Below are 57,671 nucleotides of genomic sequence, written 5' to 3'. Positions count from 1 at the left end.
TGGTTTTGGCTAGCGGGGATCTATCTCGTCATCGCGCACGGCATTGTCCGTCTCTTCAAGCACCCGCTCAGGGTCCATCGCGGTGGAGTCGTCTTCATCCAGCGGGCGCACGCCTTCGTTGTTCGGCAATTCGTCGATGCCCGGCTCGTCTTCGGGATTGACCGTCGTGCGGCCGGGGCTTAGTGGTTCGGGATGAGTCGGGATCGGGTCGTACCCGCCCTGCTCTTCACTTGGAAATCTGGGCTCGTTCATAAGGCACCTCGCAAGGAGTCGAAAAGGTCGGACTCTGATCTTTCGAGGTGCCGGTTTTGGTCACCGTTCCAATTTTTCAGTCACCGGTTGTCGGTGGGTGGACAAGGCGTGTCAGGACGGCGATTGGAGCCGGTCAACGATCTTTTGCTTAACCTGCACGCGCGTCTCCTTGAGCTTCTTCAGTGCGTCATCGCTGGGCGCATCCGATTTTGCGGTTTCAGCCTTTACTACCTCGGCGTCCGCTTGCGAATACTTGTTGATCAGTGAATCCAGTAACGGATCCTTGGAGCGTTTTTGCTGGATATCTTCCTTTGAAAGTTTCAGGTCCTGATAAAGGTCGTGTGGCACCGGCATGGAACACCTCCGTTTGTTGATCGGCAGCAAACGCGATCGATTGCGTTCGCCAACTATCAGAATGGCCTCGGTTGGTCGGTTCTGTCGACCGCCTATCAGACCAGCGGTGTCCGTTCGTCGTCCTGGCGCAAACCCGATAAAACCTTTAGCGCAGCGCCTGCCTCCATTGAATAACGATCACCTCGATCGCTAACCCGAACCCTGTGTGGAGAATGACCAATGGACGGATTCACCCTGCGCCATCTCGCCCTGGCCGTCGCCTTGAGCACCAGCATGGGCACAGCTTTTGCTGCCACTTCCAATGACTTTGTCGACAACGCGGCCGCAGGTGGCATTGCGGAAATCGAGACCAGCCGACTGGCGCTGGAAAAAAGCTCATCGGCCGACATCAAGAAATTCGCCAACATGATGATCACCGATCATTCCAAGGCCAACGATGAACTGGCGGCCCTGGCGAAAAAGAATGACATCGAGGTCCCGGACGAGACGACGCTGGTCAAACAGGCCAAGGAAAAAATCCTCGACATGCGGGACGAGTCCTTCGACGCGGCCTACGCCAATAACCAAGTGAAGGCCCACGAAGACACGATCAAGCTGTTCGAAAAACAGGCCAACACAGTGACGGACGACAAGGTCAAAGGCGCCACCGATTTGAAAGGTTTCGCGCAAAAAATGCTGCCGGCACTGGAAAAACACCTGGAGATGGCGAAAGAGCTCCAGGCCGCCCACCCCAGCAAATAACCGGTAAAAAGAAGGCCGCATCGATGGATGCGGCGTTTCTGCATACTGCCGACACTAGCCGCCATCGGTATCGATGTCGGCATCCGTGTCATCGCCGGGTTTCGGCCGGTCGGGATTCGGTTTGAAGCCGGGGCTGAACTCGTTGTCATTGTCGGTATGGCGGTTCTTCTGATCCACCGCTGCGTCGGCGCTTTCTGAGTCGGAGGATTGGCTCTGACGCTGACCGCCTGGCGCACCCTCACCCGGCGTCTGCGGGTCAATCGCCGGGTCATTGCGGTCGACCGGCATCCCCGATTGATCCTGTTGTTGTGTCGATTCGTCTTTCATACACACCTCGCTCGTAACGGCTAGCCCACGATTCAAACAGCCGGGGGCTTAAAGGTTCGAAGCCACCCCGGGACAGGGGTTCAATCCAATGGACAGGCAACGTCAGGCTCAAGGTCAAAAAATCGCCGTCTGCGGCAGTGCCGACTAGAGTTACCGGGCAAATGCCGGCCAGGACGAAAAATTCTTGTCGGGACGAACAACTATTTCAGACGGCAAATGTCACTGATTCGGGTCGATCGTTTTTGGGGAATCGGCCCGCCATCTTTCAGGAGCACAAGGACATGGCAGCAATGCAGATCAACACACTCGACGCGATGAAAAACAACCACACGTATTTGCTTGGGGAATGGATCAAGAGCCTGGAAGCCGGTGGTGCCAATCGTAATGTCAAAGACCACGATCTCAAGCAGCAAACCTCGGATTTCCTGCAACTGGTGACCGCTGGCCTGGAAAACGGCAACGGTCCCAACATCGCCGCGCCGGGTTGGGATGAGGCTCGTCAGTTCCTCGAAAAACTCTCCCACAGCCGCGCCCTGCTCGGCCAGGATTCGCACCAGACCGCCAGTTTCATTTTTTCACTGAAAGGTCCGCTGTTTTCCCTGCTGCAGTCTCACTACAAAGAAAATCCGGGGGTACTGGCCGAACAGCTCTGGCAAGTGTCCGAGCTGCTCGACGCGCTGGGCATGCACACCATCCGTACCTTCCAGAAATCCCGCGAAGCAGTGATCAAGCGTCAGCAGGAAGAACTGCTGGAACTCTCCACCCCGGTGGTCAAGCTCTGGGATGGCGTCCTCGCCCTGCCGATGATCGGCACCCTGGACTCGCAACGCACCCAGGTGGTGATGGAATCGCTGCTGCAACGCATCGTCGATACCGGCTCGGAAATCGCCATCATCGACATCACCGGTGTGCCGACCGTTGACACCCTGGTGGCTCAGCACCTGCTCAAAACCGTGACCGCAATTCGCCTGATGGGCGCCGATTGCATCATCAGCGGCGTGCGTCCGCAGATCGCACAGACCATCGTTCACCTCGGGCTGGACCTGCAAGGCGTGGTCACCAAGGCCAACCTGGCCGATGCCCTGAAACTGGCCCTGACCCGTCTGGGAATCACCGTCAGCAAGACGGTTTAAGACGATGGAGCGCATTCCGATTTTGCAGATGGGCGACTTCCTGCTGGTGACCATTCAGGTCGACATGCATGACCAGCTTGCCCTCATGCTCCAGGACGATCTCTCCGAACGCATCAGCAAGACTTCCGCTCGCGGCGTGTTGATCGACATCTCGGCGCTGGACATGGTCGACTCGTTTATCGGTCGAATGATCGGCACCATCTCCGGCCTGTCGAAAATCATGGATGCCCAGACCGTGCTGGTCGGCATGCAGCCTGCGGTCGCGATCACGCTGGTAGAGCTCGGGCTGACCTTGCCCGGCGTCAGCACCGCGCTGAACGTCGAGCGCGGGATGAAACTGCTCCAGGAACGAGTACGCGAGCAATGACCCTGCGCAGCAGCGGCACTCAGCCCATTCAAATCGAGCAGGACGTGGTCCTGGCCCGGCAGACGGCGCGCAAGCTGGCCACCGAGTGCGGCATGCGCCTGATCGACCTGACCAAACTGGTGACCGCCGTCAGCGAGCTGGCGCGCAACACCATGGTCTATGGCGGCGGTGGCGACATGGACTGGCAGATCCTCGACGAAAACTCGCGGGTCGGCCTGCGCCTGACGTTTCGAGATGAAGGCCCGGGCATCCCGGACATCAAACTGGCAATGACCGACGGCTGGACTTCCGGCAGCGGCCTGGGCCTTGGCCTGACCGGCGCGAAACGGCTGGTGGATGAGTTCGAACTGGACACCGTACCCGGACAGGGCACTCGCATCACGATCACCCGATGGACATGAACATCGGGGGGTCGCTGACCCAAGTGCTGTTGATCGAGGACAGCAGCCAGATCGGCCATGCCCGGCGCACGGCGCAGAAGCTCGCCGAAGACAACGGTTTCGACGCGACGGATGCTGGACGCGTGGCGCTGGTGGCCACTGAATTAGCCAGCAACGTGCTCAAGCATGCGGCCAGGGGCGAATTGCACCTGCGCATCCTGCCGGGCAGCAGCGCCAACGGCATCGAGATACTCGCAGTGGACCGTGCCCAAGGCTTTGACCTGCAGGCGTGCATGACGGACGGGTTTTCCACGGGCGGTACGCAGGGCATTGGCCTGGGGGCAGTATCGCGCCAGGCGGAAGTCTTCGATGTTCATACCGACTCGCGCGGCACCGTGTTATTGGCCCGGTTATACCCACGCGCCAGCAAGGCCGCCGACTTGCGCATCGGCATCAGCCAACACTCGCTGCACAACGACCCGGCGTGCGGCGATGTCTGGCACCTGGCGTTCGACGGGGCGAACCTCAGCGCGTTGGTGATCGACGGCCTGGGTCATGGCGAAGAAGCCGAACGCGCCGCCCGCGCCGGTGAAAAAGCTTTCGCCCTGGCCCCTTTTGCCTCGCCGGTGTACCTGCTCGAAGACATTCACCAGGCCATGACAGGCACCCGCGGCGGTGCGCTGGCGATTGCGCAGTTCGACGGTCACCTCGGTACGCTGAGATTCACCGGTATCGGCAATATCGGCGGCAGCCTGATCAGTGCGGACAAGTCCCGTGGCCTGGCGTCCCATCCGGGAATCGTCGGCGGGCAATACCGCAAAGCCCAACCCTTTGACTACGCTCATGTGAACGGACATCTATTGATCATGTACAGCGACGGCCTGCAATCCCGTTGGAACCTCCACGATTACCCCGGACTGGTGTACCGCCATCCCGCCGTGATCGCCGCGGTCCTGCATCGCGACTTCTGTCGCGACCGGGACGATGTAACGGTACTGGTCGTTGCACTGGAGGCTGCCCATGGCTGAATCGCCCCTGCTGCCGATCGAAGAACAATCGGCATTGATCGAGCGCTTGCAAAGTGAAGCCACGGCGCTGCGCGAAGAGCTCGACGAAACCAATCAGGGCGTGCTCGCGCTCTACGCCGAACTCGACAACCAGGCCGAAGAACTGCGTCAGGCGTCGGACCTCAAGAGCCGCTTCCTGTCCTACATGAGTCACGAGTTTCGCACGCCCTTGGGCTCGATCCTGAGCATCGCCAGCCTGCTGACCGATGAACTCGACGGCCCGCTCAGCCCCGAGCAGCACAAGCAGGTCGCATTCGTCAGCACGGCCGCGCGGGAACTGAGCGACATGGTCGACGACTTGCTCGACCTGGCGAAAATCGAGGCCGGGCGCATCACCATCTCGCCCGCCTGGTTCGACATGTTCGACCTGTTCGCCGCCCTGCGCGGCATGTTTCGCCCGATCGTCAATGCATCCGCCGTGGACTTGATCTTTGAAGAACCGGTTGGCCTGCCGCGCCTGTACACCGATGACAAGAAGCTCGCGCAGATCCTGCGCAACTTTATTTCCAACTCGCTGAAATTCACCACACGCGGTGAAGTGCGGGTCTCGGCCTCGCTCGAAGGCTCCAGCCACGTGCGCTTTGCCGTCACGGATACAGGAATAGGTATCGCTGCCGAGCTACATGGCGCATTGTTCGAGGACTTTTCCCAAGTCGATTCGCCCTTGCAGAAACGCTTGCGCGGTACTGGTCTGGGCTTGTCTTTGTGCAAACGCTTCGCCGCGCTGCTGGGAGGCGACGTCGGGGTAGAAAGCACGCCCGGGGTCGGCTCGACCTTTTTCGTGATCATCCCGCTGGCCATCGCCATGGAGCCCGCCGATGAAACGTGACATCCGCCTGTTGATCGTCGATGACAACGTCGCCACCCGCTATGCCCTGCGTCGACGCCTGGAACGCCACGGTTACCTCGTGCTCGAAGCCGGGACCGGCGGCGACGGCCTGGCGCTGATCGACAGCGAATTGATCGACGCGCTGATCCTGGATGTCAACCTGCCGGACATGAGTGGCTTCGATATCGTGCGCAAGCTGCGTTCGGAGCCGGCCACGGCGCTGTTGCCAGTGATTCACGTGTCGGCGGCGTCGATCCAGACCGGCGACATCATCACTGGCCTGGACGCCGGGGCCGATGCCTACCTGATCCATCCCGTGGACCCGGACGTATTGCTGGCCACCCTGCGCACCCTGCTGCGGGTGCGTGAAACGGAAAACGCCCTGCGAGAAAGCGAGGCGCGTTTTCGGGAGATTTTCGTCAACGTCTCGGCCCCCATCGCGGTGCTCGACGCGCAATTCAAAGTCCACGAATGCAATCACGCCTTCGCCCGACTGATTCAGGACAATCGCGATCCACAGAGCTTGCGTGAATGCTTCGCCGAGCAACAGGAGTCGATCCTCGATGAATTGCGGGTGCGCCTGACGGCGGGTGAACGCTGGAAAGGCACGCTGAATATGCGCATCGACGGGGAGCTGCGGGAAACCGAGTGGCAGATTTCGCCGTATCGCACCCCTGAACTAAGCCTGGTATTCGTCGAAGATGTCACCGAGCATCGCCATCGCGAGCGCTCGCACCTGGCCCGTCTCGACGATGCCACCTCGCAACTGGAACACGAGATCGCCGCACGCGTGCGCACCGAGAGCCAGTTGCTGCAAGTGCAGAAAATGGACGCGCTGGGCAAGCTGACGGGCGGCATCGCCCATGACTTCAACAACCTGCTGACCGGCATCATCACCAGCCTGGAACTGATCCAGAAACGGGTGGCCGATTCGCGTACCGACAAGGTCCAGTTCTATGCCGAAGCGGCGCTGAACTCGGCCATGAGCGCCGCCTCGCTGACCCATCGCTTGTTGGCGTTCGCGCGCCAGCAACCGCTCAATACGCGTCCGGTGGACATCAACGAACACATCCGTTCCCTTGAGGAACTGCTGGTGCGCACCATCGGCGAACACATTGCGCTCAAACTCGAACTGACCTCCAAGGCCGCGATTGCCCTGGTCGACCCGATCCAGCTGGAAAGCGCCGTGCTCAACCTGGTGATCAACGCCCGCGACGCCCTTCCCCAAGGCGGAAATATCTGGGTCAGCACCTATGCGGCGTATTCCCACGGCGACCTGAAACTGGCGGACGGGGCATATGTCGCCCTGTCAGTGCGCGATGACGGGACGGGCATCGAACACAGTGTGATCGACAAGGTGTTCGACCCGTTTTTTACCACCAAGCCACTGGGCCAGGGCACCGGGTTGGGGTTGTCGAGCATTTACGGGTTCGCCCGGCAATCGGGGGGCGATGCGCACATCCGCAGCGTGGCCCGTCGCGGCACCGAAGTCACGATCATGTTGCCCGCCAGCGCCGACCCGACCACCACGGAAGCGGAACCGGCGACCGTCGATCAACAGGGCGCGGGCGAGCATGTACTGATTGTCGAAGACATGCCGTCAGTGCGCATGTTCGTTGCCGAGGTGTTGGTGGATGCCGGGTATCGCTGCACGCAGGTGGGCGATATCGAAGGCGCCCTTGAACGCCTGCAGAACGACCCCTCGATTGATCTGATGCTCACAGACGTGGGACTGCCGCGCATGAACGGCCGGGAGCTGGCCGATGTCGCCCGAGGCTGGCGCGAAGGCTTGCCGATCCTGTTCATGACCGGCTACGCGGAGAACGCGATCAATCGCCAGGTATTCCTCGGCGATGGCATGGAGATGCTGATCAAGCCGTTTCAGATCAATGAGCTGTTGGACAAAGTCCGACGCACGCTCGATTGCGCCTGACACCCATCCTGTAGGAGCGAGGCTCGCCCGCGAAGAACGATAACCGGATTTTGATCGTTCCCACGCGTGGGAACGATCATAGGACCCGGGCCAGGAACGGCGCAGTCCTGCTCTTCTTGCTCCTGGCGACTTTCTGCGGCGTGCCGGCAACGACAATCTTGCCGCCCTGATCCCCCGCCCCCGGCCCGATATCAATCACCCAGTCACTCTGCGCCACCACGCGCATTTCATGCTCCACCACAATCACCGTGTGCCCCGCCGCGACCAGCGTATTCAACTGTTCGAGCAGCCGGTCAACGTCCCTTGGATGCAAGCCGGTGGTGGGCTCGTCGAGCACATACAACGTCGCCCCGCGCTGGTTGCGTTGCAGCTCGGTGGCCAGTTTGATGCGCTGGGCTTCGCCACCCGAGAGTTCCGTGGCTGGCTGGCCGAGGCGCAGATAGCCCAGGCCGATGTCGCGCAGCACTTCCAGCGAACGGCGAATGCCCGGTTGCTCTGCGAACACCTCGACCGCTTCGTCCACGGTCAATTGCAAGACCTGGGCAATGTTCAGACCTTGCCAGACGATCGCGAGCGTCTCGGGGTTGTAGCGAGCGCCATGGCACGTCGGACACGGTGCATAGACGCTGGGCATGAACAGCAACTCAACGCTGACAAAGCCTTCGCCTTCGCACGTCGGGCAACGGCCTTTGGCGACGTTGAACGAGAACTGCCCGGCGTCGTAGCCCTCGGTCTGCGCCTGGGGGGTGGCGGCGTACAGTTTGCGCACGTTGTCGAACAGCCCGGTGTAGGTCGCCAGGTTCGAGCGCGGCGTGCGGCCGATGGGTTTCTGATCGACCTGCACCAGGCGCTTGATCGATTCCAGCCCCGCCGTGACCTGACCGCCGCTGACTTGTGGCGCATCGTCCTCAAGGCTCAACTCTTCAGGTTCGCTGGCGCTGGTCGCGCGCCCCAGATGCGCACCCACCAACTCGAGCAAGGCCTGACTGACCAGGCTTGATTTGCCGGAACCGGAAACGCCGGTCACCGAGGTAAAACACCCCAAGGGAAACTCGACGCCGAGGTCGTTCAGGTTATTGCGCGTGATACCTTCCAGGCGCAGCCAATCGGTCGGCTTGCGGCTGGTTCTGGCTTCGGTGACTTGCTCGGCGAACAGGTAGGCGCGGGTCTGGGAATCTTTGATTTCGGTCAGCCCCTGTGGCGGTCCGCTGTAGAGGATCCGACCGCCATGCTCACCCGCCGCCGGGCCGACATCGATCAGCCAGTCCGCACGGCGCATGGTTTCCAGGTCATGTTCAACCACAAACAACGTATTGCCAGCCGCCTTCAAGCGTTGCAGCGCTTCGAACAGCGCTTCCCCATCGGCCGGATGCAGACCGGCCGACGGTTCATCCAGCACGTAGATCACGCCGAACAACTGCGAACCCAATTGCGTGGCCAGGCGCAGCCGTTGCAATTCGCCGGACGACAGTGTCGGCGTGCTGCGCTCCAGCGCCAGATAACCAAGTCCCAGATCGGTCAACGTGCTGACCCGTTCCAGTAAATCCTGGGCGATGCGTTGCGCGGCCAGGCGTTTCTCCACCGACAAGTTAGGCGTATGCCGCACATCCGGCGCGTTGGCATGGCCGCTGGCGCCGTGGGCCACGCGCTGTTCACGGGCCTCACGAGTCTGACGGTGAGTCAACACCTCGCCCGCCTCATCGGCCTGTTCAAGGTAGCTGTGGGCCGCCACCGGTTTCAGCACCTCGGCCACTTGCAGCAACGGCATCTGCGACAACTCGCCGATGTCATAGCCGGCAAAGGTCACCGACAACGCCTCGCGCTTGAGCCGTTTACCGTCGCACAACGGGCAAGGACTGCCGAGCATGAATTGCGCGACGCGCTTCTTCATCAATGCACTTTGCGAGTGGCTGAACGTGTGCAGGATGTAGCGTCGGGCGCCGGTGAAGGTGCCCTGGTAGCTGGGCTCCATTTTGCGTTTGAGCGCCACTTTGGTTTCTTCCGGGGTGAGCCCGGCATACACCGGAACAGTCGGTGTTTCCTCGGTGAAGAGGATCCAGTCACGCTGCTTTTTCGGCAGATCGCTCCAGGGTTTGTCGACGTCGTAGCCCATCGTCACCAGGATGTCGCGCAGGTTCTGCCCTTGCCACGCCGTGGGCCAGGACGCCACCGCCCGTTGGCGGATGGTCAGGCTCGGGTCCGGGACCATCAAGGCTTCGGTGACTTCATACACCCGGCCCAGGCCATGACATTCGGCGCAGGCGCCTTGAGGCGTGTTGGGCGAGAAGTCCTCGGCATACAGCATCGGCTGCCCCGGCGGATAACTCCCGGCCCGGGAGTACAGCATGCGGATCAGGCTCGACAGCGTCGTCACGCTGCCCACCGAAGACCGCGTACTCGGCGTGCCGCGCTGCTGTTGCAGGGCCACGGCCGGGGGCAGGCCTTCGATGGAATCCACGTCCGGCACACCGACCTGATCGATAAGCCGCCGCGCGTAGGGCGCCACGGATTCGAAATAGCGGCGCTGCGCTTCAGCGTACAGCGTGGAAAACGCCAGCGACGACTTGCCCGACCCCGAGACGCCGGTGAACACCACCAGGGCATCCCGTGGAATGTCGACGTCAATGTTCTTGAGGTTGTGTTCCCGGGCACCGCGTACCCTGACCATGCCGGAAGGAGGATTGGAGGTACGCGTTGAAGTCATCGTGAGCCCTTATTGGATAGCAGAAAAAACACAAAATCCTGTGGGAGCGAGCGTGCTCCCGCCTGATCATTCCCGCGCAGAGCGAGGGAACGATCATTCAACCCCCCATAATGTGTGCGTGGTCAGCCACTGAGGACGGTGTGGATCATGTGTGTCAGGGCTTCGGGCCCATAAGGTTTGCTCAGCAGATGGGTATCCGGGCTGAGCTGGTGATTGCGCGAGATGATGTCCCGGGTGTGGCCGGAGGTAAACAGCACCGCCACCGGGGGATTCTGCACCTTGGCCCAGGCTGCCAGGTCCGAGCTTTTGATCAGGCCGGGCATGACAACATCGGTGAAAATCAGGTTCACCCGCACGCCCTCCAGCAACATCTGCATCGCCTGGTCGCCGTTGGCCGCGGTGAGGACCTGATAGCCCTCTTCGCTCAGCAATTCCACCGCCGAGCTGCGCACCGCTTCGTTGTCCTCCACCACCAGGATGGTTTCGTGCCCGCCCTGCCGGGGTGTATTACGTAATGTTGTTTCACTGGGCAACGCACGCAAGCTGCGCGGGAAGTAAAGCTGCACCCGAGTGCCCTGCCCGACGATGCTGGAGATCTCGATGTGCCCGCCGCTCTGTTTGACGAAACCGAACACCATGCTCAGTCCCAACCCCGTGCCCTGACCATCGGCCTTGGTGGTGAAAAACGGCTCGAACGCCTGCCCGAGTATTTCGGGCGACATACCGGCGCCGCTGTCGGCCACCGCGACACGCACATAATCGCCCGCCGCGATGCCCTTACCGGCACAGAATTTACGATCGAGCGCGACATTCCCGGCGCTCAGCTCAATGGTCCCTTCGCCCTGCATGGCGTCACGGGCATTGATCGCAAGGTTGAGAATGGCGTTTTCCAACTGGTTGCGGTCGACGTTGATGTACCAAGGTTCTTGCGGCACCTGCACATCAATCTGGATGGTTTCCCCCAGCGCTCGTTGCAACAGCTCACCCAGCCCTTCGAATATCAGTTGTGGGTCGCACACCGCCGGCGACAAAGGTTGCCGGCGGGCAAACGCGAGCAATTGCGAAGACAGTTTGGCGCCGCGCTCGACGGCCGCAATCGACGCACTGACCCGGCGCTGCACGTTGGCGTTGTCCGGCTCATGCCGCGCCAGCAGGTGCAGGTTGCCGGCGATCACCTGCAGCAGGTTATTGAAGTCGTGGGCCACGCCGCCGGTGAGGCCGCCGATGGCTTCGAGCTTCTGCGACTGGCGCAGTTGCTCTTCAGCCGCCAGCCGCGCATCGACTTCGTCGGCCACGCGCTGTTCCAGGTTGCGGGTGAATTTGAGCAGAGAATCTTCAGCAATCTTGCGTTCATGAATGTCAATCAACACGCCGGGGAAGCGGAACGGCTCGCCCTGCTCGTTGAACTCGCAGCAGCCGCTCGCCTGCACCCACAAATAGCTGCCGTCGGGGCGCAAGACCCGGTACTCGGCGTTGAAGGGCTCGCCGGTCGCCACTGACTGACTGACCCGTTCCTGGACCCAGCTGCGGTCGTCGGGATGAATCTTGGCTTCAGCAATGTCGGCGGGCAGGTCGGCCAGGTTCTGCTCGGTCGGGTAGGAGAACGTCCGGGCGAAGCGCTCATCACCGGACAGCACGTTGCCCTTGATGTCCCAGACGAACGAGCCGAGCAAAGCCCCGGCATTGAGCGCCAGGCGCACCCGTTCGTTGTCGGCGCGATAGGCGTCTTCGGCTTCCTGGCGCCGGCGTTCGGAGATCACATATTCAGTGGTTTCAACGACCATCGCCATGACCCCGGCGGGGCGCCCTTCATCATCGGCGACAGGGCTGTAATAGAGGTCCAGCCAGACGTCTTCGGGGACCCCGTCGCGTAGCAATTCCAGCAATTTATTACGATAGGACAAGGTGCCGCCGGCCAGGCATGTATCCACCACATGTCGATTGAACTCGGCCACTTCCGGCCAACCCAACTCGACCGGCGAGCCCAGCAGATACGGATGGCGGCCACCGGCAAACGTCGAGTAGGCATCGTTATAGATCATGTAGCCCTCGCGCCCCCAGAGCATCACCATCGGCAGTGGCGACGCGAGCATCAGCCGCACCGTGCTGCACAGACTGGCGGGCCAGGTGTCGATGTTTCCAAGCTCGGTCCGGCTCCAGTCGAACGCGCGGATGCGCCCGGCCATTTCACCGTTCCAGCCGGCACACCCGTGGCTATCAGATAGAAACTGCATCGACTGGCTCTTTGTCCCTGTGAGTGACTGAAATGCGGGATCGCAGTGCGAGGACGGCGCGTGCCCGTTTGTTTCGAGCATCGCCGACGCCAATGGTTTCATATGAGGTTAGCCGATTCAAACCGTGCGGGCTCTTGTGGCGAACGCTAGACCTCAATCAGGTGCTTGAGCGGGTGGTAGCCGGTTTTCAGTGTGGCGGCAACGTCGAGGATCGCCTTCTCGATACCATTCAAATGCATGCAGGTCAGCTCGATGGCCGCGCTTTGATTGCCGGCCTCGATGTACTCGATCAGCCGAAGGTGTTCGTCATCGCGGCACGCCTCATGGCTGTCGTCATCGAGGGCGGCGGCGTACAGCGAGGCGCGGGAAATCAGCTTCTGGAACCAGTCCAGCAGCACCGGGTTGTTCAGGCTTCGCGCGAGTTTGATGTGGAACTCGCCGAGCAGATGAATCAGCCGTTCGTGGTCGCCGCTGCGGTGCGCTTCATCTTCCAGCAACAAATGATCGCGCAAGTCCTGGGTCACCGCGGTGTCCCGACGACGGCAGAGTTCGCTGACGATTCCGATCTCGATCAACCGCCGGGTTTCGAACAGCGAACGGATCTCTTCGTCGCTGGGCAACGACACCGACGCCCCCTTATTGGGCTCGGTGGTGACCAGCCCATCCGCTTCCAATTGCTTGAGCGCGGCACGAACCGACGTGCGGCTGACATTAAAAAGTTCGGCCAGCGAAGCCTCTCCGAGCTTCATGCCGGGGCGCAACGAACGTTTGCTGATCGCCTCGTAAACCCCTTGGTAGACGCGGTCGACCGTGGTTTCGAGTTTCTTATCGGTCATTTCAACCCTCCTTTAGCGCTAAACAACCGGCCCCAGGCGATGAGCAGCCTTTGAAAAAGGGGGTTGCACGGGCAGATTAATCCGGTTATTTGTAGATTGCATCCAGATATTGCATACAATAATTAGAGGATTGCACCATTATGGGTCAACCAATAGCTATCGAAGTGCGTAACGTCTTTAAACGGTATTCCGACGATCCGGGACTGGCTCCAGCCCTCGACAACGTATCAGTCGACATTGCCGACAACGAATTCTTCACCCTGCTCGGCCCTTCCGGCTGCGGCAAAACCACCCTCCTGCGCACCATCGCTGGCTTCGAACATGTCAGCGACGGCGAGATCCGTCTGGCGGGCGAACCGGTCAACGATTTGCCGCCGTTCAAGCGTCGGGTCAACACCGTCTTTCAGAGCTACGCGCTGTTTCCGCACATGAGTGTCGCGCAGAATATCGCCTTCGGCCTCGAGATGCAGGGTCTTGATCACAAGCAAATTGCCCAGCGTGTCGATGAGATGCTGGCGCTGGTGCAAATGCAACACCTGGCCAGGCGCAAACCGGCCGAATTGTCTGGCGGTCAACAGCAACGCGTAGCCCTGGCCCGGGCCCTGGCGCCGAAACCCAAAGTACTGTTGCTGGATGAGCCGCTGTCGGCGCTGGACCTCAAGCTGCGCAAGGAAATGCAGGTCGAACTCAAGCGCGTACAGAAGGAAGCCGGCATCACCTTCATTTTCGTGACGCATGATCAGGAAGAAGCGCTGACGCTGTCTGATCGCATTGCCGTGATGTCCGCCGGCAAGATTCTGCAGATCGGCACGCCCAACGACATTTACGAACGCCCGCAACATCAATTCGTCGCCCAGTTCATCGGCGACATCAACTTCCTCCCCGGACACCTCAAGCGCGGCCAGCAGAACGAAAAACTCTTCGTGCCGAGCGGCATGCCGGTGGAAATTCCTTGCCCGGCTCAAGGCTTCGACGGCGCCAAGGTGCAATTGGCCTTTCGCCCGGAACGTTCGCAACTGGTCGATCCGGCGCAACCGCATCACCTGCGCGGCGTAATCGAAGCGGTGTTGTATGTCGGCACCGCGACGCTTTATCAGTGCCGCTTGAACAACGACATCAAGGTCATGCTGCGCGAAAACAACGAAGGCCTGAACCGTGGCCGGGTGGTCGGTGATCGCGTGGCGGTCAATCTGCCGCCCCACGCCTGCCTGTTGATGGAGGCCTGAGATGAGCGTCAGCAGCACTTCTCCCGCCCTCAACCGCGCCCTGTTACTGAGCCCGGTGATTCTGACCTTGCTGGCGCTGATCGCGATTCCGCTGGGGATCATGGGCTACATCAGCCTGTTGCCGCGCAATGTGTACGGCGGCGTCGACTGGCAGGCCGACTGGCAATTGCAAAGCTACGTGCAGCTGTTTTTCCAGGAAGGATTCGACGGTGAACTGGAACTGAACTGGGTCTACGCCCAGGCGTTGTTGCGCTCGGTGTTCCAGGCGGGTGGCACCACCATGCTGTGTTTCCTGTTCGGCTTTCCGGTGGCCTTGTGGATGTCGAGCCTCACGCCGCGTCGGCGCAACCTCATGGTCTTGCTGATTACCATCCCGTTCTGGACCAACCTGCTGATCCGCAACTACGCCTGGCTGATCATCCTGCGCGAGCACGGCTGGGTCGCGCAAAGCCTCAACGCGCTGTTCCCCCAGGCCGGCGGCATCACCCTGCTCTACAACGACTTCGCCGTCTGTGTCGGGCTGGTCTACAGCTTCTTGCCGTTCATGATTTTGCCGATCTATTCGACCCTGGAAAAACTCGACTGGCGCCTGGTGGAAGCCGCCTACGACCTCGGTGCAAATCGCTGGCATGCGCTGAAGCGGATCATCCTGCCGCTGTCGATGCCGGGGGTGATTGCCGGTGCCCTGCTGGTGTTTGTGCCGAGCCTGGGGGCCTTCATCACCCCGGCGATTCTCGGCGGTGGCAAGACGCTGATGATCGGCAACCTGATCCAGCAGCAGTTCGGCACCGCGCGCAACTGGCCGCTGGGCAGTTCGCTGTCGTTCCTGTTGCTGGGGATTCTGCTGCTGTCGCTGGTGGGTTACGCCCTCTATAGCCGCAGCGCTGCCAAAACACTACGTCGGGGAGCCACCGCATGATCGCCCTGCACCTGAAAAAACTGCCACTGACCCGCGAAGTCAGCCTGCTGATCCTGGCCTATCTGTACGTGCCGATCTTCGTTCTGATCGCCTACAGTTTCAACGCCAACCGCTCGGCGACGGTGTGGACCGAGTTTTCGTTCGCCTGGTACGGACGGATTCTGGCCAACCCGTCGATCCAGACGGCGGCATTGAATTCGATCATCGTCGCCAGCATCGCCACGGTCTGCGCCACGGCGATTGCGCTGCTCGCGGCATTGGCGACGTACCGGCCGTTCTATGGACAGAAGATGGTCGAGGGCGGGATCAACCTGCCGCTGATCCTGCCGGAAATCGTCACCGCCGTGGCCACGCTGCTGCTGTTCATGGCGCTGGGAATCAAGCTCGGTTTGCTGACGGTGATCGTCGCGCACATCGGCTTCTGCATTCCCTTCGCGTACCTGCCGATCCGCGCACGCCTGAATGATCTGGACAAGAGCCTGCTGGAGGCGGCGAACGACTTGTACGCCAACCCGTGGCAGGTTTTCCGCCGGGTGACGCTTCCGCTGTTGTGGCCGGCAGTGCTGTCCGGTTCGGTGCTGGCGTTCGTGGTCAGCCTCGACGATTTCATCATGACCTTCTTCGTCGCCGGCCCGGGTTCGACCACCTTGCCGGTGTACATCTTCTCGGCAATCAAGGCCGGCGTAACACCGGAGATCAATGCGATCTCGACCCTGATGCTGTTGATTTCCATCGTGCTGGTGGTGCTGGCCTTCTGGCTGGGACAGCGCGGTAAACAACAATGAGCCTGGAGCGTTCTCGAATGAAAACAAAAAGCATGCGTCCCGCTGTCGCCGGTCTGGCCCTAAGCTGCTTCACTGCACTCACTGCGTTCGGCGCGCACGCCGCCGAACCCAAGGAACTGTTTTTCTACAACTGGACCGATTATTACCCGGTCGACCTGCTGGCCAAGTTCGAAAAGGAGACCGGGATCAAGGTCACCATGGACGGCTACGACAGCAACGAAACCTTGCTGGCCAAGTTGCAGGCCGGTGGCGCGGCGTATGACGTGATCGTGCCGTCGCAGTCGATCATGCGCACCTTGATCAACCAGAACCTGCTGCTGGAAATCGACGCCTCCACCCTGCCCAACTTTCAATACGTGAAACCCGCATTCCGCGATCCGGTATTCGACCCCGGCCGCAAGTTCTCCGCACCGTATTTGTGGGGCACCACCGGGTTCTCCTATGACAGCGCGCGCGTGCCCGGCGGCAAGCTCGACGATTCGTGGAAAGAGTTCTTCGAACCGCGCAAGGAACTGCAAGGGCAACTCGCCGCCCTCGACACTTCCAGCAGCGTGATCAACGCCGCCAGCCATTACCTGAACGTCGACGAATGCAGCGAAAACCCGCAGGACGCCAAGCGCATCCTCGAACTGCTGCAAAAACAGAAACCGTTCCTGAAGATGTACAGCTCGGACAACACCGTCGACCGCATGGCCTCCGGTGAAGTGATCATGATGCAGAACTGGAACGGCTCGACCGCACGCGCCACCTTGCAGAAGAGCACCATCAAATACGTGTATCCGCGCGAAGGCCTGGCGATGTTCCAGGACAACTTCGCCGTGCCGAAAAGCGCACCGCACCCCGGTAACGCGAAGATTTTCATCGACTGGATGATGAAACCGGAAAACGCCGCCGCCGTGTCCAATTCCATTGCCTACGCCAACGGCATCCAGAGCGACAAGCTGCTCGACGCCAAGTGGAAAGTCATGGACGCCATCAACATGCCCGACGAATTTGCCACGCGCTTGCGGCCGGAGAAAGAGTGCAGCAACAAGGCGCGGGAGCTGCAGGATCGGGTTTGGTCGAAGCTCAAGGGCTGAGTGCCTGGCTTTAGACCGAGGTGCGGCCTTGGCGGGCAAGCCTTGTTCCTACAGGGGAATGCGCAACCTTGTAGGAACGAGGCTTGCCCGCGAAGACGCCGGCCAATCCACCATCAAATTTGAGGTGTATGCAATGACTCAACCCCGCTGGCTACGCAACGTGCGCCCCTACGGCGCCACAGCCGAAGACCTGCTGCTGGAAAACGGCCTGTTCAAACAACGCCGCCCGGCCTCCAACACCGCGCTGGCCGCCACCGACATCGACGGCCAACACCAGCTCCTCACCCCTGCCCTGGTGGAAAGTCACGTCCACCTCGACAAAACCCTGTGGGGCCAACCCTGGCGCCCGAACAGCGCCGGCCCGACCCTCAAGGACTACATCGCCAACGAGCGCCGCGTCCTGCGTGAAGTTGACGCGCCCATCGCCCATCGTGCCGGCGCGTTGCTGGAAAACTGCATCGCCCGTGGCTCGCTGACGATGCGTTGCCACGTCGACATCGACCCGGAATTCGGCCTGCGCCATGTCGAGGCCATGCAACAACTGCGCGACATCTACCGCGACCTGATCGACCTGCAACTGGTGGTGTTTCCGCAAACCGGCCTGATCAGCCGCCCCGGCACCGCCGAACTGATGCGCGAAGCCATGGCGCTGGGCGTGGAAAACGTCGGCGGTCTCGACCCGTGCGGTATCGACAACGACCCGGTCGCGCAACTCGACTTCGTGTTCAAGCTGGCCAGCGAATTCGACCGTGGCGTCGACATTCACCTGCATGACAAAGGTGAACTGGGCCTGTGGCAAATCGCGTTGATCGCCGATTACACCGAGCGCTTCGGGCGGCAAGGTCGGGTGATGATCAGTCACGCTTACTGCCTGGGGATGTTGCCGTGGAGTCAGGTCAAACCGCTGGCCGAACGCTTGGCGGCGTTGAGCATTTCGCTGATGAGTTCGGCGCCGGCCGATTGCGCGGTGCCGCCTTTCCTTGCGTTGCGTGAAACAGGCGTGAATGTCTGCCTGGGTTCGGACGGCATTCGCGATGCGTGGTCGCCGATGGGCAACGGCGACATGCTGGAACGGGCAATGCTGCTGGCCTTGCGCTTTGACTTGAACAAGGACGATGAACTGGCCGCAGCGTTCGAAGCGGCGACGGTGAACGGTGCCCGGGCGCTGGGTTGTGAACGGTATGGATTGGAGATCGGCCAAGCGGCGGACTTCCTGCTGATGCCGGTACAGACTTTGGGCGAAGCCGTGGTTTCTCGACCCGTGCGGCAGGTTTATCGCGGCGGTGAGTTGATCGCCTCAGGTGGTCGGCTGCTGGAAAGCCGCTTGTGAAATGCATCGGTCTGAAGGCCAGTTGCGTGGTCGGCTTCGACGGCACGCAGCATGTGCTGTGGCGCGACGGCGAAGTGGTGTTCGAAGGTTCGCGCATTGTGTTTGTCGGGCGTGGTTTTACCGGGCCGGTCGATCAGTGGGTCGACTATGGCAATGCGTTGATCGGCCCGGGTTTCATCGATCTGGACGCACTAGGGGATCTGGATTCCACGGTGCTGACGCTGGACAACGGCGATGAACGCGACATGGGCCGGATGTGGTCTGAGGACTATCTGGCGGCCGGTCCGCGCGAGAGTTTCGACCCCGATGAAGAAGTCTTCAAATACCGCTACGCCTTCACGCAGTTGATCCGCAACGGCATCACCACGGCCCTGCCAATCACCTCGATGTACTACCGCGAGTGGGCCGAGACCTACGACGAATTTGCAGCGGTGGCCGGCGTGGCGGCCGAACTGGGGCTGCGCACTTACCTCGGCCCCTGCTACATGAGCGGCATGAGTTATTGGCGGGCCGATGGCACCCTCGGGCATCACTGGGATGAAGCCCGGGGAATGGCCGGACTCGATGCGGCGGTTCGGTTTTTCCATGATTTCGAAGATGCGCACCAAGGCTTGATTCGCGGCGCCTTGTTGCCGGATCGCATCCAGACCTGCACCCCGGCGCTGCTGCAACGCACCGCTGCGCTGAGTCGCGAATTGAGCGCGCCGATGCGTTTGCATTGCTGCCAGGGGCTTGGCGAGGTGGCGATGGTCGAGCAACTGCGTGGTGTGTCGCCGCTGCACTGGTTGCAGCAACTGGACCTGCTGACCCCGCGAAGCCTGCTGCCCCACGGCATCTACACCTCGGGCGATGACGATCTGCAACGGGTGGTGGATGGCGGCGCAAGCCTGGTGCATTGCCCGGTGGTGTTTGCTCGCGACGGTGAGGCACTGAATTCGTTTGGGCGCTATCGGGCCAAGGGCATCAACTTCGCCTTGGGCACTGACACCTGGCCGGCGGATCTACTGGAAAACATGCGCCAGGGATTGAACATCGCCCGTTTGATGGAGGGCGGCGATGCGTTGACCTCCACGCTGGACATGTACAACGCCGCCACCCTCGGCGGTGCGAAAGCCTTGGGCCGCGATGATCTCGGTCGCCTGGCAACCGGGGCCAAGGCCGACATCACGGTGTTCAGCCTTCGTGGCCTGCACCTGGGGCCGTTGTTCGATCCGCTGAAAAACCTGGTGCTGGCCGGGCGCGGTGACGACTGCATCGCCAGTTACATCGACGGCCGCTGCGTGATGCAAGACGGCCATGTTCAGGGCATCGATTACCCCGCTCTGCAACGCCAGGCCCAACAACAATTCGAAAAACTGATGCGCAGCCACAGCGACCGGGCCATGGGCCGACCCGACTGGAAAACCCTGTTCAAACCGGCCATTCCGTTCGCCGACGACTACAGCGCAGACGCGCCGTTGAGCGCAATCGATCCCCTTATTTAGAGATGTCTGCCAATGCAAAGCTTCGACTTCAGCACATTGAGTGCGCGGGACAAATACAAGATTTTGATCGGCAGCGTGGTGCCTCGGCCGATTGCGCTGGTCACCACGATTGATGGCGAAGGCCGGATCAATGCCGCGCCGTTCAGTTTCTTCAATGCGCTGTCCGCCGACCCGCCGATCCTGGCGCTGGGCGTGGAAAACTACGGCGACCAAAGCCCCAAGGACACCACCCGCAACATCCAGCTCAATCAGGAATTCACCGTCAACATCGTCAGCGATGCGCTGGTGGAGGCGATGAATGTGTGCGCGGTGCCCTTCGCGCCCGGCTTCGATGAGTTGACGGCTGCGGGGCTGACGGCGATTGCCGGCACCACGGTCAAATGCCCGCGCATCGGCGAGGCGCCGGTGGCGTTGGAGTGTCGGCGGATGATGGCGCTGTCCATCGGGCAGTCGCGGGAAATTATCTTCGGGGAAGTGTTGATGGCGCATGTGCGGGACGAATTGATCGACCCGAAAACCTTGTACATCGATCAGCTGGGGCTGGATGCGATCGGGCGCATGGGTGGGCATGGCTATGCGCGGACCCGGGATTATTTCGATTTACCGACGCGGTCGTTGCAGGCGTGGACGGATGCGCCGGGGGGTGGGGAGCGGTTTTGGCCTGTCACCAAATGATCGTCCCTTAACTGATCGTTCCCACGCAGCGTGGGAACGATCTCACTGGGTTCAATCAGTACCGTATTTCGGCGAACGCGGTCCGTACAGCAAGCCCGCCGGTTGACCGGCCGACAGCAGGCGCGCACTGGCCACACCGGCAATCGGGTGACCGGCGTCGGTGGCGCTGTTGATCACTTGCTTGACCGCTGCCGTAATCAGCATGCCAACCAAGCCGCCGCCACCGTTGTTGCCGCCCTCTTCGCTCGAAGCCCGGGCCGAGCCGGTCCACAGGGTGGTGCCGCTCTTGAGGTCTACCAGTTTCGCGGTGGCGGTCACCACGGTTTCGCTGCTGATGATCATGTAGCGCGTACCGTAGTCCGTCACGGTGATGTACAACGCCGCATCGGCACCGAAAATTTCCTGCAGCTTGTTGGCCGGGGCCTGGTGAATGTCCGCCGGTGTGGTCAGGCCATTCTGGCGGAATGTCTCATCGACCAGGGTGATCGGCAGCACGTAGTAACCGGCTTCTGCCAACGGGTACGTGACCTGCGACAACATGCTGTAGGACGCCTTGACGTCCGGCGAGTTGTTCAGCGGCGGCAGCACCAGAATGGTTTTCGGACGGGCTTGCTTGTACGCCGAATAGTCCACGGTCTTGGGGCTGACGCAGCCACCGAGCACAGCCAGCGCCAGCAACCCGGCCATCAGTTTCAATGAACGCGCGATCATTGGGTGTCTCCGGTCTTGGCGTTTTTAAGCAGAAAATCCATGTACGGCGTCGACTCGGGAAACAGGGTTTTCTCAGTCCTGAACTGCTGCACCATCTGATCGTCCTTGCCCATGCTCAGGTACAACAGACCGAGGTGCGCGTGATAGCCAGGCGGTGGCGTCTTGCCGGTGGACTTGATCTTCTGCAGGTCGCGTTCCAGCGCTTCGGCCTGGGCTTCCTTGGGTGCTTCACCCTTGAAGTACTCGTAAACTTCCGGCTGGTAGCTTTCCCACTGGTAAAGGGTTTTCGGGCCGGCGCAACCGGCCAACAGGCCGCTGACCAGCAATGTCGACGCCATCAGCGCCCACGACACATACGTCTTGAACATGTTTTTACCGCTCCTTGTCATCAACCTTGATCAGTTACCCGGTTTCCATGCCCCGGCGTTCATCCCGTCTACCAGGCGATTGATCGCCTCGCGCATGGCCAGGTCGAGCACTTTGCCGTTGAGGGTCGAATCGTAGGCAGCGGTGCCGCCGAAGCCGATGACTTCACGGTTGGACAAGGCGTACTCGCCCGCGCCCTGAGTCGAATAAACCACTTCGGAGGTGCTGATATTGACGATGTTCAGGTTGACCTTGGCGTAGGCCACCTGGGTCTTGGCGCGACCGAGAATGCCGAACAGCTGGTGGTCGCCGGTTTCTTTGCGGCCGAACTCGGTGACATCACCGGTGACCACAAAGTCAGCACCCTTGAGGCGCTGGGACTGGCCCTTGATCGCGGCTTCCTGCTGGATCTCGCCCATGTTGTCGCGGTCCAGCACGCTGAAGCGGTTGGTTTGCTGCAAGTGAGTGATCAGGATGGTCTTGGCCTGACCGCCGAGGCGATCCACGCCGTCGGAGAAGATCCCGCGCATGTAGCTTGAACGGTTGTCGAACTTGCCGACCGCCATGGGCACACGAACACCGGCATACGCCACGCTGGCGCTTTCGACTTTTGCGACTGGCAAGGCGCGCGAGCTTTCCGTGGCGCAACCGGCCATGCTGCCCAAAAGGGCAATCGCTGCCGCCGATACCAACATCCGAGAGATCATTCTCACTGTGCATTCCTTCTGAAAAAACGGTTTATCCCGGCACGGCAATAGCCAACCGCTGCGGGTTGCAGCGGCGAAAAAGCGAGGGGGAATCAAATCGATAATCGACGTGCGGGACGTCGGCGGCCGGCATTATGCCAAAGTGCCATCACTGATAACAGTGTTTAATTTTTTATTGGCGCCAATGCATTGGCTGTCGCGATCAGTGCGATCAGTGGTTGGGATCAGTGGAAATCGCGGCTGCGCACGCTGATGCCATCCAGCAAGGGGCTCAGGTCGCTCAAGCGTCCGGCAATCAGGTGGCGCACCTCGCCTTCCTTTTCCCAGCGGCCATCGACCTTGAGCAACTGCGAGCCGACCAGCACTTTTCGCTGCCGATCAGCCAGGTCGCGCCAGACGATGACGTTGATGTTGCCGAATTCGTCTTCGAGGGTGACGAAGGTCACGCCACTGGCCGTGCCCGGCCGTTGCCGGCCGGTGACCAGCCCGGCGACGCTGACCGGTCGCCCGTGCTCGACCTCCATCAGCTCTTTCGAACTGCGGCAACGTCGGGCTTTCAACTCACCACGCAACAACGCCAATGGATGCGGACCCAAGGTGGTGCCGACACTGTTGTAGTCGGCCAGCAGGTCCTCGCCCACTGTGGGTTTGGGCAGATAGATCGCAGGTTCTTCCTGACTCGGCAGGCCGGCAAACAAACCGAGTTGCTTCTGCACCCCCGCCACTTCCCAGCGCGCCCGATGACGATCGCCGGCCAGCCCCCGCAACGCACCGGCATCGGCCAGTTGCTCCTGGGCACGGGCGTCGAGTCGCGCGCGCTCGCCCAGGTCGGCGATGTCGACAAATACACCCTTTGCCCTCGCCGCTTCGATGCGCCGGGCATTGTCCTCGCGAAAGCCCTTGATCATCCGCAGCCCCATGCGAATCGCCGGCTGCGCGCCGGTGATCGGTTCGAGGCTGCAATCCCAGTCACTGGCGCGCACGTCCACCGGGCGAATCTGCAAATGATGCCGGCGCGCGTCCTGCAGAATCTGGTCCGGGCTGTAGAAACCCATGGGCCAACTATTGATCAGCGCACAGGCGAAGGCCGCCGGTTCATGGCATTTCAACCAGCAACTGGCGTAGGTCAACAAGGCGAAACTGGCGGCGTGGGACTCTGGAAAACCATAACTGCCGAAGCCTTTGATCTGTTCGAAGATCTGCGCGGCGAACTCGGCCGTATAGCCGTTTTTCTTCATCCCGGCGGCCAGCCGATCCTTGTGCGGTTCCAGTCCGCCATGGCGTTTCCAGGCGGCCATGGATCGACGCAACTGATCAGCCTCGCCGGGGCTGTAGTCGGCGGCAACAATCGCAATCTGCATCACCTGTTCCTGAAACAGCGGCACGCCCAAGGTGCGTTTGAGCACGACTTCCAGCGCCGGGGACGGGTAAACCTCGGGTTCCTCCTTGTTTCGCCGTCGCAGGTACGGATGCACCATCCCGCCCTGGATCGGCCCCGGACGGACGATTGCCACCTCGATCACCAGGTCATAGAAGGTCCGGGGCTTGAGCCTCGGCAGCATCGACATTTGTGCCCGGGATTCAATCTGGAACACGCCGATGGTGTCGGCACGGCCGATCATGTCGTAGGTTTGGACGTCTTCGGCGGGGATCGTCGCCAGGCTCAAGTCCAGATGGCGATGACGGCGCAGCAGATCAAAACAGCGGCGGATCGCACTGAGCATGCCCAAGGCCAGAATATCCACCTTGAGCAGCCCCACCGCATCGAGATCGTCCTTGTCCCACTGAATGATGGTGCGCTCGGCCATGGCAGCGTTTTCCACCGGCACCAGGCTGTCCAGTGGCTGCTCGGAAATCACGAAACCGCCGGGGTGTTGGGACAGATGCCGGGGGAAACCGATCAGTTGCTGAGTCAAACTCAGCACCCGGCGCAGCACCGGGCTCTCGGGGTCGAAACCGCCTTCAAGCAGGCGCTCCACGGGCGGCGTTGCATCGCTCCAGTGGCCGCAGCAATCGGCCAGGGCGTTGATCTGATCCGGTGGCAAACCCAGGGCCTTGGCCACATCGCGCACCGCGCCGGCCGCGTGATAGGTGCTGACCACTGCAGTGAGCGCGGCGCGGGTCCGGCCATAACGCTGGAACACGTACTGCAAGACCTCCTCGCGGCGCTCGTGTTCGAAATCGACGTCGATGTCCGGTGGTTCATTGCGCTCTTTGGAGAGAAAGCGTTCGAACAACAGCGTGGTGCGGTCCGGGTCGATTTCCGTGATGCCCAAGGCAAAACACACCGCCGAGTTCGCGGCAGACCCCCGGCCCTGACAGAGGATTTTTTGTTCACGGGCAAACCGCACAATGTCGTGCACCGTGAGGAAGTAGCTTTCATAGCCCAGCTCGGCGATCAGCTCCAGCTCCTTGTCGATCTGCACCAGCACCTTGGCTTGCGGACCGTCCGGCCAGCGCCACGCGATCCCTTCTTCGGTCAGATGCCGCAGCCAGGACGTGGCCGTCTGGCCTTGCGGCACCAGCTCGCGGGGATACTGGTAACGCAACTGGCCGAGGTCGAAGGTGCAACGCCGGGCAATGGTCAGCGTTTCATCGAGCAGTGCTTGCGGGTAGATCGATTGCAGGGCATCGAGGCTGCGTACATGCCGCTCGCCGTTCGGATGCAGCCGCAACCCGGCCTCGGCCACCGGCAGGTGATGACGGATCGCGGTCATGGTGTCCTGCAAGGCGCGCCGTCCACGGGTGTGCATGTGCACATCGCCGCTGGCCACCGCAGGAATCCGCAGTTCCCGCGCCAGGGTCAACAGCGCGTCCAGTCGCCGGGTGTCGTCCTGCCCGCGATGCAACTGCACCGCCAGCCACAGGCCATCGGTGAACGTCTGTTTGAGCCAATGACCGCTGGAAAAATCATCGACCGTGTCCGGCACCCACAGCGCCAGCAACCCCGGCATCGGTTCACTGAAGTCCTCACGCAGCACTTGATACTGGCCTTTCTCCGTGCGGCGCCGCGCCCGGGTGATCAACCGACACAGGGTCTGGTAACCCTCAAGGTTTTCCACCAGCAGCACCAGCTTCGGACCGTTCTCGATGCGCACTTCACTGCCGATAATCAGCGGCAGCTCCACGGATTTGGCCGCTTGCCAGGCGCGGACGATACCGGCCAGGGTGCATTCATCGGTGATCGCCAGCGCTTGATAGCCGTGTTTTTTCGCCCGCTGAAACAATTCCAGGGCACTGGAAGCACCGCGCTGGAAACTGAAGTTCGACAGGCAGTGCAGCTCCGCATACTCGACGCTCATGCGAACCAGCCTTGCAGCCACAGCGGGCCACCCTCACCCACCGCACGGTAGGCCCAGCCCTGCTGGCCGGAACGGGTTTCGATCAGGTAGTAATCGCGGCGCACGTCGTCGCCGTCCCACCAGCCGGACTCGATGCGCTCCGGCCCCATGAGGATCCGCGTCGAGCCTTCGTGTACGGCCTGCGGCTCCGTCAGCAACCAGCCCGGACGCTGCACGCCCACCAACCCCGCGCAGAGTTGGCTGTCGCCCCGTGCCTGCCACGCGCACTCTGGCCGGTGATCGGCCTGGAAACGCAAGCCATGCACCGCGTCATCCCCGAGCCGTGCACGCAAGCGTTCGCGCAGTTGCTCCCAGGGCAAGGACTGCTGCGGACGGTCGTCGAACAGTTCCTGACGTTGCGGGACGAAGCTCGGCAGGTCTTCGGCGCGCAGCCGAAAACCGCGCACCGGGGCCTCGACCTGCACCTGTTCCAGCCGTCCCCGGGCCAGTTCGAAGAGCATCGCCGGATCGCGCTCGGCGCTGAGCAGGCCGACCTTGATCAGCGTGTCCGGCAAGCCGGCGTGTTCCAGATGCAGGTCGAAACGCTGCACGCCACTGTCCCGGCCACAAAGGAAGGCCGACAGATCGCCGGTCAAGCGACGCAATGGAAACAACAACGCCTGATGGGATTGCACATCGAAGTTGAGCTCGATGCGCACATCAAACCGGTCCGGTGGCAGGTAGAACGCCAGCGCCAGCCGCCGCTCGCCGAACAGCGCATCCAGGTGCTTGAGCACTTGGGCCTCGAAACGTCGCGCCAGGCTGTTGCGCGGCAACGCCTGAACCTGGCTCAAGGTGCGCAACCCCATGCGCGACAACGCCGTGGCCACCGCCGGTTCCAGGGCGATCCGGTCAACCGGCAATTGCCCCAGGTGATAGCGCAAGGCTTGATCGTCCGGCACCACCAGGCCGTCATACATATTGGCCAACACCCGCGCAGCCACCGGGTTGGGCGCGGCGACGATCCGATGCCGAAAGCCCAGTTCGCCGAGCTCGGCACGCAACCGCGCCTCGAACTGCGGCCACGGCCCGAACAACCCCAGGCTGGATTCGATTTCAAACACCACGGCACGCGGGTAATGCACGCTAACCTGAGAGCTGAACCGATAGGCCCACGCCGCCAGGAACTGTTGCCAGTGCTCGATCTCGGCGACATCGTATTCGGCCGTGACAAAACTTTTGCTCAAGGCCTGGGCGGCGGTCATCGACTGCCCCGGGCGCAAACCCAGCGCCCGCGCCGGAGCGTTGACCGCTTGCAACACCCGGCGCTGTGCCGGGCCCGTCAGCAGCGCCAACGGTTCATCGGGATCGGGGCGCTGACGCAGTACCGCGTCCAGCGCCAATTGCGGGAAGAGAATGCACACCCAGCGCATGGCAACCTCAATGCCCCAGGGGAAAGGCAATCGGCGCCGAACGCGCCAGTCCTCCCCGACACTTGAGCACACGCAACTGTGCAGGCCGGGCATCGATGGCGATGCGCAGCGCCGCAGGCGAAGGGTTGATGGCTTCGTTGATCGAGCGATAGGCGAACGCCAGGGTCGAGCCGGTTTCGGCCGCCACCTGCAAGCGTCGCAGCGCCCGGTCATCGGCCTTGTGCGGCCAGCACAGCACCGCGCCGCAACTGCCCGAACGCAGGCATTGTTCCGCTGCCCACAGCGCATCGCGCTCGCTGGCCTGGATGATCGACAACTGGCGCAGATCGACCCCGGCGTTCTGCCAGGCCTGGGGATACGGCACGTAAGGCGGCGCCACCAGCACAATGCGCTCGCCCGCCGCCGACAGCCGTGCCAGGGCCGGCCACACCAGTTGCAACTCGCCAACGCCCTGCCCGGCCAGGAGGATTTCGGTCAGCGCCGCCTCCGGCCAGCCGCCGGTGGGCAACGCCGCGTCCAGCGCGGCATGCCCGGTCGGTTGCGGGCTGACAGATGGTGGCGCAGGCCGGCCCTTCCAGACCTGGCCGCCATTGAACAGCGTATCCAACGCAACGACGGCGCCCATCACCCTTGCCTCACCAGACCGCAGAACACGCCTTCGATGGCCAGGTCCTGACTGGCCTCGACGATGATCGGCTTATAGGCCGGGTTGCGTGGCAACAACCGGACAACATCGCCGACCCGCTCGAAACGCTTGATGGTGACTTCGCCGTCGAGCCGCGCCACGACGATCTGGCCGTTGAGCGCTTCGGGATTGCGGTGTACGCCCACCAGGTCGCCGTCGAGAATACCGTCCTCGATCATCGAGTCGCCCTGGACCCGCAGCATGTAGTCCGGCACTCGCGAGAAGATCGACGGGTCGAGCAGCAAGCGGCTGTGCACTTCGGCATCGGCACCGATCGGCGCACCCGCCGCGACCCGCCCGAGTACCGGGATGTCCAGCAATTCGGGCCGCGCCGGTTGCCCGAGCAAACGAATGCCCCGGGCCTGATGCGGGTTGACCTCGATAAAACCGGCCTCGGTCAGCGCCAGCACATGCTTGCGCGCCACGCTGCGGGAGGCGAAACCAAATGCCTCGCTGATTTCAGCGAGGCTCGGGGATTGACCGTGCTCCGCGATTCGATCACGGATAAAGGTCAGGATGGCGGTACGGCGGGGAGTTAAAGTCGTCATGGAGTACATTTGTACTCTTTCGGCATTTTCCTGGCAAGGACCGCCAGTCAGCTCAAGCCACGCGACGCCAGAAACCCTGCGATGTAATCGATGAAGGCCAGCACTTTGGCGGTTGCCCGCCGATGACTGGGGTACACCGCCAGGATGTAGGAGCCAAAACTGTCGGGATCGATGTCGTAATCGGCCATTACCCGCACCAGCCGCCCGTCGGCGATGTACGCCGCGGCACTCCACAACGGCGTGTGCAGCAAACCGCGTCCGGCCAGTGCGTTGGCCAGCAGCAGGTCGTAGTTGTCACTGCGCAATCGTGGTGATTGCGGTTGCGCCAGGCTCAATCGTTGCCCGTCGCGCTCGGCCCACCAGAACTCGCGGCTGAGCAACGGATGACGGTAGAGCAGCCATTCGTGGTCATCGAGGGTGTCCGGCGTGACCGGCAACTCCTTGCGCGCCAGATATTCAGGGCTGGCGCATAACGCCAGCCGATTGCTGCCGACGACGCGAGCAATCAACCCCGGCAAATCGTCATGCCCCTCGCGCAACGCCAGGTCGTAGCCGCTTTCCAACAGGTTGACGAACTCATCGCACAGGTCAACTTGCAGGTTGATCTGCGGGTATTGCTCCAGAAAGCCGCCGCACACCTGATCGAGAAAAGCCTGCCCATACGCCAGCGGAGCGGTGATTTTCAGGTTGCCGCGCAGGCCATGCTGCAACTGCTCGATTTCCTCGCCGGCCTCCTCCAGCCGCTGCAACACCTGGCGCGCGGTTTCCAGATAAAGACGACCCGATTCGGTCAGCAAAATCCGTCGGGTGCTGCGTTCGAACAAGCGGGCGCCGAGCTCCGCTTCGAGGTGATTGACCGCTTTGGTCAGGGCCGACGGGGTCTTGCCCAGTTGCTCGGCGGCGCGGCTGAAACTGCCGAGTTGCGCCGTGACCACGAACATTTTCAATGCACCCAACTTGTCCATTCTTTTTCCATTCAGGCAAAAACGTTTTTCGTGAGCGAGGCGTTCTGCTGGCCGTGACAAGCCACTAATCTGGCCATCAGACGCAATAACAAGGAAACATTCAATGAAAAGATTCATTCCGAATCTATTGATGGCCGCCGTCAGTTTTGCCTCGATGGAAGCCATGGCAGCGGCCGATCTGGTGCTGTTCAATGGCAAGATTTTCACCGCCGACCGCGCGCAACCGAAGGTGCAGGCGTTGGCGGTGCAGGACGGCAAAGTGCTGCAAGTGGGCAGCGATGCGCAGATCAAGGCTCTGATCGCGTCGGGCACCAAAGTCGTCGACCTCGGCGGAAAAGCCCTGATGCCCGGCCTGATCGACAGTCATTCCCACGCCATATTCGGCGGTCTGGAAATGACCTCGGCCAATATGGAAGACGAGGTGGTCGACCTCGACGAACTGGAAAAACGCCTGAAAGCCTGGCGCAATGACGGCAAGGCCAGGCATGGCGATGTGCTGGGCGTGGCCGGCATGAGTTCGGCTTATTGGGCCCAGGCCGAAGCTTTTGGCCAGAAATTCAACGTTGGCGAGTGGGCCAAGGTGCCCGTGGTGTTCACCGGCAGCGATCACCACACCGCGTGGGCCAACAACGTGATGCTCGAACGCGCCGGGATTGATGCGGCGCTGCTCAAGTCATTGCCGGACGCCGAGAAAGACACGATCGGCAAACTCGCCGATGGCAGCCCCAACGGTTTTCTGGTGGACGCCGGCTGGAATCGCGTCGCCTCGAAGATGCCGGTGCCGAGCCCCGCCGACATGTTGAAAGCCGCGCAATCCGCCGTGCGCTACAACAACAGCCTGGGCATCACCGCGTGGATGGACCCCGCCGCCAACGCCGCACCCGGCGAACCCGTGTTCGCGCTCAAACCCACGGAGAACACCGTCGGCGTGCTGCCGGTGTACAAAGCGCTGGCCGAAAGCGGCGGCATGAGCGCCCACGTCGCCGCACTGCTGGTGGCCAATCCGAAAAGCGTGCCGGCCGATCTCGACACCCTGGACAAGGTCCGCCAGCAATTCCAGGGCATCCCGAACCTGACCTTGCCCGGGGTCAAGATCTTCGCCGACGGCGTGATCGAATACCCGGCGCAGAGCGCGGCGATGATCGATCCGTACAGCAACTCGCACAAACAGGGTGAACTGCTGATCGATCCGAAGCACTTTGGCGAATTGGTCAGTGCCATCGATCAGCGCGGCTGGCTGGTGCACATCCATGCCATCGGCGACCGCGCAGTGCGTGAATCGCTGAACGGCATCGCCCAGGCGCGCAAGGACCGCCAGAGCGGCGTGACCCACTCGATCACCCACCTGCAAATGGTCAACCCGAAAGAGTTCGCGCGGTTCAAACCGCTCAACGTCATCGCCTCGATGCAACTGCTGTGGGCCAGCGCCGACGAGTACACCCTGGACATGATCAAGCCGTATGTCAGTGCGCTCGCTTTCCGTTACCAATACCCGGCGCACTCCTTGCTCAAACAGGGCGCGACCATCGCCGGCGCCAGTGACTGGGCGGTGTCTTCTCCCAACCCATGGAACGCCATGGCCCAGGCCATCTCCCGAGAAGGCCCGCTGGGCGTGCTGAACGCCGATGAGCGCATCGATCGCGAAACGATGTTGTATGCCTACACCCTGAACGCTGCGCGCACCATCGGCCTGGAGAAGCAGATCGGTTCGTTGAGCCCCGGCAAGCAAGCCGACTTCATCGTGCTGGACCGCGACGTGTTCAGCGTCGACAACAAAGCCCTGCATGACACCCAGGTGCTGCAAACCTGGTTCGCCGGTCGCGAAGTCTACGCACCGACGCTGTAAGAAAAATCATCTGAAACCACTGCCCGCCCCCCGCGTTTGTCGCCGGGGTTCGGCGCAGCCTTGCCGTAAAAAATCTGCCCATAACAATCACAATAACGGGACGCACCTCATGAAAGCTTTCACCCTGTTCGCCCTCGGTTCCTTGGGCCTTCTTCCCTTGAGCAGTCAGGCGCTGCCCTTGAATGACGATTTCGCCCTACTGGTCGACCTGACCCTGGCCAGCGACTACCGCACCCGTGGCATTTCGCAAACCCAGAATGATCCTGCGGTGCAGGCCGGTTTGACCTTGGCCCACAGCAGCGGGCTGTACCTCGGCGCATGGAGTTCAAACGTCGATTTCGGCGGCGGTCTGAAGACCCGGCAGGAAGTCGATTACTACGCCGGTTGGCTCTGGCAAGCGACCGATACGGTCAGCCTGGACCTTGGCTATCTCAAATACGCTTACCCCAGGGAGAGTCAGTTTAACCAGGGTGAGACCTACGCAATCCTCAGCGCTTATGGCGTGAAGCTGGCGGCCTATTATTCCGCGGATGCGCCAGGCATCGACAGCAAGCAGAGCTCGCTGTACAGCTACGTGGGCTACGAAACCGAGTTGCCTTACGACACCGGTCTGAAACTGCGATACGGCAACATGGATTTCAAGGACCCGCACCTTTACTCGATGTCAGGCCAGGCCGAAGACTCGTACCGCGAATGGGAGGTCAAACTGTCCCACGAACTGGCCGGTGTAATGCTGGGTTTGAGTTACATCGATACTGACCTGTCGAAAAGCCAGTGCGTCAGTAATTGGGGTTATGGAGATGTCTGCACCGCGACCGTAGTAGCAAGCCTGAGCAAATCCTTCTGACCCCCACAGGATTGCGTTGAAGCTTAAATTTCAGGTGCGCTTGAGGATCTGGTCCATCACCCAGTCGGTTTTCAGCGCGTGTTCGGCCATCGCCGGATGCTGCGCTTCGCCACGGATGTGCGCGTTCATGCCCAGCACGTGATGCCACTGGATGTGCTCGTGATGGTCGATGTGCAGGCTGAGATTTTCATCCGCCTCAAGTCGCACCGGGTGCTCATCGAACACCGAAAAACTGATCCGGCCCTGGCTGCCGATCAGTTCTACCTGATCTTCGCGGCGGTCGGCGACGAAATTCCAGCAGCCCATGCCCAGGGCACCCGAAGCAAACCGCCAACTGGCGCTGACGGCGTCTTCGGCGGCATACAAACCGGCCTGCCGCGCGGTAAAACCGGCGACTTCGACGATATCCCCGAGCAAATACTGAAACAGATCGAAGCCATGACTGGCCAGGTCGGCGAAGTAGCCGCCGCCGGCAATCAGCGGGTCGGTGCGCCAATTGTCGGCGCCACCCAGATCGTTCGGAGAAGGCGCCTTGGTCAGCGTCCAGGACAGATGCCGCACCTCGCCGATCCGCCCCTCCTCCAGCCACTGCCGCACTTGCGCAAAGCGCGGCAGCGAACGTCGGTAATAGGAAACGAACAGGTGCAGTCCGGCGTCGGCAAAGACCTTTTGCATCTCGCGGCTTTGCCCGGCATTCAGCGACATCGGTTTTTCGACGCAGCAATGTTTGCCGGCTGCGGCGACCTGCAAGCTATAGGCGTGGTGACTGTCGGGTGGCGTGGCGATGTACACCGCGTCCACCTCAGGATCATTGATCAGCGCTTGCGCATCGGTGTAAACCCGGGCGATGCCGTGACGTGCGGCGTAGTCGGTCACCGCGTCCAGCCGCCGCCCCATCACCGCCACCAATGCCGAACCGGGGGCCTTGTAAAAGGCCGGCCCGCTCTTGCGTTCAGCGACACTGCCACAACCGATCATGCCCCAGCGCACTACGTCCATGTTCTCTCCTTATCCTTAGCCGATGCGCAACGCGCGCAGGTCCAGATGACCGTCCTTGAGCGGCGGGCACCAGTAGTAGCCGCCGGTGATCGGGCGGCTGATGCGGTACAAACCGTCGGTAATGCCGTCTTCCAGTCCGCTCATGCGCCGCAGTTGGGCTTCGAAGGCGTCGAGGGAAAAACCGAACGCCAGAAACATCAGGCCGGCGCGGTCCCCTTCGATCCACGGCATCGAGCGACGGACCACGAACGCCTCAGGGGCGAAGCTTTCCTGGGCGGTGCGTTTGACGTGGGCGGAAATCGGCGCGTCATCGAGTTCTTCGTTATCGCTCAAGCGACGGCCCATGATGTTGTCTTTTTCCTGGGACGGCATCGCGTGGAAGCCTTTCAGATCATGCTGCCACTGCTGGATCGCGGCGAAGCTGCCACCGACCAGTCCTTCCGCGCCCTCGCCCAACAACGCGGCGGCCACGGCGGCTTCGTCGTGCGGGTTCTCGGTGCCGTCTTCGTAGCCGGTCAGGTCGTGGCCGGTCATGTGGCGGAAAGTTTCGTTCATCTGCACCAGGCGCAGGGCCGGTGCCAGCGCGGCTTCGATGGCGTTGCTGCGATTGAGCAGTTCACCGCGGTCGACGCCGTGTAGCCAGCACCAGAGCGCGTGTTGGGTCGACGGGTTGTCGACGCCAACGCCGGTCAGCGCCGGAAACGGTCGCAGGCCATCGATCTGTGCATGCAGCGCCTTGACCAGGGATTCACCGAAGCCGACCACCGCCGATTTTCCGTCCACCAGTTGCATCAAGTTGTCGAGCGCGGCCGGCAATGCTTCGGCGGATTCGAGGGCGAAGAACATATGGCGGGCTTGAGGCGGAACGGGGGTGGCGAGAATGCCCGGCTGGTAGTAACTCATATGAACTCCTTGAAAAAGAGCACGGAGTTTAACCGGAGCACGAGGGTTTGTGTGGCTTTGGCATCCTTCCCCACACGGCGAAATCGCGCTGGGCTCTGATTGCGAAACGCGCTGGGGCTTATCGTTAACACCGCTGAGCAGCGCCGGCAAGACGCCGCCCATCAACACCAAACAAAGGCTAGGCTTTTCAGAGACTCGAATGGCCCGCATGGCCGTCCTCTCGTGAGGTCCCCCCTCTGGGGGCCAACCAGAGGGGCATCTGGGCCATGACCGACGGTGCCGGCCATTCCACGATCGAAAACCCTGAACCGCCGAACGATGAGATGAGTCATGACAAGCGAGGCCGAGGTCTGCTAAAACGATTCATCAGTTCATCACCCAATCCAGACGGGGTAGCGACATGACCACAGCACATATCCTTGGCAACCTGTTTCCCGACTCAAGCGACATCCCGGAAAAATACCGCCTCGACGGTCAGACCGAGCAGCGTGAATACCTGGTCGACGGCGAACTGAAAACCTGGTCCGGCCCCCTCGCCCAAGTCCGCAGCCCGGTGTACCTGACCGGCGAAAATGGCGATGAACAAGTGATCCTCGGCAGCACGCCGCTGCTCGATGCAGAAACCGCATTGACCGCGCTCGACGCCGCCGTCCGCGCCTATGACCGGGGCCAGGGTTTGTGGCCGACCATGCGCGTGGCCGAACGCATCCAGCACGTCGAAACGTTTCTGGGCCGCATGCGCGAACAGCGTGAGGCGGTGGTCAAGCTGCTGATGTGGGAGATCGGCAAGAACCTCAAGGACTCGGAGAAAGAGTTCGACCGCACCTGCGATTACATCGTCGACACCATCAATGCCCTCAAGGAACTCGACCGTCGCTCCAGCCGCTTCGAGCTGGAACAGGACACCCTGGGGCAGATTCGCCGCGTACCGATGGGCGTCGCCTTGTGCATGGGGCCTTACAACTACCCGCTGAACGAAACCTTCACCACGCTGATTCCGGCGCTGATCATGGGCAACACTGTGGTGTTCAAACCGGCCAAGCTGGGTGTGCTTTTGATTCGGCCGCTGCTGGAAGCCTTTCGCGACAGTTTCCCGGCCGGGGTGATCAATGTGATCTACGGCAGCGGCCGCGAGACCGTCAGCGCACTGATGGCCAGCGGCAAGATCGATATCTTTGCGTTTATCGGCACCAATAAAGCCGCCAGCGACCTGAAAAAACTCCACCCCAAACCTCACCGCTTGCGCGCGGCACTGGGCCTGGACGCGAAGAACCCGGGCATCGTGTTGCCGGAGGTTGATCTGGACAACGCCGTCAACGAAGCGGTGACCGGCTCACTGTCGTTCAACGGTCAGCGTTGCACCGCCCTGAAAATCCTTTTCGTCCATGAAGACGTGGTCGAGTCGTTCATCGAGAAATTCAACGCCAAACTGGCCACTCTGAAACCGGGTATGCCATGGGAAAGTGGTGTTGCGCTGACGCCGCTGCCGGAAGCGAGTAAGGTCGATTACCTGCACTCGCTGGTCGCGGATGCAGTCAGCAAAGGCGCCACCGTAGTCAATCCAAATGGCGGTGAAGCGCGCGCGTCGTTCTTCTACCCGGCGGTGCTGTTCCCGGTGACGCCGCAGATGCGCGTCTACCAGGAAGAACAATTCGGCCCGGTGGTGCCGATCGTGCCTTACCGGCATCTCGATACGGTGATCGACTACGTCCTGGAATCGGACTTCGGCCAACAGTTGAGTATCTTCGGCACCAACCCGGTGGCGGTCGGTCGGCTGGTGGACACCTTTGCCAACCAGGTCGGCCGGATCAACCTCAACGCCCAGTGCCAGCGCGGCCCGGACACCTACCCGTTCAACGGCCGCAAGAACTCCGCCGAAGGCACATTGTCGGTGCATGATGCGCTGCGGGTATTTTCGATCAGGACGCTGGTCGCGACCAAGTTCCAGGAAACCAACAAGGAACTCATCAGCGAGATCATCAGCGGACGCAGTTCGAGCTTCCTGACCACCGATTACATCTTCTGAGGACACCGAGCCTGAACACGTTCAGAGCCCATCGACTGCCACCGCTGCTGCGCCGGTTACTGCGTCCGTTGCTGGACCCGTATCGGCGCTATCGCTACGCCAAGCTGATCCATGCGGTCCGCGTGTCGCTCGGCTTGTTGGCATCGATCATGCTGACCACCGGCATCAACCTGCCCCACGGTGAGTGGGCGTCGGTAACGATGCTGGTGGTGATCGGCGGTTTGCAGCACCACGGCAACATCGGCAAAAAAGCCGCCGAGCGTGCCATCGGTACGTTGATCGGCGCCGCTATCGGCCTGCTGCTGGTGGCGCAACAGGCCTGGCTCGGGATGCCTTGGCTGACCTATTTTGTGATGTCGGCGGTGTGCGGGTTTTTCTCGTATCACGCCATCGGCAAGGGCGGTTACACCGCGCTGCTGGCGGGGATCACGGTGTTTATTGTCGCCGGGCATGGCGACAACCTAATCTCCGACGGACTGTGGCGCGCAGTGGACATTCTGATTGGCGTGGCCCTGGCACTGGCCTTTTCTTTCGCCCTGCCGTCGTATGCGGTTTTTTCCTGGCGCTACAACCTGGCCAGCTCGCTGCGCGATTGTGCGACGATTTATGGACGCATTATTGATGGTCAGTCCGTCTCGGATGACGAACACCTGAAGCTGATGAATCGCCTGAACGCGTCGATGGTGCAATTGCGTTCGCTGATGCCGTCGGTGTCCAAGGAAGTGAAGATTTCCATGACCGAACTCGATGCGATTCAGCGTCATTTGCGAATGTGCGTCAGCACCTTGGAAATCCTTGGTAACACCCGGCCGGACTCCAAGGATCGCGACGCCATGGCGCATCTGCAATCGAGTTTCAAAGCCGAACACCGGCAGATTCGCGTGCAGCTGATCGGCATGGCCCGGGCGCTGAAAACCGGCGCATCGCAGCGACTCAGTCGCCCCATCGATTTGCCGGTTGATTCAAGTCTTGAAGCACCGGTCTACAACCCGCTGGACGGCTATCAATTATTGATGCGCCAGTTCGCTTCGAACATCGGCGAGATGCGCCAACGACTGGCGAAGACCGCGCCGCGCTGGAACATCTGACGCCCGTTTTATTGTGTGACCGCCCGACGAGACTTCAACCCCCAGCCCTGCTGCATGCCTGCGGCAGCCAGCAGAATCGCGGCAACACCAACCCACTGCAGCGGTTCGAGGCGATGACCGAAGGCAAACCAGTCAACGAAAATCGCCGCAATCGGGTAAATGAAAGACAACGCCCCGGTCAATGCCGTCGGCAGTTTTTGAATCGCGCCGTACAGCAGCACATACATCACGCCGGTGTGGACGATGCCCAGCGTCACCAGGCTGGCCCAGGCGCTGGGTGCTTGCGGCAACGCTGAAAAGTGCGCAAATGGCGCGAGCAGCAGCACCCCGGTGCTGACCTGGATCAGGGCAATCAAATGCGGTGGCGTGCCGGTCAGGTGTTTGATAATCAGGGCTGCGATCGCATACAGAAACGCCGCCCCCAAGGCCAGACCGATGCCCATCAGGTAATCGTTGCCACCTGCGCCCTGCTCGCCATGAGCGCTGACAATGGCCAGCATCCCGAGAAACGAAATGCCCAGCCAGAACAGTTTTTGCAGGGTGATCTTTTCGCCCAGAAACAACGCCGCCAACCCGACCAGCATGAACGGTTGAACGTTATAAACCGCCGTGCCAATGGCAATTGAGGCACGGGAATAAGAGGCGAACAACAACACCCAGTTGCCGACAATCGCGACCCCGCTGAGCACTGCCAGCAGGAAGGTGGTGCGGGTCAGAATGCCCGGACGCAGGAAGCCGAATGCCGCGCAGATCAACAACAGCGTGCCGGCGCCGAACACGCACCGCCAGAACACCACGTCCAGCACGGGCTGCCCGGACACCAGCACGAACCAACCGATGGTCCCGGAAATCAGCATGGCGGCGGTCATTTCGAATGAACCGCGACGTATGTTTTTGTCCATCATCAGACTCCTGTGATTGAGGCCAAATTATGCCAATCCGTCCAAGGGCATCTCCAGCGCAAAAAGCAGGCTAAACTCGGTTTTTGCCTTTTTTATCAAGGCGTATTCAGTCAACGGCCTAACAGGGGATTTGCCATGACCGACGACATCGACCAAGTGCTCATCACCGCATTAATGGACGACTCACGCCGCTCGCTCAAGGCGCTGGCGCAGATCAGCGGCCTGTCCTCGCCCAGCGTTGCCGAGCGTTTGCGGCGACTCGAAGAGCGTGGCGTGCTTAAAGGTTACACCGTCGAAATCGACCCCAAGTGCTTTGGTTATCAACTCCAGGCCATCGTGCGGATCCGCCCGTTGCCGGGCCAGTTGCAGGAAGTCGAACGGCAGATTCAGGCCATCCCGGAATTCACCGAGTGCGACAAAGTCACCGGCGATGACTGCTTCATCGCCCGCTTGCATGTGCGCTCGATGGAGCAACTGGACACCCTGCTCGATCGCCTCAACACCCACGCGGAGACCAACACCGCCATCGTCAAGAAGACCCCGGTCAAACGCCGCTTGCCACCGATGGCGTGAGTGCGGTTTTGATTGGAAACGCGTAAATTGACCGCTTTCCGGCTAAGGATTGGCGGTATGAAAATTCAGGTGGTTTTACTCGCGACGTTGTTGCTCGCCGGCTGCGGCACGGTTCAAACAGTTGTGCGCGGGGATGAAGTGGCTTCGAAGAGTCTCAAGGAGTACAAAAGTTACTGCGGTGCCGTTCCCCGTATCTACAGCGGCGTGACTTACGATTTCTGCATGCTCTATGCTCCCCTGCAAAAAGGACGGGATGCGCAGGTGCATGACAGTGCTCCGGCCATTGTCCTCATCGACGCAGTCATTTCCGGCGCCCTCGATACGTTGCTCCTGCCCTATACCATCTACCGCCAGCAGGCCGATGGCAGCATTATCATCACGGAATGAGCCCGAATTCCGGGCGATAAAAAACCCGCCTGAGCGGGTTTTTTACTTAGAGCCTGCGATTAATCATCGCGGCTCATGATGCCGAACAGCTGCAACAAGCTGACGAACAGGTTGTAGATCGATACATACAGGCTGATGGTCGCCATGATGTAGTTACGCTCGCCGCCGTGAATGATGGCGCTGGTCTGGAACAGAATGCAGACCGAGGAGAACAGCACGAAACCTGCGCTGATCGCCAGTTGCAGACCGCTGATCTGGAAGAAGAAGCTCGCCAGCGTCGCACCCAGCAGTACAAAGAAGCCTGCGGTGATGAAACCACCAAGGAAACTCATGTCCTTGCGGGTGATCAGCACGTAAGCCGACAGACCACCGAACACCAGCGCCGTCATCGCGAATGCCGAACTGACAACTTCAGCGCCGCCCTGCATGCCCAGGTAGCGGTTGAGGATCGGGCCAAGCAGAAAACCCATGAAACCGGTCAGGGCAAATGCCGACACCAGGCCCCAGGCCGAGTCACGGAGTTTGTTGGTGAGGAAGAAAAGCCCGTAGAAGCCGATCAGCACCACGAAAATATTCGGGTAGCCGACACGCATCTGCTGAGCAACGAACGCCATCACGCCGCTGAATGCGAGGGTGAGAGCGAGCAAGCCGTATGTGTTGCGCAGGACGCGGCTAACCTCTAGCTGCTCAGCCTGCACGCTGTTATTAACTGCGTAATCCTGTTCGCGCATGGCGACACTCCTGTTGGTTTGAAACGTTCAGTCGCAAAGATCATAACAGACGCTCTGTAACAAGCCATGCAGAGAGTTTGACAGTGTGTTTCATTCAGGTATTATGGCGCCCGCAACGCAAACGGAGGTGTGGCCGAGTGGTTTAAGGCAACGGTCTTGAAAACCGTCGACTGTAACAGGTCCATGAGTTCGAATCCCATCGCCTCCGCCATCTTTATACGACAAAGCCCTGATTATTCAGGGCTTTGTCGTTTCTGGGGTTTGGGAATTTTGCTCCTTCCTCTCTGGACCATATCCGCATCTTTTCGTCAGTTTCCGCAACCTTGCCCAAGCACCATTGAATCCAGCTCCAAATTTGCGCACGGCCTAAAACGCCTTAACCTGCAATTGTCGTCTATGCGGGCGGAACGAACTCTACCGCTGGCGCACATCGCCTCACCTCCCGCGTTACCGCGGAAGACTCGGCGTGCACCAGCGCTGCACGCTACAAGGTGTAGGAAATGCCAACTTGTACTGTTCGCGGCGCGCCCGGATAGGCATAGACGTTACCGAATGCGCCTTCTTCATAGTCACGATCAAACAGGTTTTTCACGTCAAGATTGAGCCGCACCTTGTCATTGATCTTGTAGAAGCTGAGCAAATCGACAACGGTGTAGCTGCCCATCGAAAACGCGGTGTTGGCGGTTTGTCCGGCGCGCTCGTCGACGTACTTGAGCCCGGTACCCAAGCCCAACCCCTTGAGGGTGCCATCCTGGAACTCATACATATTCAACAGGCTGAAGCTGTTTTTCGGGATGTTCAGCAGGCGCGTGCCGGAGCGCAGCACGTTGTCTTTGGTCACTTCGGCATCGACATAGGCGTAGCCGCCAATCACGCGCCATTCGGGCGTTAGGTTGCCGGCAACATTGACGTCGAAGCCACGGCTGCGCACCTCACCGGCCGCAACGCTGAAGGTCGAATCAACAGGGTCGGTGGTCAACACGTTACGTTTTTCGATCTGGTAGACCGCCGCGTCAACACTCAACTGCTGATCCAGCGCTTCCCACTTGATACCCATTTCGTAAGACTTGCCCTTCTCCGGCGCAAACCCGCCGCCCTCGCGGCTTGCGCCGGTGTTGGGTTTAAAGGAGCGCGCAGTGTCGGCATAGACCGCCAATGTCTCGGTCAGGTCGTAGGTCACGCCGATGCGCGGGGTCACCGCGTTGTCACTGGCCTGCCAACTCTTGCCGCCCGGCACGAAGGTTTCGTAGTCATGTTCGAAGCGTTCGAAACGCGCCCCGGCCAGCACCTTCAATTTGTCGGTCAATGCCACCTGATCCTGCACGAACGCTGCATACGTCTTGAGGTTTTCCTTGTCGTGAGTCGGCGTGCGGGTGAGTGCCGGACGCGGCTGGCCGTACACCGGATCGAAGATGTCGATCGGGTACGCGCTGACAGCACCGCTGGAGCGTTGAATAATCGACTTGTAGTCGTAATCTTCGTACTCGATACCGGTGAGCAACGTGTGCTGCAAACCAGCGGTATCGAAATGGCCGGTCAGATTGAGTTGGGTGTCCTTGTCGGTCCACTCCAGCTTGCGATAGTTGAAGTTGCGCCCCAGGGTGCGGCCGTCAGCGGCAATACCGTTGGCCTCGACCGCGTTGCCCTTGAGCGAACCATCGAGCCACTGGAAGCCGCCGCCCAGCGTCCAGTCGTCGTTGAGCATGTGTTCGAAACGCAGTTGCGCCATGTTGTTGTCGTTATGCAATTTGCCAACGTCTTTTTCGCCGAAAAAGCTGTCGCGGGAGGCGGTGCCAATCTGTTTGGCGTAACGCGTAACGCCTCGATCCAGAGGCGCGTTGTTGCGCATGAAGTCGCCTTCGAAAATGAGCTTAGTCGCATCGGTTGCCTGCCACGTCAGCACCGGAGTGATACCGTAGCGTTCGGTTTCGACGTGATCGCGGAAGGTGTCGCCGCCCTCGCCCACTACGTTCAGTCGATAGGCCAGGCGCCCTTCTTCGTCGAGCGGGCCGGAAGCGTCCAGCGTGCCGCGTTTCATGCCCTGATCGTTGAGTTGACTGCCCAGGGTGACGGTGCGCTCGGGCAACGGCTGTTTGGAAACCACGTTGAAGGTGCCGCCAGGATCACCCCGACCGTAGAGCATGGTGGCCGGGCCGCGCAGCACTTCGAGTCGCTCGATGGTGTTGGCATCCGGCATGTTCGGGTAGCCGCGGTTGATCGGAAAACCGTTGCGGTAAAACTCGCCGGTGGTGAAGCCACGAACGGTAAACGTGGTCAGGCCCTGCCCACCGAAATTGTTCGCCCGCCCCACGCCCCCGGCGTAGTCCAGCGCGTCCTGCAAACGGGTGGCGCCCAGATCCTCGACTGCATCCTTCGAGACCACACTGATCGATTGCGGGGTTTCATGGATCGACGTGTCGGTACGCGTGGCGCTGGCCGAGCGCGTCGCCCGATAACCCTGCACCGGGCCGTCCGCCCTTTCGTAATTCGCGGTACCGATAACATCGGTTGCGTCCAGCTCAAGCGTTGAGGGAGCTACATCCGTTTGTTCAGCCCACGAGGAAGACGACAACGCTTGCAGTACACAAATGGAAAACAGGGTTCGACGCATGGAGAGGAAAACCTTAACGAATAGGCCAATACAGAGGGTGCAACCGCCAAAAACCAAGCGAGCATGCTATATAAAACCATTCGCAATTAACACTAATTCCCATTCGTGCACGAAAAATAGTTACCGAACAACTCATCACGTCATTCGGACAATTGCCGTTTCTGGCTTGGGTTTGCCGTGAGGTGCGCCGACACTGATGCGGCCCTCGACGCGGTCAAGGACGTCTGACTCAACATGGCCCCGGCGGGCTCGGTCAGCGGCCGGGGCTTTCTCGTCAATGAGCGTGGAAGGTCTTGCGGTGAGTCATGAACGCCGAGAGCGCCCTGCCCGACTCGGGGTTGTAGCGCTTAAGCGCCTTCGCCACATAACCGAGCCCTGTCTGGTCGGCATAGTAGGTCAACCCGCCCTTGTAACGCGGGAAGCCGTAGCCATGAACCCATACCAGATCGATATCAGCAGGGTGCTCCACAATATCGTTGTCGAGCAACCAGGCAGCCTCGTTGATCATCGCAAACAGGCAGCGTTCTTCGATTTCCTGATCAGAGATGCTACGGGGCGCAATATTCCATTGCTGGCGATGCTGCTCCAACAATTGCGCCAGCCATGAATCCGGCACAGCCTGGCGGCTGCCCGGCGCATAGCAATAAAACCCAAGCCCGGTTTTTTGCCCATGCCGTCCTGCCGCATACAATTTATCGATCCAATCGCAGCGTTGCTCACGCTCGCTCAGCTCCAACAGACGCCCCTGGCGGTTGCGCCAGGCGACATCCACACCGGCCATATCACGCAGTTCAAAGGGGCCGATGGGGAAGCCAAACCCACGCATCACCCGGTCGACATGCGGCTGATATTTGAACCCCTCATCGCCGGCAACCAGTGCGGTCGCAAGAACAGAAACGTTTTACGTATCGATCGGGTACGTAACGCGAAAGCGTTGATCTTTTAAAGGGTGACGCTGCCGGATAGCATCCACATCGAACCCCATACTTCATTCAGCCAATCTCTCTCGAACCATCTCAAAAAAGGTCGTCAGGATGCGCCGGGAACTCTGTGCGCGCAGGCAAACCAGTGTCTCGGTGAAGCGTCGCTGACTATCGACGATAGGCAACCCGCGAAGCCGCGAGTCGAAGCCAAGCTCGGTCGCCGAGACAACACCTACGCCCATACCTATCGCCACGGCTTCGCGCGCGGCTTCACGGCCTTCCACTTCGATCGCCTTGCGGATGCGCAAGCCCGCGGTTGCCATCTCTTCCTCAAGGCACAGGCGCGTCACTGAGCCTTTTTCGCGCAGGACCAGCGGCGTGTCGTGCAGATCGCCAAGGCTGATGGATTCGCGTTGCGCCCAGGGATGGTCAAGCGCGACGAACGCGAGCATCGGATCGCTACGCAGGGGCAGCGACAGCAGTCGGTCGTCTTCGATATTGCGCCCCAGCAGAGCAATGTCGGCCTGATGGCCGAACAACCGCTGCAACACTTCATCGGTATTGGCGGTTTCAATCTTCACATCGATACCGGGATAACGACTGCAAAAGCGTGCGACATAGGGCAGCACATGCACCGGCGCATCCACGGCGAGGTTCAAGGTTCCCGTGGACAGGGTGCGGTAGTCCATCAGCATGTCGTGGGCATCGACACTGATATCAAACAAGCGCCGGGTCAGGCCGAACAACCGCTCGCCCACTTCAGTCAGGCGTACCAGACGCTTGTCGCGGTAGAACACCATCACCCCGTAGTAATCCTCAAGCTTGCGAACCTGGTCGGACACCGCCGGTTGAGACAGGCAGAGCTGCTCTGCCGCGCGGGTAAAACTTCCGTTGATAGCGACAGCGTGGAACGCCTTGAGTTGAGTATGGGAAATCGTCATCGGGGGAAGCCTCAGCATAGGTTCAGCTTATTCATGCATACGTTAAATCGATTTTATTTATAGACGATGAACTGCAAGCATGGTTTTCACAAGCCCCGACCAGTGTTCGAACACTGCGCCCTCCTATCAACCTGGGAATGCTTAATGGAAATCGAACGTTTCACAGCCCTAAAACGCCGCTCGGACATGGTCCGGTACGACAACCACCTCTACATCGGAGGCCAGGTTGCCAGCGACCTCAGGGGCGATATCGAGGAGCAGACCCGCGAGGTGCTCGCCGGTATTGAGCAGCTATTGCTCAGTGCCGGCAGCAGCCGCAAGCAGGTGCTTTCGGTGCGTATCCTGCTCGCCCATCGCGAGGACTATGCAGGGCTCAACAAAGTCTGGGACGCGTTCTTTCCCGAAGGCCATGCCCCCACACGAGCTTGCACCCTGGCGGATTTGATCGACCCCGGTTGGCGCGTGGAAATGATCGTGGTCGCCGCGTGCGGCTGATTGCTTCCTGAACCCTGCCCCCAAACCGCTCCAACGGAGATGACCTCATGCGCCCCTACTGGCTCGATCAGGCCCTTAAAACTCAACCCGACTCGCCCTGCCCGCCGCTGCGGCAGAACACCCGCGCCGATGTCTGCATTGTCGGTGGTGGTTACACGGGTTTGTGGACCGCGATCATGCTCAAAGAACAGAATCCCGAGCTGGACGTGGTCATCGTCGAAGCCGACATCTGCGGTGCCGGTGCCAGTGGGCGCAACGGCGGCTGCGCACTGTCCTGGTCGGCCAAGTACTTCACCCTGGAACGCTTGTTCGGCGTCGAGGAGGCAATACGCCTGGTCAAGGAATCGGAGCAGAGCATTTACGCCATCGGCAGCTTTTGCGAGAAGTACGCAGTTGATGCCGATTACCGTCTCGATGGCACGCTTTACACGGCGACTAACCGCGCTCAGGTCGGTTCGACCGACGGGGTGATCGCCGCGCTGGAGCGCAATGGCATCAACTCTTTCTCCAAATGCGCGCTAGCTGACGTACAGCGTATGGCGGGTTCAAATCGACACGTTGAAGGCTGGTTCTCGCCGGCGGCAGCCAGTGTGCAGCCGGGCAAGCTGGTGCGTGGTCTGCGTCGAGTCGCAATGGAGTTGGGTGTACGCATCTACGAAGGCTCACCGATGATCGGTTTGGAAGAGGGGCTGCCCACCATCGTCAACACGCCGAACGGGAAAGTGACCTGCGATCGTGTCGTGTTGGCGATGAACGCCTGGATGGCCCGTGCCTTTCCACAGTTCTCGCGGTCGGTAGCCATCGTCTCCAGCGACATGATTATTACTGAGCCAAGACCTGACCTGCTCGAGCGCATAGGCCTGACCAGCGGGGTCACCGTGCTCGACTCACGTATCTTCGTGCATTACTACCACAACACTCCGGACGGCCGGATCATGCTCGGCAAAGGTGGCAATACCTTCGCTTACGGCGGGCGCATCCTGCCCGTATTCGACCAGCCTTCGCCCTACAAAGGATTGTTGCGCAACACCCTTGCGGAGTTCTTCCCGGACTTTGCCGATGTCGGCATCGCCGCCACCTGGAATGGCCCGTCCGATCGCTCCGTCACCGGGCTACCGTTCTTCGGTCGCATGGGCGCTAGCGGCAACATCTTTTATGGCTTCGGCTATTCCGGCAGCGGCGTCGGTCCGTGTCATATGGGAGGGAAAATCCTCTCATCGCTGGTGTTGGGGATGGACAACCCATGGACACGCTCGCCGCTGGTGCAAGGTCCACTCGGCCATTTCCCACCGGAGCCGATCCGTTACCTGGGCTCACTGATGGTGCGCAACGCCATTCGCCGCAAGGAGCACGCCGAGGACCACAACCTGCGCCCCCGTCGACTGGATGTGCGTCTGGCGAAATTCGCCGCGGCGGCTGGCAAGTCAGACAAGGGCTAACGCCTCCATCACGCAGCGAAAACATTTACGCTTGCCACTAAAAACCGCCTGGCCATTGGCCGGGCGGTTTTTTTGTTTACAACACGGATGCGTCGCGCCGCCCCAGTAGCCTTTGATCGCCCAGGGCGCGGCGATCTGAACCCGATAACCATGGAATCGCGATAATAGAGCGCGAGATCCAACATGCTCACTTATAAGCTCAGCTTGTTATTGACATGTGATAAATCGATTTCAGTTATTTCTAGGCGAGTGTTTTTATTGGCCCATGCATCACTCCTTACAAAAACAACACCGCCGGAGAAGATCATGACCAAAGCTGAATTCCCGACCACACATGCGCTGGCTACTCCAGCCTTGGGTGAACCTTACCTGCTGACGCCAGGCCCGTTGACCACGTCCAAAGCCACCAAGGAAGCGATGCTGCGCGACTGGGGTTCATGGGATGTTTCCTTCAATCAAGTCACTGCTGAAGTTCGCCAGAACTTGCTCAGCATGGCAGGCATAAAGGACGACAGCTTCGTCTGCGTGCCTTTGCAAGGCAGCGGCAGCTATTCGGTGGAGGCTGCTTTAGCCACTGCCATCCCTCGAGACGGCAAAGCGCTTGTATTAATGAATGGCGCCTATGGTCAACGCGCCACCAAGACCCTGGAGTATCTGGGTCGCGCGTTTATCACCCTGGACAAAGGGGATTACTTGCCGCCCCAGCCCGAGGAAGTGGACACCCTGCTCAGGGATAACCCGGACGTCACCAACGTCTTCCTCGTCCATTGCGAAACCAGCTCCGGCATTCTCAATCCGCTGCGCCAAATTGCCGATGTGGTGAAAGCGCATGGCAAGAGCCTGATCATCGATGCGATGAGCTCCTTCGGAGCTGTGCCATTGACGGTCGATGAAATACCTTTCGACGTGGTGGTGTCTTCTGCCAACAAATGCATCGAGGGTATTCCGGGGTTCGGTTTCGTTATCATCCGTCGCTCCGTGATCGAGGCCGCCAAAGGCCGCGCCAATTCACTCAGCCTCGACCTTTACGAGCAGTGGGTTTACATGGAGCGCACTGGCCAATGGCGTTTCACGCCACCGACCCACAGCGTGGTAGCGTTCCATAAAGCCTTGGAGCAACACACTGCCGAAGGCGGCGTGCATGGCCGGTTGGCGCGCTACACCCGCAATCGCGATGTACTCGTCACCGGCATGCGCGAACTTGGCTTTAGAACATTGCTTGAGGACCGTTGGCTGTCGCCAATCATCACCACGTTCTTCAGTCCAGAACATCCAAATTTTGAGTTCAAACGGTTCTACGATGAACTCAAAGCCCGTCAGTTCATCATCTACCCCGGCAAACTGACGGTAGCCGAAAGTTTCCGTATTGGCTGTATCGGCCAGATCGACGAATACATCGTCCACCAGTTGCTGCGCGCCATCGCCGACAGTCTTGTAGCGATGAACGTCGACATGCAACAGCCGACAGGCTGACCGCCCCTTTAAAGGTTCTTGTCAATTCGAGCACAGGTGCAATGGGTAGCACCTTTTGGACAGGGATCTTTTTTTAAAACATGGATCCGGTGACTTATCGCTAGGCAATGCCGAGCAGCAGTCAGTGACCGTGGCAATTTAAAACTTAAAGCCTGATGCCATTCACTGCCATCTAATCGATGTCGTGTGCGTGGACAGATTTTCTGTACCGAAAACAAAAACAATTACTTTGCGCTGTCTGGCACCACATACGGGATCAGAACACCATGAACAAGAATGCTACAAGTCCTCTCGCAACCGGCTGGAAATCGCTCCAGCGTTGGCGCGTGCAAATTTTCCTCATCACCTGGGTGGCCTATGCCGCCTTCTACTTTACCCGCAAGGCGTTTTCTGTCGCCAAACTGGGTATTGGCGAAGACCCGAACTTCATCCTCGAAAAGTCCATGATGGCCAATCTGGATGCCCTCTACCTTACCGCGTATGCAGTCGGACAGTTTCTTTGGGGCAACTTCTCTGACCGCTTCGGCCCGAGGGTCGTGGTACTTAGCGGGCTCGTCATTTCCGCGTTAGCTGCGCTACTTATGGGCACTTACGCCACCTTACCGATTTTCGCCTCCTGCATGTTAATCCAGGGCCTTGCTCAGTCCACCGGTTGGTCTGGCCTATGCAAGAACGTCGGTAGTTTTTTCAGCACTGGCGAACGCGGCCGCGTACTGGGTTACTGGAGCACCTGCTACGCCTTCGGGGGTCTGGTAGCAACACCGTTTGCCGGTTGGTGGGCTTATAACCAGTACCATGACTGGCGCATAGCGTTCATCAGCAGCGCCGTGGTGGTACTAGTTGTAGCGGTATTGTTCTTTTTCCTGCAGCGCAACCAGCCAGAAGATGTCGGCCTGCCTCCCGTCGAGATCGAAATAGAACCCGTCAGCAAGGTCGCAGTTCCGCGCGAAAGTATGTGGGCTGGCTTGCGCACGGTGATGAAAAATCGAACTGTGCTGGTGCTTGGCCTCGCGTATTTCATGCTCAAGCCAGCGCGCTACGCGATCCTCCTGTGGGGGCCAGTCATTATCTACGAACGGATGCCCGAGATTGGCAAAGTGGCATCCGCGATCGTTCCAACGGCTTTTGAACTAGCGGGTCTGGCAGGTCCGATCCTCATCGGTATCGCATCAGACAAGTACTTCGGTGCTCGTCGTATGCCGGCCTGTGTCCTTAGCCTGGTTCTCCTCACCATTTGCCTTGCGCTGTTCGTCCCCGCCATGCAGAGCGGAAGTCTTTACATGGTGGTTGGCCTGCTATTCATGATGGGCCTGACACTCTACGGGCCGGATTCGATGATGAGCGGCTCGGCTGCCATTGATTTCGGCAGTAAGGACGGTGCGGCCTCCGCCGCAGGCTTCGTCAACGGTTGCGGTTCGATAGGGGCGGTCCTCGGCGGCCTGTTACCCGGATATTTCGACACCACCACCATATTCCTGGTGTTCACCGTCGCGGCGCTGCTGGCCAGCTTGATGTTGATTCCATTTTGGAACAGTCGCCCGAAAACGGTGGAAAGCAAGGAGCTGGCCTCAACTCCAGTGCAACCGGTCATTGTCGGCACCAACTCCTGAACCCGAATCAATCACTCACCCATTACTGGAGCAATCATCATGGACTACAAACAACCTTCCCAACTGCAAGCTGTGGTTCTGGACTGGGCGGGCACCGTCGTTGATTTCGGTTCTTTCGCACCGACCCAGATTTTCGTCGAAGCCTTTGCCGAGTTCGGCGTTGCGGTTTCCCTGCAAGAAGCTCGCGGACCGATGGGCATGGGCAAGTGGGACCACATCCGCACGCTGTGCAACGAGCCACAGATTGCCGACCGCTACCATGCCGCCTTCGGTCGGTTGCCAACCGATGATGATGTCACCGCCCTCTACGAACGCTTCATGCCGCTGCAGATCGAAAAGATCGCGCTGCACTCGGCGCTGATTCCTGGTGCGCTCGACACCATCAACGGCTTGCGCGACAAGGGCCTGAAAATCGGTTCCTGCTCAGGCTACCCGGCTGTGGTCATGGAGAAAGTCGTAGAGCTGGCGCGCAAGAACGGTTATGTCACCGACCACGTGGTGGCGACTGACGAAGTGCCCAATGGACGCCCGCACCCTGCTCAAGCCTTGGCCAACGTGATTGCGCTGGGGATTAGCGACGTCGCCGCGTGCGTAAAGGTCGATGACACCTGGCCCGGCATTCTGGAAGGTCGTAGTGCGGGCATGTGGACCGTGGCGCTGACCTGCTCCGGCAATGCATTGGGCCTGACCTATGAAGAGTTCAAGGATTTATCCCTGGAGGAATTGGCCGAGGAACGCGCGCGCATCGTCAAGATGTTCGAAGGTTCCCGCCCGCACTACCTGATCGACACCATCGTTGATTTGCCGGCGGTCATCGAAGACATCAATGCCCGTCTGGCACGTGGCGAAACCCCTCAGGGCTCTTGAGCCTGTAGCGCTTGTGCAACTGACAGTGGTCGTCCCAAGGACGGCCACAACCAAAAACTACAAGAGAACGCCATCATGAACTACGCCCACCCTGGTACTCCCGGTGCCATCGTTTCCTTCAAGTCCCGTTACGGTAACTACATCGGCGGCGAGTTCGTCGCGCCTGTCAAAGGTCAGTACTTCACCAATACCTCGCCAGTGAATGGCCAACCGATTGCCGAATTCCCGCGCTCCACGGCCGAAGACATCGACAAAGCCCTGGACGCCGCCCACGCCGCTGCCGATGCCTGGGGCGCCACGTCCGCCCAGGCGCGCTCGCTGGTGCTGCTGAAAATCGCCGACCGCATTGAACAGAACCTGGAAGTCCTGGCAATCACCGAATCCTGGGACAACGGCAAAGCCGTGCGTGAAACCCTCAACGCCGACATCCCGCTGGCCGCCGACCATTTCCGCTACTTCGCCGGTTGCATCCGCGCCCAGGAAGGCAGCGCCGCCGAGATCGATGGCAACACCGTGGCCTATCACATCCACGAACCGCTGGGCGTGGTCGGGCAGATCATCCCGTGGAACTTCCCGATCCTGATGGCCGCCTGGAAACTCGCCCCGGCCCTGGCCGCCGGTAACTGCGTGGTGCTCAAGCCTGCCGAGCAAACGCCGCTGGGCATTACTGTGCTGATGGAGCTGATCGGCGACCTGCTGCCGCCGGGCGTGCTGAACGTCGTGCAAGGTTTCGGCAAAGAAGCCGGGGAAGCCCTGGCCACCAGCAAACGCATCGCCAAGATCGCCTTCACCGGCTCGACCCCGGTCGGCTCGCACATCATGAAATGCGCCGCCGAAAACATCATTCCGTCCACCGTGGAGCTGGGTGGCAAGTCGCCGAACATCTTCTTCGAAGACATCATGAAGGCCGAACCTTCCTTCATCGAAAAAGCCGCTGAAGGCCTGGTGCTGGCGTTCTTCAACCAGGGCGAAGTCTGCACCTGCCCTTCCCGCGCGCTGGTGCAGGAGTCGATCTACGACGACTTCATGAAAGTGGTGATGAAGAAAGTGCTGTCGATCAAACGTGGCGACCCGCTGGACACCGACACCATGGTTGGCGCCCAGGCGTCCGAGCAGCAATTCGACAAAATCCTGTCGTACCTGGAAATCGCCAAGGGCGAAGGCGCCGAGCTGCTGACCGGCGGCAAGGTGGAAAAACTCGAGGGCAACCTGGCGACCGGGTATTACATCCAGCCGACCCTGCTCAAGGGCACCAACAAAATGCGCGTGTTCCAGGAAGAAATCTTTGGCCCGGTGGTGAGCATCACCACCTTCAAGGACGAAGCCGAAGCCCTGGCCATCGCCAACGACACCGAGTTCGGCCTGGGTGCCGGCCTCTGGACCCGCGACATCAACCGCGCCTATCGCATGGGCCGCGCCATCAAGGCCGGTCGTGTGTGGACCAACTGCTACCACCTGTACCCGGCGCATGCCGCGTTCGGTGGTTACAAGAAGTCCGGCGTCGGCCGTGAAACCCACAAGATGATGCTCGATCACTATCAGCAGACCAAAAACCTGCTGGTGAGCTACGACATCAATCCGTTGGGCTTCTTCTAAAAATCGAGGGTTATACAGGTAATCCTGTGTCGCCCTTTCCAATAGCTTTCGCGAGCAGGCTCGCTCCCACATTTGAAATGCGTGCCCGCTGTGGGAGCCGGCTTGCTCGCGAAGGCGTCCTCGATAACCTGACATTCAAGGACTGGATGCCCTGCTCCCCTTGATCGATCCTTTGGAGTCCTCGATGAAAATCCGTTACAAGGTGAGCCTTGTGGCTGCTTGTGTGCTGTTCGTGACAACCAGTCTTCTGTCGCTGGTTCAGGTAGAGCAGATACGTACGATTTTGCGTCATCAGGTCGAGGCGAGCATCTCCGAATCGAGCAATGCTGTGGCACGTCAGATCGAAAACTGGCTGAACGGCAAACTGCGTCTGATGGATTTGACGTCCCAAGCGATCGACCGCCAGTACAGTGCGCAAGCGACCCAACGAATCATCGATTCGCCCATTTTGAAAGATGAATTCAAGCTGGTATTCGGCGCCCTTGAGTCTGATGGAAAACCCATCAAGAACACGGCCTCCTGGAATCCAAAACCTGATTATGACGGTCGCACTCGCCCTTGGTACGCAACCGGAAAAGCCGATAGCCAGGCCGTTTTAACCGAACCCTACAAGGACTCCACCACGGGTGAAATTCTGATCTCGGCAGTCGCGCGGATCAGCGACGCCGGTCAATTGCTCGGAGTATTTGGTGGTGACATCCGCCTGACCACGGTTGCCGATGCCATCAATACACTGGATTTCGGTGGGGCCGGTTATGCGTTCCTGCTGAGTAAAAGTGGCAACATTATTTCCCATCCGGACGCCGAGCTGAACGGCAAGCCCTACAACCAGCTTTTCGCAGGCAGCGTTCTGCCTCTCGACAGTCAGCTTCAGCAGGTCAGCAGCGATGGGAAGTCTCTCCTGGTGTCCTTCATTCCGCTCTCCGGTCTCAAGGGCATGGATTGGTATATCGGTGTGGTGCTGGATCAGGACATCGTTATGGCCGCAGCCCACATCCTGAGCTGGCGTGCCGTCATCGGTACCGGCCTGGGCGTGCTGATTAGCCTGTTGGTGTTGGGCCTGCTGGTAAGGCGGCTACTGCGACCCCTGGATCAACTCAAGGATTCGTTGGCAGACATCAATCGCGGAGAAGGCGACCTGACCCGCCAACTACCCGTGGTCGGAAATGATGAAATTGCGTTGGTCGCAGGAGAGTTCAACCAGTTCCTGCAGAACCTGAAAGTGCTCATTGGCGATGTGAAAAACAGCTCGCAACGCGTTCGGGAGAGCACCACAGCGACGTCATGCGAAGCGGACCAGGCAGCCAACCGTGTACAAGTTCAATTACAAGAACTGGATCAATTGGCCACCGCCATGACCGAGATGGCATCGACAGCCGAAGATGTCGCCCGTAACGCCCAAACCGCTGCCGAAGCGGCAATCGCTGCTAACGAGGAAACAGCGGACGGGGTTGCTCTGGTTTCCAGATCTACGGGGGCAATCAAGCGTTTGGCTGAAGAGATGGACGCCACAGGTCATGCGATCAATGAGTTGTCCACGCTCAGTCAAAACATTGAGTCCATTGTGGCGGTTATCACCAGCATCGCCGACCAGACCAACCTTCTTGCACTCAATGCGGCCATCGAGGCGGCACGTGCCGGCGAATCGGGACGCGGATTTGCTGTGGTGGCTGATGAGGTGCGCTCACTGGCCTCGCGAACCCAGCAATCCACGCAGGAAATACGCGAGATGATCGACCAGTTGCAGACAGGCGTGAAACACGCCCAAGTGCAAATGCAGCAAAGCCGCGACACGGCCAGCAAGACTGCCGGGGATGCCAACGCAGCCAATGACACCCTGAAGCGCATACGTGAGGCCATTTATCGTATCAATGACATGAACCTGCAGATCGCCGCGGCGGCTGAAGAACAAAGCGCCACGACCGAAGAAATCAATCGCAACACGAGCAATATCCGCGATATCAGTCTTGAGGTATCCGGCAGTGCGGACAAACAGGTTCGTCAATGTTCAGTGATGGTGGACCACGTCGGCCAGCAGGACAAACTGCTCAGTCGTTTCAGGATTTGAGTTTCGCAATTGCCTGAGTGCTCAGGCTGCAAACAGTGACAAATCACAAACAACCATTCCACCGAGGTAAGAAAGATGAGTGCGGCTTCTCTGTATCCCGTTCGTCCCGAGGTTCTGGCCAATACGCTGACTGACGAGGCAACCTACAAAGCCATGTACCAGCAGTCGGTCGTCAACCCGGACGGCTTCTGGCGCGAGCAAGCCAAGCGCCTCGACTGGATCAAGCCTTTCACCACGGTGAAGCAGACCTCCTTCGACGATCACCATGTCGACATCAAATGGTTCGCCGACGGCACCCTCAACGTTTCCTACAACTGCCTCGACCGTCATCTGGCCGAGCGCGGCGATCAAGTCGCGATCATTTGGGAAGGGGATGACCCGGCCGAAAGCCGCAACATCACCTACCGCGAGCTGCACGAACAAGTCTGCAAGTTCGCCAACGCCTTGCGCGGCCAGGATGTGCACCGCGGCGACGTGGTGACTATCTATATGCCGATGATCCCCGAAGCCGTGGTCGCCATGCTGGCCTGCACCCGGATCGGCGCGATTCACTCGGTGGTGTTCGGTGGTTTCTCGCCGGAAGCCCTGGCCGGTCGCATCATCGACTGCAAATCCAAAGTGGTCATCACCGCTGACGAAGGCATTCGTGCCGGCAAGAAGATCCCGCTCAAGTCCAACGTCGATGACGCGCTGACCAACCCGGAAACCAGCAGCATCCAGAAGGTCATCGTGTGCAAGCGCACCGGTGGCAACATCAAGTGGAACCAGCATCGCGACATCTGGTACGAAGACCTGATGAAAGTGGCGGGCAGTGTCTGCGCGCCGAAAGAGATGGGCGCTGAAGAAGCGCTGTTCATCCTTTACACCTCCGGTTCGACTGGCAAGCCGAAGGGCGTGCAGCACACCACCGGCGGTTACCTGCTATACGCCGCCATGACCCACGAGCGCGTGTTCGACTACCGCCCGGGCGAAATCTACTGGTGCACCGCCGACGTCGGCTGGGTCACTGGCCACAGCTATATCGTCTATGGCCCATTGGCCAACGGCGCAACCACGCTGCTGTTCGAAGGCGTGCCGAACTATCCGGACATCACCCGGGTGGCGAAGATCGTCGACAAGCACAAGGTCAACATCCTCTACACCGCGCCGACCGCAATCCGCGCGATGATGGCGTCGGGTCAAGCCGCTGTTGAAGGTGCTGATGGCAGCAGTTTGCGCCTACTCGGTTCGGTGGGTGAGCCGATCAACCCGGAAGCCTGGGACTGGTACTACAAGAATGTGGGCAAGTCCCGTTGCCCGATCGTCGACACCTGGTGGCAGACCGAAACCGGCGGCAACATGATGAGCCCGCTGCCGGGCGCTCACGCCCTCAAGCCGGGTTCGGCGGCACGTCCGTTCTTCGGTGTGGTGCCAGCGTTGGTCGACAACCTGGGCAACATCATCGAAGGCGTGGCCGAGGGCAACCTGGTGATTCTCGATTCGTGGCCAGGCCAGGCGCGCACGCTGTACGGCGACCATGACCGCTTCGTCGAAACCTACTTCAAGACCTTCCGTGGCATGTACTTCACCGGTGACGGCGCACGTCGCGATGAAGACGGTTACTACTGGATCACCGGGCGTGTGGACGACGTACTCAACGTGTCCGGCCACCGCATGGGTACTGCCGAGATCGAAAGCGCGATGGTTGCGCACCCGAAAGTTGCCGAAGCGGCCGTGGTCGGTGTGCCGCACGACATCAAGGGGCAGGGTATTTATGTCTACGTCACGTTGATCGCGGGTGAAGAGCCGAGCGAGCAACTGCGTCTGGAACTGAAAAACTGGGTGCGTAAAGAGATCGGTCCGATTGCTTCGCCGGACGTGATCCAGTGGGCACCGGGGCTGCCGAAAACCCGTTCGGGCAAGATCATGCGCCGGATCCTGCGCAAGATTGCGACCGCCGAATACGATGGGTTGGGTGATATCTCCACCCTGGCGGATCCGGGTGTGGTGCAGCATTTGATTGATGAGCACATATCAATAAACGTGGCCTAACAGCTATCCATAGTCCCTGGCAGCAGATATTCGTTCATTCCGTTGTTCAGGATGAATGAGGCTCGCTGGGGACATCGAATGTTTCTTGGTAGTCCATATACGGAGTTTCAAAAAGCACGTTTTCCTGCGGACAAAACAAAACCCCTACCTGCATACGCAGATAGGGGTTTCGGAATTTAATCTTGACGATGACCTACTCTCACATGGGGAAACCCCACACTACCATCGGCGATGCATCGTTTCACTGCTGAGTTCGGGATGGGATCAGGTGGTTCCAATGCTCTATGGTCGTCAAGAAATTCGGTAGCCAGGTCGCTTGCCTTACGGCGCACGCTCCAGCGAATGGGTATGTGATAGATCTCGGTGTTTGTGAACAATCGAACTTTCGGTTCATTTCGTCTTCACACACCGCAATCTGGTGCCTTTTCAGGTCAGCAAATTGCTTGGGTGTTATATGGTCAAGCCTCACGGGCAATTAGTATTGGTTAGCTCAACGCCTCACAGCGCTTACACACCCAACCTATCAACGTCGTAGTCTTCGACGGCCCTTCAGGGGACTCAAGGTCCCAGTGAGATCTCATCTTGAGGCTAGTTTCCCGCTTAGATGCTTTCAGCGGTTATCTATTCCGAACATAGCTACCCGGCAATGCCACTGGCGTGACAACCGGAACACCAGAGGTTCGTCCACTCCGGTCCTCTCGTACTAGGAGCAGCCCCTCTCAAATCTCAAACGTCCACGGCAGATAGGGACCGAACTGTCTCACGACGTTCTAAACCCAGCTCGCGTACCACTTTAAATGGCGAACAGCCATACCCTTGGGACCGGCTTCAGCCCCAGGATGTGATGAGCCGACATCGAGGTGCCAAACACCGCCGTCGATATGAACTCTTGGGCGGTATCAGCCTGTTATCCCCGGAGTACCTTTTATCCGTTGAGCGATGGCCCTTCCATACAGAACCACCGGATCACTAAGACCTACTTTCGTACCTGCTCGACGTGTCTGTCTCGCAGTCAAGCGCGCTTTTGCCTTTATACTCTACGACCGATTTCCGACCGGTCTGAGCGCACCTTCGTACTCCTCCGTTACTCTTTAGGAGGAGACCGCCCCAGTCAAACTACCCACCATACACTGTCCTCGATCCGGATAACGGACCTGAGTTAGAACCTCAAAGTTGCCAGGGTGGTATTTCAAGGTTGGCTCCACGCGAACTGGCGTCCACGCTTCAAAGCCTCCCACCTATCCTACACAAGCAAATTCAAAGTCCAGTGCAAAGCTATAGTAAAGGTTCACGGGGTCTTTCCGTCTAGCCGCGGATACACTGCATCTTCACAGCGATTTCAATTTCACTGAGTCTCGGGTGGAGACAGCGCCGCCATCGTTACGCCATTCGTGCAGGTCGGAACTTACCCGACAAGGAATTTCGCTACCTTAGGACCGTTATAGTTACGGCCGCCGTTTACCGGGGCTTCGATCAAGAGCTTCGCGTTAGCTAACCCCATCAATTAACCTTCCGGCACCGGGCAGGCGTCACACCCTATACGTCCACTTTCGTGTTTGCAGAGTGCTGTGTTTTTAATAAACAGTCGCAGCGGCCTGGTATCTTCGACCGGCATGGGCTTACGCAGTAAATGCTTCACCCTCACCGGCGCACCTTCTCCCGAAGTTACGGTGCCATTTTGCCTAGTTCCTTCACCCGAGTTCTCTCAAGCGCCTTGGTATTCTCTACCCAACCACCTGTGTCGGTTTGGGGTACGGTTCCTGGTTACCTGAAGCTTAGAAGCTTTTCTTGGAAGCATGGCATCAACCACTTCGTGTTCTAAAAGAACACTCGTCATCAGCTCTCGGCCTTAGAATCCCGGATTTACCTAAGATTCCAGCCTACCACCTTAAACTTGGACAACCAACGCCAAGCTGGCCTAGCCTTCTCCGTCCCTCCATCGCAATAACCAGAAGTACAGGAAT

Annotated in this window: 49 protein-coding genes, 1 tRNA gene, 2 rRNA genes and 1 pseudogene (1 of these 53 only partly in view); 30 read left to right on the top strand and 23 right to left on the bottom strand. The window is 60.0% G+C overall.

Annotated features, from left to right (window positions below; genetic code table 11):
• Positions 1-9: 9 nt before the first annotated feature.
• On the bottom strand, positions 10-252 hold the full coding sequence (locus AB4N91_RS10285; RefSeq protein ID WP_077749677.1) for a hypothetical protein: 243 nt from the start codon (positions 250-252) through the stop codon (positions 10-12).
• A 111-nt stretch (positions 253-363) separates the two neighbouring features.
• Positions 364-606, bottom strand: coding sequence for a hypothetical protein (locus tag AB4N91_RS10280; protein ID WP_010460955.1), 243 nt, complete (start codon positions 604-606; stop codon positions 364-366).
• 219 nt (positions 607-825) lie between these two features.
• Between AB4N91_RS10280 and AB4N91_RS10275 the strand changes: the two genes are divergently transcribed.
• Complete coding sequence (locus tag AB4N91_RS10275) at positions 826-1,347, top strand: DUF4142 domain-containing protein (protein ID WP_077749678.1); 522 nt, start codon at positions 826-828, stop codon at positions 1,345-1,347.
• 54 nt (positions 1,348-1,401) lie between these two features.
• On the opposite strand, the gene AB4N91_RS10270 is transcribed toward AB4N91_RS10275, so the two are convergent.
• On the bottom strand, positions 1,402-1,674 hold the full coding sequence (locus AB4N91_RS10270; RefSeq protein ID WP_077749679.1) for a hypothetical protein: 273 nt from the start codon (positions 1,672-1,674) through the stop codon (positions 1,402-1,404).
• A gap of 281 nt (positions 1,675-1,955) precedes the next feature.
• On the opposite strand from AB4N91_RS10270, the gene AB4N91_RS10265 reads away from it, so the two are divergent.
• The 6 genes from AB4N91_RS10265 to AB4N91_RS10240 are packed head-to-tail and all read left to right on the top strand — an operon-like array spanning position 1,956 to position 7,383.
• Positions 1,956-2,807 carry an STAS domain-containing protein gene (locus AB4N91_RS10265; protein ID WP_010460961.1) on the top strand — a complete coding sequence of 284 codons (852 nt, stop codon included), beginning with the start codon at positions 1,956-1,958 and terminating at the stop codon, positions 2,805-2,807.
• Positions 2,808-2,811: 4 nt separating this feature from the next.
• Positions 2,812-3,174, top strand: coding sequence for an STAS domain-containing protein (locus AB4N91_RS10260; protein WP_010460963.1), 363 nt, complete (start codon positions 2,812-2,814; stop codon positions 3,172-3,174).
• Positions 3,171-3,575, top strand: a complete 405-nt coding sequence (locus AB4N91_RS10255) for an anti-sigma regulatory factor (RefSeq protein ID WP_010460966.1) — start codon at positions 3,171-3,173, stop codon at positions 3,573-3,575. Before AB4N91_RS10260 ends, AB4N91_RS10255 begins: the two co-directional genes overlap by 4 nt.
• Positions 3,572-4,582, top strand: coding sequence for an ATP-binding protein (locus AB4N91_RS10250; protein ID WP_154912254.1), 1,011 nt, complete (start codon positions 3,572-3,574; stop codon positions 4,580-4,582). The genes AB4N91_RS10255 and AB4N91_RS10250 overlap by 4 nt, the downstream gene beginning before the upstream one ends.
• Positions 4,575-5,450: a sensor histidine kinase gene (locus AB4N91_RS10245; RefSeq protein WP_102593990.1), complete on the top strand. Its 876-nt coding sequence runs from the start codon at positions 4,575-4,577 to the stop codon at positions 5,448-5,450. The genes AB4N91_RS10250 and AB4N91_RS10245 overlap by 8 nt, the downstream gene beginning before the upstream one ends.
• On the top strand, positions 5,440-7,383 hold the full coding sequence (locus AB4N91_RS10240) for a response regulator (RefSeq protein ID WP_102593989.1): 1,944 nt from the start codon (positions 5,440-5,442) through the stop codon (positions 7,381-7,383). Before AB4N91_RS10245 ends, AB4N91_RS10240 begins: the two co-directional genes overlap by 11 nt.
• Before the next feature lie 76 nt (positions 7,384-7,459).
• Here the strand turns inward: AB4N91_RS10240 and AB4N91_RS10235 are convergent, their stop codons facing one another.
• The 3 genes from AB4N91_RS10235 to AB4N91_RS10225 form a co-directional block, all read right to left on the bottom strand.
• Complete coding sequence (locus AB4N91_RS10235; RefSeq protein ID WP_460112387.1) at positions 7,460-10,087, bottom strand: excinuclease ABC subunit UvrA; 2,628 nt, start codon at positions 10,085-10,087, stop codon at positions 7,460-7,462.
• A gap of 122 nt (positions 10,088-10,209) precedes the next feature.
• On the bottom strand, positions 10,210-12,321 hold the full coding sequence (locus AB4N91_RS10230) for a hybrid sensor histidine kinase/response regulator (RefSeq protein ID WP_460112386.1): 2,112 nt from the start codon (positions 12,319-12,321) through the stop codon (positions 10,210-10,212).
• Between the two features lie 146 nt (positions 12,322-12,467).
• Positions 12,468-13,157, bottom strand: a complete 690-nt coding sequence (locus tag AB4N91_RS10225; RefSeq protein ID WP_010460977.1) for a GntR family transcriptional regulator — start codon at positions 13,155-13,157, stop codon at positions 12,468-12,470.
• A 140-nt stretch (positions 13,158-13,297) separates the two neighbouring features.
• Between AB4N91_RS10225 and AB4N91_RS10220 the strand changes: the two genes are divergently transcribed.
• From AB4N91_RS10220 to AB4N91_RS10190, 7 genes are all read left to right on the top strand, one after another.
• Positions 13,298-14,383 carry an ABC transporter ATP-binding protein gene (locus AB4N91_RS10220; protein ID WP_460112385.1) on the top strand — a complete coding sequence of 362 codons (1,086 nt, stop codon included), beginning with the start codon at positions 13,298-13,300 and terminating at the stop codon, positions 14,381-14,383.
• A gap of 1 nt (position 14,384) precedes the next feature.
• Positions 14,385-15,302, top strand: a complete 918-nt coding sequence (locus tag AB4N91_RS10215; RefSeq protein ID WP_102593986.1) for an ABC transporter permease — start codon at positions 14,385-14,387, stop codon at positions 15,300-15,302.
• Positions 15,299-16,087: an ABC transporter permease gene (locus tag AB4N91_RS10210; protein ID WP_010460984.1), complete on the top strand. Its 789-nt coding sequence runs from the start codon at positions 15,299-15,301 to the stop codon at positions 16,085-16,087. Before AB4N91_RS10215 ends, AB4N91_RS10210 begins: the two co-directional genes overlap by 4 nt.
• 17 nt (positions 16,088-16,104) lie before the next feature.
• Positions 16,105-17,166, top strand: a complete 1,062-nt coding sequence (locus AB4N91_RS10205; RefSeq protein WP_460112384.1) for an extracellular solute-binding protein — start codon at positions 16,105-16,107, stop codon at positions 17,164-17,166.
• A gap of 133 nt (positions 17,167-17,299) precedes the next feature.
• Positions 17,300-18,496, top strand: coding sequence for an amidohydrolase family protein (locus AB4N91_RS10200; protein ID WP_083376562.1), 1,197 nt, complete (start codon positions 17,300-17,302; stop codon positions 18,494-18,496).
• The gene (locus AB4N91_RS10195) at positions 18,493-19,980 is read left to right on the top strand and encodes an amidohydrolase family protein (protein ID WP_460112383.1); all 1,488 of its coding nucleotides are present in this window, start codon (positions 18,493-18,495) and stop codon (positions 19,978-19,980) included. Before AB4N91_RS10200 ends, AB4N91_RS10195 begins: the two co-directional genes overlap by 4 nt.
• Before the next feature lie 12 nt (positions 19,981-19,992).
• A complete protein-coding gene (locus AB4N91_RS10190) occupies positions 19,993-20,655 on the top strand; it encodes a flavin reductase family protein (protein WP_010460992.1) in 663 nt (220 codons plus the stop codon).
• Between the two features lie 51 nt (positions 20,656-20,706).
• On the opposite strand, the gene AB4N91_RS10185 is transcribed toward AB4N91_RS10190, so the two are convergent.
• From AB4N91_RS10185 to AB4N91_RS10150, 8 genes are all read right to left on the bottom strand, one after another.
• Complete coding sequence (locus AB4N91_RS10185; protein ID WP_010460994.1) at positions 20,707-21,366, bottom strand: DUF799 domain-containing protein; 660 nt, start codon at positions 21,364-21,366, stop codon at positions 20,707-20,709.
• Positions 21,363-21,704 carry a DUF4810 domain-containing protein gene (locus AB4N91_RS10180; RefSeq protein ID WP_370655164.1) on the bottom strand — a complete coding sequence of 114 codons (342 nt, stop codon included), beginning with the start codon at positions 21,702-21,704 and terminating at the stop codon, positions 21,363-21,365. Before AB4N91_RS10180 ends, AB4N91_RS10185 begins: the two co-directional genes overlap by 4 nt.
• Before the next feature lie 60 nt (positions 21,705-21,764).
• Entirely contained in the window at positions 21,765-22,439 is a 675-nt protein-coding gene (locus AB4N91_RS10175) for a CsgG/HfaB family protein (RefSeq protein WP_162179691.1), read from the bottom strand.
• A gap of 224 nt (positions 22,440-22,663) precedes the next feature.
• Entirely contained in the window at positions 22,664-25,762 is a 3,099-nt protein-coding gene (locus AB4N91_RS10170; RefSeq protein ID WP_460112382.1) for an error-prone DNA polymerase, read from the bottom strand.
• Positions 25,738-27,153 carry a Y-family DNA polymerase gene (locus AB4N91_RS10165; RefSeq protein ID WP_154912095.1) on the bottom strand — a complete coding sequence of 472 codons (1,416 nt, stop codon included), beginning with the start codon at positions 27,151-27,153 and terminating at the stop codon, positions 25,738-25,740. Before AB4N91_RS10165 ends, AB4N91_RS10170 begins: the two co-directional genes overlap by 25 nt.
• Before the next feature lie 7 nt (positions 27,154-27,160).
• A complete protein-coding gene (gene imuA, locus AB4N91_RS10160; RefSeq protein WP_154912094.1) occupies positions 27,161-27,778 on the bottom strand; it encodes a translesion DNA synthesis-associated protein ImuA in 618 nt (205 codons plus the stop codon).
• Positions 27,778-28,395 (bottom strand): transcriptional repressor LexA, encoded by a 618-nt coding sequence (gene lexA, locus AB4N91_RS10155; protein WP_102593982.1) that lies wholly within the window; start codon positions 28,393-28,395, stop codon positions 27,778-27,780. Before lexA ends, imuA begins: the two co-directional genes overlap by 1 nt.
• Before the next feature lie 38 nt (positions 28,396-28,433).
• Positions 28,434-29,351, bottom strand: a complete 918-nt coding sequence (locus AB4N91_RS10150) for a LysR family transcriptional regulator (RefSeq protein ID WP_154912093.1) — start codon at positions 29,349-29,351, stop codon at positions 28,434-28,436.
• A gap of 103 nt (positions 29,352-29,454) precedes the next feature.
• On the opposite strand from AB4N91_RS10150, the gene AB4N91_RS10145 reads away from it, so the two are divergent.
• The gene (locus tag AB4N91_RS10145; protein WP_460112381.1) at positions 29,455-31,197 is read left to right on the top strand and encodes an amidohydrolase; all 1,743 of its coding nucleotides are present in this window, start codon (positions 29,455-29,457) and stop codon (positions 31,195-31,197) included.
• A 109-nt stretch (positions 31,198-31,306) separates the two neighbouring features.
• Complete coding sequence (locus AB4N91_RS10140; RefSeq protein WP_077749691.1) at positions 31,307-32,044, top strand: TorF family putative porin; 738 nt, start codon at positions 31,307-31,309, stop codon at positions 32,042-32,044.
• A gap of 30 nt (positions 32,045-32,074) precedes the next feature.
• Here the strand turns inward: AB4N91_RS10140 and AB4N91_RS10135 are convergent, their stop codons facing one another.
• Complete coding sequence (locus AB4N91_RS10135) at positions 32,075-33,043, bottom strand: Gfo/Idh/MocA family protein (RefSeq protein ID WP_077749692.1); 969 nt, start codon at positions 33,041-33,043, stop codon at positions 32,075-32,077.
• Between the two features lie 15 nt (positions 33,044-33,058).
• Complete coding sequence (locus tag AB4N91_RS10130) at positions 33,059-33,946, bottom strand: Dyp-type peroxidase (protein WP_077749693.1); 888 nt, start codon at positions 33,944-33,946, stop codon at positions 33,059-33,061.
• A gap of 400 nt (positions 33,947-34,346) precedes the next feature.
• Between AB4N91_RS10130 and AB4N91_RS10125 the strand changes: the two genes are divergently transcribed.
• Positions 34,347-35,972 (top strand): NADP-dependent glyceraldehyde-3-phosphate dehydrogenase, encoded by a 1,626-nt coding sequence (locus tag AB4N91_RS10125; RefSeq protein WP_010461018.1) that lies wholly within the window; start codon positions 34,347-34,349, stop codon positions 35,970-35,972.
• A gap of 68 nt (positions 35,973-36,040) precedes the next feature.
• Positions 36,041-37,060 carry an FUSC family protein gene (locus AB4N91_RS10120; RefSeq protein ID WP_010461020.1) on the top strand — a complete coding sequence of 340 codons (1,020 nt, stop codon included), beginning with the start codon at positions 36,041-36,043 and terminating at the stop codon, positions 37,058-37,060.
• An 8-nt stretch (positions 37,061-37,068) separates the two neighbouring features.
• On the opposite strand, the gene AB4N91_RS10115 is transcribed toward AB4N91_RS10120, so the two are convergent.
• Positions 37,069-37,962, bottom strand: coding sequence for a DMT family transporter (locus tag AB4N91_RS10115; protein WP_077749695.1), 894 nt, complete (start codon positions 37,960-37,962; stop codon positions 37,069-37,071).
• A gap of 135 nt (positions 37,963-38,097) precedes the next feature.
• Here AB4N91_RS10115 and AB4N91_RS10110 point away from each other — a divergent pair, with 135 nt between their 5' ends.
• Both AB4N91_RS10110 and AB4N91_RS10105 read left to right on the top strand, forming a co-directional pair.
• Positions 38,098-38,535, top strand: a complete 438-nt coding sequence (locus tag AB4N91_RS10110) for an Lrp/AsnC family transcriptional regulator (protein WP_010461024.1) — start codon at positions 38,098-38,100, stop codon at positions 38,533-38,535.
• A 57-nt stretch (positions 38,536-38,592) separates the two neighbouring features.
• Complete coding sequence (locus AB4N91_RS10105; RefSeq protein WP_010461025.1) at positions 38,593-38,922, top strand: YceK/YidQ family lipoprotein; 330 nt, start codon at positions 38,593-38,595, stop codon at positions 38,920-38,922.
• Positions 38,923-38,981: 59 nt separating this feature from the next.
• On the opposite strand, the gene AB4N91_RS10100 is transcribed toward AB4N91_RS10105, so the two are convergent.
• Positions 38,982-39,653, bottom strand: a complete 672-nt coding sequence (locus AB4N91_RS10100; RefSeq protein ID WP_008006561.1) for a Bax inhibitor-1/YccA family protein — start codon at positions 39,651-39,653, stop codon at positions 38,982-38,984.
• A 123-nt stretch (positions 39,654-39,776) separates the two neighbouring features.
• Between AB4N91_RS10100 and AB4N91_RS10095 the strand changes: the two genes are divergently transcribed.
• Positions 39,777-39,864 (top strand) — tRNA-Ser (locus AB4N91_RS10095).
• Positions 39,865-40,137: 273 nt separating this feature from the next.
• On the opposite strand, the gene AB4N91_RS10090 is transcribed toward AB4N91_RS10095, so the two are convergent.
• The 3 genes from AB4N91_RS10090 to AB4N91_RS10080 form a co-directional block, all read right to left on the bottom strand.
• A complete protein-coding gene (locus AB4N91_RS10090) occupies positions 40,138-42,264 on the bottom strand; it encodes a TonB-dependent siderophore receptor (RefSeq protein ID WP_460112380.1) in 2,127 nt (708 codons plus the stop codon).
• A gap of 274 nt (positions 42,265-42,538) precedes the next feature.
• Positions 42,539-43,090 (bottom strand): 3-hydroxyacyl-CoA dehydrogenase family protein, encoded by a 552-nt coding sequence (locus AB4N91_RS10085; protein ID WP_460112379.1) that lies wholly within the window; start codon positions 43,088-43,090, stop codon positions 42,539-42,541.
• 162 nt (positions 43,091-43,252) lie between these two features.
• The gene (locus tag AB4N91_RS10080) at positions 43,253-44,128 is read right to left on the bottom strand and encodes a LysR substrate-binding domain-containing protein (protein WP_010461058.1); all 876 of its coding nucleotides are present in this window, start codon (positions 44,126-44,128) and stop codon (positions 43,253-43,255) included.
• Positions 44,129-44,272: 144 nt separating this feature from the next.
• Between AB4N91_RS10080 and AB4N91_RS10075 the strand changes: the two genes are divergently transcribed.
• The 9 genes and pseudogenes from AB4N91_RS10075 to acs all read left to right on the top strand — a co-directional run bounded on the left by AB4N91_RS10075 (position 44,273) and on the right by acs (position 55,707).
• The gene (locus AB4N91_RS10075; protein ID WP_083376546.1) at positions 44,273-44,623 is read left to right on the top strand and encodes a RidA family protein; all 351 of its coding nucleotides are present in this window, start codon (positions 44,273-44,275) and stop codon (positions 44,621-44,623) included.
• 47 nt (positions 44,624-44,670) lie between these two features.
• Positions 44,671-46,062, top strand: coding sequence for an FAD-dependent oxidoreductase (locus AB4N91_RS10070; protein ID WP_460112378.1), 1,392 nt, complete (start codon positions 44,671-44,673; stop codon positions 46,060-46,062).
• Between the two features lie 306 nt (positions 46,063-46,368).
• Entirely contained in the window at positions 46,369-47,535 is a 1,167-nt protein-coding gene (locus AB4N91_RS10065; protein ID WP_010461064.1) for a 2-aminoethylphosphonate--pyruvate transaminase, read from the top strand.
• Positions 47,536-47,801: 266 nt separating this feature from the next.
• Positions 47,802-49,145 (top strand): MFS transporter, encoded by a 1,344-nt coding sequence (locus tag AB4N91_RS10060; protein ID WP_010461067.1) that lies wholly within the window; start codon positions 47,802-47,804, stop codon positions 49,143-49,145.
• 39 nt (positions 49,146-49,184) lie between these two features.
• Complete coding sequence (phnX, locus tag AB4N91_RS10055; RefSeq protein WP_010461068.1) at positions 49,185-50,012, top strand: phosphonoacetaldehyde hydrolase; 828 nt, start codon at positions 49,185-49,187, stop codon at positions 50,010-50,012.
• A 75-nt stretch (positions 50,013-50,087) separates the two neighbouring features.
• The gene (exaC, locus tag AB4N91_RS10050; RefSeq protein ID WP_172791150.1) at positions 50,088-51,608 is read left to right on the top strand and encodes an acetaldehyde dehydrogenase ExaC; all 1,521 of its coding nucleotides are present in this window, start codon (positions 50,088-50,090) and stop codon (positions 51,606-51,608) included.
• Positions 51,609-51,792: 184 nt separating this feature from the next.
• Positions 51,793-52,770, top strand: a pseudogene (locus tag AB4N91_RS10045) (cache domain-containing protein); the annotation flags it as partial.
• Between the two features lie 192 nt (positions 52,771-52,962).
• Positions 52,963-53,676 (top strand): methyl-accepting chemotaxis protein, encoded by a 714-nt coding sequence (locus tag AB4N91_RS10040; RefSeq protein WP_460112656.1) that lies wholly within the window; start codon positions 52,963-52,965, stop codon positions 53,674-53,676.
• A 75-nt stretch (positions 53,677-53,751) separates the two neighbouring features.
• Entirely contained in the window at positions 53,752-55,707 is a 1,956-nt protein-coding gene (acs, locus tag AB4N91_RS10035) for an acetate--CoA ligase (protein ID WP_200666341.1), read from the top strand.
• 180 nt (positions 55,708-55,887) lie between these two features.
• Here the strand turns inward: acs and rrf are convergent.
• A 5S ribosomal RNA gene (gene rrf, locus AB4N91_RS10030) occupies positions 55,888-56,003 on the bottom strand.
• Positions 56,004-56,161: 158 nt separating this feature from the next.
• Positions 56,162-57,671: ribosomal RNA gene (locus AB4N91_RS10025) — 23S ribosomal RNA — on the bottom strand (it continues 1,382 nt past the right edge of the window).

It is taken from the genome of Pseudomonas sp. H3_D04 (assembly GCF_054669175.1).
This window is presented reverse-complemented; position numbering and strand designations above follow the sequence as displayed.

Bases quoted from the DNA above. Each gene is read 5' to 3' on its own strand.
- AB4N91_RS10285 (WP_077749677.1), bottom strand. From the start codon at position 252: ATGAACGAGCCCAGATTTCCAAGTGAAGAGCAGGGCGGGTACGACCCG.
- AB4N91_RS10280 (WP_010460955.1), bottom strand. From the start codon at position 606: ATGCCGGTGCCACACGACCTTTATCAGGACCTGAAACTTTCAAAGGAA.
- AB4N91_RS10275 (WP_077749678.1), top strand. From the start codon at position 826: ATGGACGGATTCACCCTGCGCCATCTCGCCCTGGCCGTCGCCTTGAGC.
- AB4N91_RS10270 (WP_077749679.1), bottom strand. From the start codon at position 1,674: ATGAAAGACGAATCGACACAACAACAGGATCAATCGGGGATGCCGGTC.
- AB4N91_RS10265 (WP_010460961.1), top strand. From the start codon at position 1,956: ATGGCAGCAATGCAGATCAACACACTCGACGCGATGAAAAACAACCAC.
- AB4N91_RS10260 (WP_010460963.1), top strand. From the start codon at position 2,812: ATGGAGCGCATTCCGATTTTGCAGATGGGCGACTTCCTGCTGGTGACC.
- AB4N91_RS10255 (WP_010460966.1), top strand. From the start codon at position 3,171: ATGACCCTGCGCAGCAGCGGCACTCAGCCCATTCAAATCGAGCAGGAC.
- AB4N91_RS10250 (WP_154912254.1), top strand. From the start codon at position 3,572: ATGAACATCGGGGGGTCGCTGACCCAAGTGCTGTTGATCGAGGACAGC.
- AB4N91_RS10245 (WP_102593990.1), top strand. From the start codon at position 4,575: ATGGCTGAATCGCCCCTGCTGCCGATCGAAGAACAATCGGCATTGATC.
- AB4N91_RS10240 (WP_102593989.1), top strand. From the start codon at position 5,440: ATGAAACGTGACATCCGCCTGTTGATCGTCGATGACAACGTCGCCACC.
- AB4N91_RS10235 (WP_460112387.1), bottom strand. From the start codon at position 10,087: ATGACTTCAACGCGTACCTCCAATCCTCCTTCCGGCATGGTCAGGGTA.
- AB4N91_RS10230 (WP_460112386.1), bottom strand. From the start codon at position 12,321: ATGCAGTTTCTATCTGATAGCCACGGGTGTGCCGGCTGGAACGGTGAA.
- AB4N91_RS10225 (WP_010460977.1), bottom strand. From the start codon at position 13,157: ATGACCGATAAGAAACTCGAAACCACGGTCGACCGCGTCTACCAAGGG.
- AB4N91_RS10220 (WP_460112385.1), top strand. From the start codon at position 13,298: ATGGGTCAACCAATAGCTATCGAAGTGCGTAACGTCTTTAAACGGTAT.
- AB4N91_RS10215 (WP_102593986.1), top strand. From the start codon at position 14,385: ATGAGCGTCAGCAGCACTTCTCCCGCCCTCAACCGCGCCCTGTTACTG.
- AB4N91_RS10210 (WP_010460984.1), top strand. From the start codon at position 15,299: ATGATCGCCCTGCACCTGAAAAAACTGCCACTGACCCGCGAAGTCAGC.
- AB4N91_RS10205 (WP_460112384.1), top strand. From the start codon at position 16,105: ATGAAAACAAAAAGCATGCGTCCCGCTGTCGCCGGTCTGGCCCTAAGC.
- AB4N91_RS10200 (WP_083376562.1), top strand. From the start codon at position 17,300: ATGACTCAACCCCGCTGGCTACGCAACGTGCGCCCCTACGGCGCCACA.
- AB4N91_RS10190 (WP_010460992.1), top strand. From the start codon at position 19,993: ATGCAAAGCTTCGACTTCAGCACATTGAGTGCGCGGGACAAATACAAG.
- AB4N91_RS10185 (WP_010460994.1), bottom strand. From the start codon at position 21,366: ATGATCGCGCGTTCATTGAAACTGATGGCCGGGTTGCTGGCGCTGGCT.
- AB4N91_RS10180 (WP_370655164.1), bottom strand. From the start codon at position 21,704: ATGGCGTCGACATTGCTGGTCAGCGGCCTGTTGGCCGGTTGCGCCGGC.
- AB4N91_RS10175 (WP_162179691.1), bottom strand. From the start codon at position 22,439: ATGATCTCTCGGATGTTGGTATCGGCGGCAGCGATTGCCCTTTTGGGC.
- AB4N91_RS10165 (WP_154912095.1), bottom strand. From the start codon at position 27,153: ATGCGCTGGGTGTGCATTCTCTTCCCGCAATTGGCGCTGGACGCGGTA.
- imuA (WP_154912094.1), bottom strand. From the start codon at position 27,778: ATGGGCGCCGTCGTTGCGTTGGATACGCTGTTCAATGGCGGCCAGGTC.
- lexA (WP_102593982.1), bottom strand. From the start codon at position 28,395: ATGTACTCCATGACGACTTTAACTCCCCGCCGTACCGCCATCCTGACC.
- AB4N91_RS10150 (WP_154912093.1), bottom strand. From the start codon at position 29,351: ATGGACAAGTTGGGTGCATTGAAAATGTTCGTGGTCACGGCGCAACTC.
- AB4N91_RS10145 (WP_460112381.1), top strand. From the start codon at position 29,455: ATGAAAAGATTCATTCCGAATCTATTGATGGCCGCCGTCAGTTTTGCC.
- AB4N91_RS10140 (WP_077749691.1), top strand. From the start codon at position 31,307: ATGAAAGCTTTCACCCTGTTCGCCCTCGGTTCCTTGGGCCTTCTTCCC.
- AB4N91_RS10135 (WP_077749692.1), bottom strand. From the start codon at position 33,043: ATGGACGTAGTGCGCTGGGGCATGATCGGTTGTGGCAGTGTCGCTGAA.
- AB4N91_RS10130 (WP_077749693.1), bottom strand. From the start codon at position 33,946: ATGAGTTACTACCAGCCGGGCATTCTCGCCACCCCCGTTCCGCCTCAA.
- AB4N91_RS10125 (WP_010461018.1), top strand. From the start codon at position 34,347: ATGACCACAGCACATATCCTTGGCAACCTGTTTCCCGACTCAAGCGAC.
- AB4N91_RS10115 (WP_077749695.1), bottom strand. From the start codon at position 37,962: ATGGACAAAAACATACGTCGCGGTTCATTCGAAATGACCGCCGCCATG.
- AB4N91_RS10110 (WP_010461024.1), top strand. From the start codon at position 38,098: ATGACCGACGACATCGACCAAGTGCTCATCACCGCATTAATGGACGAC.
- AB4N91_RS10105 (WP_010461025.1), top strand. From the start codon at position 38,593: ATGAAAATTCAGGTGGTTTTACTCGCGACGTTGTTGCTCGCCGGCTGC.
- AB4N91_RS10100 (WP_008006561.1), bottom strand. From the start codon at position 39,653: ATGCGCGAACAGGATTACGCAGTTAATAACAGCGTGCAGGCTGAGCAG.
- AB4N91_RS10090 (WP_460112380.1), bottom strand. From the start codon at position 42,264: ATGCGTCGAACCCTGTTTTCCATTTGTGTACTGCAAGCGTTGTCGTCT.
- AB4N91_RS10085 (WP_460112379.1), bottom strand. From the start codon at position 43,090: ATGCGTGGGTTTGGCTTCCCCATCGGCCCCTTTGAACTGCGTGATATG.
- AB4N91_RS10080 (WP_010461058.1), bottom strand. From the start codon at position 44,128: ATGACGATTTCCCATACTCAACTCAAGGCGTTCCACGCTGTCGCTATC.
- AB4N91_RS10075 (WP_083376546.1), top strand. From the start codon at position 44,273: ATGGAAATCGAACGTTTCACAGCCCTAAAACGCCGCTCGGACATGGTC.
- AB4N91_RS10070 (WP_460112378.1), top strand. From the start codon at position 44,671: ATGCGCCCCTACTGGCTCGATCAGGCCCTTAAAACTCAACCCGACTCG.
- AB4N91_RS10065 (WP_010461064.1), top strand. From the start codon at position 46,369: ATGACCAAAGCTGAATTCCCGACCACACATGCGCTGGCTACTCCAGCC.
- AB4N91_RS10060 (WP_010461067.1), top strand. From the start codon at position 47,802: ATGAACAAGAATGCTACAAGTCCTCTCGCAACCGGCTGGAAATCGCTC.
- phnX (WP_010461068.1), top strand. From the start codon at position 49,185: ATGGACTACAAACAACCTTCCCAACTGCAAGCTGTGGTTCTGGACTGG.
- exaC (WP_172791150.1), top strand. From the start codon at position 50,088: ATGAACTACGCCCACCCTGGTACTCCCGGTGCCATCGTTTCCTTCAAG.
- AB4N91_RS10040 (WP_460112656.1), top strand. From the start codon at position 52,963: ATGACCGAGATGGCATCGACAGCCGAAGATGTCGCCCGTAACGCCCAA.
- acs (WP_200666341.1), top strand. From the start codon at position 53,752: ATGAGTGCGGCTTCTCTGTATCCCGTTCGTCCCGAGGTTCTGGCCAAT.